Source organism: Pseudomonas sp. B424, from assembly GCF_055408345.1.
In genome coordinates this window covers 55279-111641 of sequence record NZ_JBUZTL010000002.1, presented here as the reverse complement: position 1 = coordinate 111641, position 56363 = coordinate 55279, and the positions used below count along the sequence as shown (strand labels likewise).

The 56363-nt window shown below is 55.8% G+C and carries 53 protein-coding genes and 1 tRNA gene (2 of these 54 only partly in view); 21 read left to right on the top strand and 33 right to left on the bottom strand.

Annotated features, from left to right (window positions below):
- The 3 genes from ACZRMS_RS02880 to ACZRMS_RS02870 all read left to right on the top strand — a co-directional run.
- Positions 1 to 320 carry the 3' portion of a hypothetical protein gene (locus ACZRMS_RS02880; protein WP_463994039.1) on the top strand. Its footprint begins 19 nt before the window's first position, so the window shows 320 of its 339 coding nt (coding positions 20-339); its start codon lies beyond the left edge, outside the window; its stop codon occupies positions 318 to 320.
- 67 nt (positions 321 to 387) lie between these two features.
- The gene (mobC, locus tag ACZRMS_RS02875; protein ID WP_448123869.1) at positions 388 to 750 is read left to right on the top strand and encodes a plasmid mobilization relaxosome protein MobC; all 363 of its coding nucleotides are present in this window, start codon (positions 388 to 390) and stop codon (positions 748 to 750) included.
- Between the two features lie 50 nt (positions 751 to 800).
- Positions 801 to 2303 (top strand): relaxase/mobilization nuclease domain-containing protein, encoded by a 1503-nt coding sequence (locus tag ACZRMS_RS02870; protein WP_448123868.1) that lies wholly within the window; start codon positions 801 to 803, stop codon positions 2301 to 2303.
- 26 nt (positions 2304 to 2329) lie between these two features.
- Here ACZRMS_RS02870 and ACZRMS_RS02865 read toward each other — a convergent pair whose 3' ends face one another.
- From ACZRMS_RS02865 to ACZRMS_RS02850, 4 genes are read right to left on the bottom strand one after another with little or no spacing between them, the layout of a single operon-like run.
- Positions 2330 to 2737 carry a hypothetical protein gene (locus ACZRMS_RS02865; protein ID WP_448123867.1) on the bottom strand — a complete coding sequence of 136 codons (408 nt, stop codon included), beginning with the start codon at positions 2735 to 2737 and terminating at the stop codon, positions 2330 to 2332.
- On the bottom strand, positions 2734 to 3228 hold the full coding sequence (locus ACZRMS_RS02860) for a hypothetical protein (protein ID WP_463994038.1): 495 nt from the start codon (positions 3226 to 3228) through the stop codon (positions 2734 to 2736). The genes ACZRMS_RS02865 and ACZRMS_RS02860 overlap by 4 nt, the downstream gene beginning before the upstream one ends.
- Positions 3229 to 3239: 11 nt before the next feature.
- Positions 3240 to 3623, bottom strand: coding sequence for a hypothetical protein (locus ACZRMS_RS02855; RefSeq protein WP_448123865.1), 384 nt, complete (start codon positions 3621 to 3623; stop codon positions 3240 to 3242).
- Positions 3623 to 4582, bottom strand: coding sequence for a replication initiation protein (locus tag ACZRMS_RS02850; RefSeq protein WP_448123864.1), 960 nt, complete (start codon positions 4580 to 4582; stop codon positions 3623 to 3625). The genes ACZRMS_RS02855 and ACZRMS_RS02850 overlap by 1 nt, the downstream gene beginning before the upstream one ends.
- 417 nt (positions 4583 to 4999) lie before the next feature.
- Here ACZRMS_RS02850 and ACZRMS_RS02845 point away from each other — a divergent pair, with 417 nt between their 5' ends.
- The 3 genes from ACZRMS_RS02845 (at position 5000) to ACZRMS_RS02835 (ending at position 6906) form a co-directional block, all read left to right on the top strand.
- The gene (locus ACZRMS_RS02845; protein WP_463994037.1) at positions 5000 to 5383 is read left to right on the top strand and encodes a hypothetical protein; all 384 of its coding nucleotides are present in this window, start codon (positions 5000 to 5002) and stop codon (positions 5381 to 5383) included.
- A 2-nt stretch (positions 5384 to 5385) separates the two neighbouring features.
- Positions 5386 to 5853: a hypothetical protein gene (locus ACZRMS_RS02840; protein ID WP_463994036.1), complete on the top strand. Its 468-nt coding sequence runs from the start codon at positions 5386 to 5388 to the stop codon at positions 5851 to 5853.
- 342 nt (positions 5854 to 6195) lie between these two features.
- Positions 6196 to 6906 carry a hypothetical protein gene (locus ACZRMS_RS02835; RefSeq protein ID WP_463994035.1) on the top strand — a complete coding sequence of 237 codons (711 nt, stop codon included), beginning with the start codon at positions 6196 to 6198 and terminating at the stop codon, positions 6904 to 6906.
- Between the two features lie 450 nt (positions 6907 to 7356).
- Here the strand turns inward: ACZRMS_RS02835 and ACZRMS_RS02830 are convergent, their stop codons facing one another.
- The 8 genes from ACZRMS_RS02830 to dapA all read right to left on the bottom strand — a co-directional run bounded on the left by ACZRMS_RS02830 (position 7357) and on the right by dapA (position 13168).
- Positions 7357 to 7956 carry a DUF4326 domain-containing protein gene (locus ACZRMS_RS02830; RefSeq protein ID WP_047583247.1) on the bottom strand — a complete coding sequence of 200 codons (600 nt, stop codon included), beginning with the start codon at positions 7954 to 7956 and terminating at the stop codon, positions 7357 to 7359.
- Positions 7953 to 8396 carry a DUF488 domain-containing protein gene (locus ACZRMS_RS02825; RefSeq protein WP_083283766.1) on the bottom strand — a complete coding sequence of 148 codons (444 nt, stop codon included), beginning with the start codon at positions 8394 to 8396 and terminating at the stop codon, positions 7953 to 7955. Before ACZRMS_RS02825 ends, ACZRMS_RS02830 begins: the two co-directional genes overlap by 4 nt.
- 1 nt (position 8397) lies before the next feature.
- Positions 8398 to 9078, bottom strand: coding sequence for a dual OB domain-containing protein (locus ACZRMS_RS02820; RefSeq protein ID WP_139138847.1), 681 nt, complete (start codon positions 9076 to 9078; stop codon positions 8398 to 8400).
- A 391-nt stretch (positions 9079 to 9469) separates the two neighbouring features.
- Positions 9470 to 9559, bottom strand: a tRNA-Ser gene (locus ACZRMS_RS02815).
- 92 nt (positions 9560 to 9651) lie between these two features.
- Positions 9652 to 10365, bottom strand: a complete 714-nt coding sequence (purC, locus tag ACZRMS_RS02810) for a phosphoribosylaminoimidazolesuccinocarboxamide synthase (RefSeq protein WP_048358682.1) — start codon at positions 10363 to 10365, stop codon at positions 9652 to 9654.
- A 28-nt stretch (positions 10366 to 10393) separates the two neighbouring features.
- Positions 10394 to 11152 (bottom strand): MBL fold metallo-hydrolase, encoded by a 759-nt coding sequence (locus tag ACZRMS_RS02805; RefSeq protein WP_463994034.1) that lies wholly within the window; start codon positions 11150 to 11152, stop codon positions 10394 to 10396.
- A gap of 4 nt (positions 11153 to 11156) precedes the next feature.
- Positions 11157 to 12272 (bottom strand): outer membrane protein assembly factor BamC, encoded by a 1116-nt coding sequence (bamC, locus tag ACZRMS_RS02800; protein ID WP_463994033.1) that lies wholly within the window; start codon positions 12270 to 12272, stop codon positions 11157 to 11159.
- 17 nt (positions 12273 to 12289) lie between these two features.
- A complete protein-coding gene (gene dapA / locus ACZRMS_RS02795) occupies positions 12290 to 13168 on the bottom strand; it encodes a 4-hydroxy-tetrahydrodipicolinate synthase (RefSeq protein ID WP_463994032.1) in 879 nt (292 codons plus the stop codon).
- A 328-nt stretch (positions 13169 to 13496) separates the two neighbouring features.
- Between dapA and ACZRMS_RS02790 the strand changes: the two genes are divergently transcribed.
- A complete protein-coding gene (locus ACZRMS_RS02790; protein WP_048358686.1) occupies positions 13497 to 14057 on the top strand; it encodes a glycine cleavage system transcriptional repressor in 561 nt (186 codons plus the stop codon).
- A 12-nt stretch (positions 14058 to 14069) separates the two neighbouring features.
- Positions 14070 to 14543 (top strand): peroxiredoxin, encoded by a 474-nt coding sequence (locus ACZRMS_RS02785; RefSeq protein WP_463994031.1) that lies wholly within the window; start codon positions 14070 to 14072, stop codon positions 14541 to 14543.
- Between the two features lie 108 nt (positions 14544 to 14651).
- Here ACZRMS_RS02785 and queF read toward each other — a convergent pair whose 3' ends face one another.
- Together queF and copI are read right to left on the bottom strand one after the other, a co-directional pair.
- The gene (queF, locus tag ACZRMS_RS02780) at positions 14652 to 15482 is read right to left on the bottom strand and encodes an NADPH-dependent 7-cyano-7-deazaguanine reductase QueF (RefSeq protein ID WP_463994030.1); all 831 of its coding nucleotides are present in this window, start codon (positions 15480 to 15482) and stop codon (positions 14652 to 14654) included.
- An 82-nt stretch (positions 15483 to 15564) separates the two neighbouring features.
- On the bottom strand, positions 15565 to 16101 hold the full coding sequence (gene copI / locus ACZRMS_RS02775; RefSeq protein ID WP_463994029.1) for a copper-resistant cuproprotein CopI: 537 nt from the start codon (positions 16099 to 16101) through the stop codon (positions 15565 to 15567).
- A 153-nt stretch (positions 16102 to 16254) separates the two neighbouring features.
- On the opposite strand from copI, the gene ACZRMS_RS02770 reads away from it, so the two are divergent.
- Positions 16255 to 16935: a heavy metal response regulator transcription factor gene (locus ACZRMS_RS02770; RefSeq protein ID WP_463994028.1), complete on the top strand. Its 681-nt coding sequence runs from the start codon at positions 16255 to 16257 to the stop codon at positions 16933 to 16935.
- A complete protein-coding gene (locus ACZRMS_RS02765; RefSeq protein ID WP_463994027.1) occupies positions 16935 to 18284 on the top strand; it encodes a heavy metal sensor histidine kinase in 1350 nt (449 codons plus the stop codon). Before ACZRMS_RS02770 ends, ACZRMS_RS02765 begins: the two co-directional genes overlap by 1 nt.
- Before the next feature lie 101 nt (positions 18285 to 18385).
- On the opposite strand, the gene ACZRMS_RS02760 is transcribed toward ACZRMS_RS02765, so the two are convergent.
- From ACZRMS_RS02760 to ACZRMS_RS02750, 3 genes are all read right to left on the bottom strand, one after another.
- Entirely contained in the window at positions 18386 to 19630 is a 1245-nt protein-coding gene (locus tag ACZRMS_RS02760; protein ID WP_463994026.1) for a lipoprotein-releasing ABC transporter permease subunit, read from the bottom strand.
- Positions 19631 to 19693: 63 nt separating this feature from the next.
- Positions 19694 to 20377, bottom strand: a complete 684-nt coding sequence (gene lolD / locus ACZRMS_RS02755; protein WP_463994025.1) for a lipoprotein-releasing ABC transporter ATP-binding protein LolD — start codon at positions 20375 to 20377, stop codon at positions 19694 to 19696.
- 7 nt (positions 20378 to 20384) lie between these two features.
- On the bottom strand, positions 20385 to 21635 hold the full coding sequence (locus ACZRMS_RS02750; protein WP_048358694.1) for a lipoprotein-releasing ABC transporter permease subunit: 1251 nt from the start codon (positions 21633 to 21635) through the stop codon (positions 20385 to 20387).
- 94 nt (positions 21636 to 21729) lie between these two features.
- On the opposite strand from ACZRMS_RS02750, the gene ACZRMS_RS02745 reads away from it, so the two are divergent.
- Together ACZRMS_RS02745 and ACZRMS_RS02740 are read left to right on the top strand one after the other, a co-directional pair.
- Positions 21730 to 22323, top strand: coding sequence for a PilZ domain-containing protein (locus tag ACZRMS_RS02745; RefSeq protein ID WP_463994024.1), 594 nt, complete (start codon positions 21730 to 21732; stop codon positions 22321 to 22323).
- Positions 22324 to 22325: 2 nt separating this feature from the next.
- Complete coding sequence (locus tag ACZRMS_RS02740; RefSeq protein ID WP_463994023.1) at positions 22326 to 23048, top strand: glycerophosphodiester phosphodiesterase; 723 nt, start codon at positions 22326 to 22328, stop codon at positions 23046 to 23048.
- A gap of 42 nt (positions 23049 to 23090) precedes the next feature.
- Here the strand turns inward: ACZRMS_RS02740 and sthA are convergent, their stop codons facing one another.
- Positions 23091 to 24485: a Si-specific NAD(P)(+) transhydrogenase gene (sthA, locus tag ACZRMS_RS02735; protein ID WP_463994022.1), complete on the bottom strand. Its 1395-nt coding sequence runs from the start codon at positions 24483 to 24485 to the stop codon at positions 23091 to 23093.
- Positions 24486 to 24751: 266 nt separating this feature from the next.
- Between sthA and ACZRMS_RS02730 the strand changes: the two genes are divergently transcribed.
- Both ACZRMS_RS02730 and tcuC read left to right on the top strand, forming a co-directional pair.
- A complete protein-coding gene (locus ACZRMS_RS02730) occupies positions 24752 to 25315 on the top strand; it encodes a chalcone isomerase family protein (RefSeq protein ID WP_463994021.1) in 564 nt (187 codons plus the stop codon).
- 155 nt (positions 25316 to 25470) lie between these two features.
- On the top strand, positions 25471 to 26769 hold the full coding sequence (tcuC, locus tag ACZRMS_RS02725) for a tricarballylate/proton symporter TcuC (RefSeq protein ID WP_463994020.1): 1299 nt from the start codon (positions 25471 to 25473) through the stop codon (positions 26767 to 26769).
- A gap of 166 nt (positions 26770 to 26935) precedes the next feature.
- Here tcuC and ACZRMS_RS02720 read toward each other — a convergent pair whose 3' ends face one another.
- Positions 26936 to 28399, bottom strand: a complete 1464-nt coding sequence (locus ACZRMS_RS02720; protein WP_463994019.1) for a glyceraldehyde-3-phosphate dehydrogenase — start codon at positions 28397 to 28399, stop codon at positions 26936 to 26938.
- Positions 28400 to 28685: 286 nt separating this feature from the next.
- On the opposite strand from ACZRMS_RS02720, the gene mfd reads away from it, so the two are divergent.
- Both mfd and ACZRMS_RS02710 read left to right on the top strand, forming a co-directional pair.
- Positions 28686 to 32132 (top strand): transcription-repair coupling factor, encoded by a 3447-nt coding sequence (gene mfd, locus ACZRMS_RS02715; RefSeq protein ID WP_463994018.1) that lies wholly within the window; start codon positions 28686 to 28688, stop codon positions 32130 to 32132.
- Between the two features lie 24 nt (positions 32133 to 32156).
- The gene (locus tag ACZRMS_RS02710; protein ID WP_463994017.1) at positions 32157 to 34859 is read left to right on the top strand and encodes an SNF2-related protein; all 2703 of its coding nucleotides are present in this window, start codon (positions 32157 to 32159) and stop codon (positions 34857 to 34859) included.
- A gap of 50 nt (positions 34860 to 34909) precedes the next feature.
- Here ACZRMS_RS02710 and ACZRMS_RS02705 read toward each other — a convergent pair whose 3' ends face one another.
- The 3 genes from ACZRMS_RS02705 to ACZRMS_RS02695 all read right to left on the bottom strand — a co-directional run bounded on the left by ACZRMS_RS02705 (position 34910) and on the right by ACZRMS_RS02695 (position 37550).
- Positions 34910 to 35647 (bottom strand): S-methyl-5'-thioinosine phosphorylase, encoded by a 738-nt coding sequence (locus ACZRMS_RS02705; protein ID WP_463994016.1) that lies wholly within the window; start codon positions 35645 to 35647, stop codon positions 34910 to 34912.
- 12 nt (positions 35648 to 35659) lie between these two features.
- Positions 35660 to 36658: a beta-N-acetylhexosaminidase gene (gene nagZ, locus ACZRMS_RS02700; protein WP_463994334.1), complete on the bottom strand. Its 999-nt coding sequence runs from the start codon at positions 36656 to 36658 to the stop codon at positions 35660 to 35662.
- Between the two features lie 181 nt (positions 36659 to 36839).
- Positions 36840 to 37550, bottom strand: coding sequence for a TetR/AcrR family transcriptional regulator (locus ACZRMS_RS02695; RefSeq protein WP_463994015.1), 711 nt, complete (start codon positions 37548 to 37550; stop codon positions 36840 to 36842).
- Positions 37551 to 37809: 259 nt separating this feature from the next.
- Here ACZRMS_RS02695 and lexA point away from each other — a divergent pair, with 259 nt between their 5' ends.
- Both lexA and sulA read left to right on the top strand, forming a co-directional pair.
- The gene (gene lexA, locus ACZRMS_RS02690; protein ID WP_048358706.1) at positions 37810 to 38418 is read left to right on the top strand and encodes a transcriptional repressor LexA; all 609 of its coding nucleotides are present in this window, start codon (positions 37810 to 37812) and stop codon (positions 38416 to 38418) included.
- Positions 38419 to 38428: 10 nt separating this feature from the next.
- Positions 38429 to 38902 (top strand): SOS-induced cell division inhibitor SulA, encoded by a 474-nt coding sequence (sulA, locus tag ACZRMS_RS02685; protein ID WP_463994014.1) that lies wholly within the window; start codon positions 38429 to 38431, stop codon positions 38900 to 38902.
- A gap of 69 nt (positions 38903 to 38971) precedes the next feature.
- Here the strand turns inward: sulA and ACZRMS_RS02680 are convergent, their stop codons facing one another.
- The 7 genes from ACZRMS_RS02680 to ACZRMS_RS02650 all read right to left on the bottom strand — a co-directional run bounded on the left by ACZRMS_RS02680 (position 38972) and on the right by ACZRMS_RS02650 (position 47449).
- Positions 38972 to 39205, bottom strand: a complete 234-nt coding sequence (locus ACZRMS_RS02680) for a hypothetical protein (RefSeq protein WP_003446620.1) — start codon at positions 39203 to 39205, stop codon at positions 38972 to 38974.
- Between the two features lie 208 nt (positions 39206 to 39413).
- Entirely contained in the window at positions 39414 to 39935 is a 522-nt protein-coding gene (locus ACZRMS_RS02675; protein ID WP_463994013.1) for a DUF6586 family protein, read from the bottom strand.
- Between the two features lie 274 nt (positions 39936 to 40209).
- Entirely contained in the window at positions 40210 to 42837 is a 2628-nt protein-coding gene (topA, locus tag ACZRMS_RS02670) for a type I DNA topoisomerase (protein WP_463994012.1), read from the bottom strand.
- A 114-nt stretch (positions 42838 to 42951) separates the two neighbouring features.
- A complete protein-coding gene (locus ACZRMS_RS02665; RefSeq protein WP_463994011.1) occupies positions 42952 to 43188 on the bottom strand; it encodes a DUF1653 domain-containing protein in 237 nt (78 codons plus the stop codon).
- Between the two features lie 86 nt (positions 43189 to 43274).
- Entirely contained in the window at positions 43275 to 44450 is a 1176-nt protein-coding gene (gene fadA / locus ACZRMS_RS02660) for an acetyl-CoA C-acyltransferase FadA (RefSeq protein WP_463994010.1), read from the bottom strand.
- A gap of 27 nt (positions 44451 to 44477) precedes the next feature.
- Positions 44478 to 46625, bottom strand: coding sequence for a fatty acid oxidation complex subunit alpha FadB (gene fadB, locus ACZRMS_RS02655; RefSeq protein WP_463994009.1), 2148 nt, complete (start codon positions 46623 to 46625; stop codon positions 44478 to 44480).
- A 386-nt stretch (positions 46626 to 47011) separates the two neighbouring features.
- Positions 47012 to 47449, bottom strand: coding sequence for a hypothetical protein (locus tag ACZRMS_RS02650; RefSeq protein ID WP_463994008.1), 438 nt, complete (start codon positions 47447 to 47449; stop codon positions 47012 to 47014).
- A gap of 103 nt (positions 47450 to 47552) precedes the next feature.
- Between ACZRMS_RS02650 and ACZRMS_RS02645 the strand changes: the two genes are divergently transcribed.
- On the top strand, positions 47553 to 47993 hold the full coding sequence (locus ACZRMS_RS02645; RefSeq protein ID WP_048358716.1) for a universal stress protein: 441 nt from the start codon (positions 47553 to 47555) through the stop codon (positions 47991 to 47993).
- A gap of 76 nt (positions 47994 to 48069) precedes the next feature.
- Here the strand turns inward: ACZRMS_RS02645 and ACZRMS_RS02640 are convergent, their stop codons facing one another.
- Positions 48070 to 49986 carry an ATP-binding cassette domain-containing protein gene (locus tag ACZRMS_RS02640; RefSeq protein ID WP_463994007.1) on the bottom strand — a complete coding sequence of 639 codons (1917 nt, stop codon included), beginning with the start codon at positions 49984 to 49986 and terminating at the stop codon, positions 48070 to 48072.
- Between the two features lie 215 nt (positions 49987 to 50201).
- On the opposite strand from ACZRMS_RS02640, the gene ACZRMS_RS02635 reads away from it, so the two are divergent.
- Positions 50202 to 52130, top strand: coding sequence for a transglycosylase SLT domain-containing protein (locus tag ACZRMS_RS02635; protein ID WP_463994006.1), 1929 nt, complete (start codon positions 50202 to 50204; stop codon positions 52128 to 52130).
- 162 nt (positions 52131 to 52292) lie between these two features.
- Here the strand turns inward: ACZRMS_RS02635 and ACZRMS_RS02630 are convergent, their stop codons facing one another.
- The 3 genes from ACZRMS_RS02630 to yegS all read right to left on the bottom strand — a co-directional run bounded on the left by ACZRMS_RS02630 (position 52293) and on the right by yegS (position 55094).
- Positions 52293 to 53099, bottom strand: coding sequence for an MOSC domain-containing protein (locus tag ACZRMS_RS02630; protein WP_463994005.1), 807 nt, complete (start codon positions 53097 to 53099; stop codon positions 52293 to 52295).
- Between the two features lie 71 nt (positions 53100 to 53170).
- Positions 53171 to 54106 carry a chemotaxis protein CheV gene (locus ACZRMS_RS02625; RefSeq protein ID WP_463994004.1) on the bottom strand — a complete coding sequence of 312 codons (936 nt, stop codon included), beginning with the start codon at positions 54104 to 54106 and terminating at the stop codon, positions 53171 to 53173.
- 94 nt (positions 54107 to 54200) lie between these two features.
- On the bottom strand, positions 54201 to 55094 hold the full coding sequence (gene yegS, locus ACZRMS_RS02620) for a lipid kinase YegS (RefSeq protein ID WP_463994003.1): 894 nt from the start codon (positions 55092 to 55094) through the stop codon (positions 54201 to 54203).
- A gap of 158 nt (positions 55095 to 55252) precedes the next feature.
- Here yegS and ACZRMS_RS02615 point away from each other — a divergent pair, with 158 nt between their 5' ends.
- Positions 55253 to 56363, top strand: the 5' portion of a protein-coding gene (locus tag ACZRMS_RS02615; RefSeq protein WP_463994002.1) for a mannose-1-phosphate guanylyltransferase/mannose-6-phosphate isomerase. 335 nt of this gene lie beyond the right edge of the window; only the first 1111 of its 1446 coding nucleotides appear in the window; the start codon lies at positions 55253 to 55255; the stop codon falls past the right edge of the window.

Genomic DNA, 56363 nt, shown 5'->3' with positions numbered 1-56363 from the left:
ATAACGTATTTGACTTTGATACACACAAAGCAAAGAAAGTGAACAACCACGCAAGCGAAGGAATAAATCAACTTCATCAGTTGATTAAAGGGCTAGACGAAAGTTGCGTATTCAATTTGAGAGAAGGTGTGATTGAAGAGATTTTGTTCGGCAATGACGATCATGAAAAAATCAAATTTATTACTCATCTTTTAGGCGAGATTTTCACGCATGGTCTTATAAAAGACGAGATTAAATTGCAGTGCATGGGTGCCTTCACCTATGGATTAAATTTAATTCTCCATGGCAATCTTGAAGATGATGAGGTTTCCGAAAGCTAATGATCCAACAAAGAACAACAGGCCCCGGCCTTTGTTCACCAAATTATAAACCCCGATCAGGAGAAACATGGCACAAGATAAAGTATCAATAAGAATTTCAAAAGAAGACATGCAGAAATTTAACGACCTCGCTTTTAGTCTTTCAATGACTAAAACAGCAATAATCAAAAAAATTGTGAATGATGGTTTTTCTCAAATCGCTGAAATCACTAATCCAACGTTGCTCACATCTTTCGATAAAATCGAAAAAATGCTTACCTCAATCGGTACCAACCTTAACCAGATGGCTAGGAAGGTGAACTCGGGCGGCTCGTTCACAGAGCAAGACATAAAAACCCTTGAACAAGTGATTGCTAAGTTTGACGCCCTCGAAACCGTTGTCATTGATAAAAATGTAAAAGCTGTGATTAAAAAACGTGGTGCAAAATGATCAGGAAGGTATGCAGTAAATTACCTGACGCTGGATCGATGGGCCGCACCATGAATTATGCTTTGAAAAAAGCCGCCTTGGTTGGCGGTAGTGAAGTGAAATTTGAAGGCACCAGCATCAAAGATTATGTGAAGCTTGGCGTAAAAAAATGCAATCAAGTGAATAATAAATACGAAGCTTCGACGGGCCGCGATCAAGAAGTTAAAGGCTTGCACGAAATGATTAGCTTTGATGCGTCCGATAAAATTTCACCTGAAAAAGCGGCTGAATTAGCCTTGGGTGTATGGCGTGAGGTTCTTGATATAGACAACCATAGACACCGCTGGGCCGTTCACACAGATACAAAGCAAATCCATGTTCACTTGATTTGGAATAAAAGAGATAACGCTGGCAAGGTATTTGATAAAAAAAACGACTATGAGCTATTTGAAAAAGCTTGCCATCAAACCGAGTTGAAGCACGGCCTTAAAGAAGTCAAAAAAAGAAAATACTTAAAACCAGATATGCCGACGAATCCGCAATCCTCTAACGAATGGCGTTACGAGAAAAAAGGCAAGAAGTCCGAAAAAACCTTGTTCAAAGAAGCCGTGACCTCAGCCACCGACAAAGCTATGACGGCTGGGGAATTTCTCGAATTCCTTGATGCTGATGGCTACACGCTGATCCTTAACGGCAACACGGGCTATTCGCTGGAAAAAGACGGGCAGATCTTCAAAGCATCTGATGTAGGAGCGTCTTACAAGCTCTTGAAGGCTCGTTTTGGCGACGATCCGGCATTCAGTGACACGCTTGCACGTCTGGGAGTGAAAACGGCCCCTATACGTGAAATGGGCAGCATTGGCGGCGATTTCCATGATGAGCAATCAAGCATCACAGAAAAAAGGATCAAGAAATCTAACCGCGTTCTGGATACCCGATTCGATACGCCTGATGGTCATGATTTCTTTTATAAAGACACAAATAAAAAGGCTTTTGAATATAGTGCATTACTTGGCAAAGCCACGTTCAACACTAACAGCCCAATGGCTATTAAAGCCGGATTTCAAAAGCTCACTGAGAATGGAAAGCCACAAGCTCTACACCTTAACGGAACCGATGATTTTAAGCGTGCTGCATGGCTTCAATTTCACATGATGAATCTTGATAAAAAAGGCTATTCACTTAAAGGTTATGAACCTACGGCACTAGATAAAGTTAATCTTGAAAAAATGAAGCTTGAAAACCAAGCGTTCAAGAAGCCAGCCGAGCAAAGTAACATTAAGTTTTTAGCAAATGAAAAACCTGCTGAAAAAACAAAAGATACAGAAAGCAAAAATATTGGCGGTGCAGTTTCAAATATTGCAAATGGAGCCGTAAAAGTTGCGGCTAATGTGCTTGAAGGTGCGGTTGAAAAAATGGCTGATATGACACAGAGTTTTTCAGCGGGGGTGATGGAAGAAAAGCTTTCGGAAATGCGTGTTGCTGCTGCTGAAATTAAAAACAATAAAAATCAAGCTGAAGATGTACATTATCAAAACGAGAGAAGAAGACGAAACCAGTTAAGACCTAATTAAAAAAAACGCCTTCTTGGCGTTTTCTTTTATCTTTGGCTCCATAAAAAATCAGCGTAATTTCCTCCGTTGAAAAGTAGTGCTTGCCCGCCCCCGTTAGGGAAGCCGTAGACAACGCTCGACATTGTATAGCTTCCAGCCTGTAACGATTGAATGTAATTACCAATGTTTTTGAGTTGTCCAACATTTGCAAATGATCCAATATCGTAAATATCCACGTTGCAAATATTGCCTGAATAACCGGCACCAACATTTAAATCAACGTTTATACTTTTGGCGTAGTCTTTGATATATCTTGATGAAGCTTGACACATGCTTTCATCTGATTGCGGTTTTACAAATATGATATTTGCATCAATTTTTGTCATGTAAGTGAATGACGCACCTGCTGACATTGACGAAAATAATGCGATTGTTAAAAGTGAAATTTTGATCATTTTGATACCTCATTATTGTTGTTTGTTTTGCTGAAATCAAAAACACATAAATCAAGTTTTTCGTCGTATGTGTGATAAACCCTAAATGATTGCTTTGCTTCACTCATAAACGCAGCGTTTTTGCATATTTCTGGCTTCCATGCGTCAAGATAACATTTACCAGATGATCCAGAAATAGAAATTCCGAAGTCTCGACCATATTGTATAGGGACGGTTAAAATCCTGCCGCTGCTCATCATTTCAATTTCATGATTTTCAACTAATGACTGAACTGCCATTCTTGTTTCATCACCCGCCCAACATATGCAAGTCTTGAATTCTTCATCTATTTTTTTAATAGCATCATGAGATTTAAAACCTAACAACATTAGCGATGCGTAAGATTTGTTTCTCGTTTCTCTACATTTGCTGTCGCTCCACCATGCAGGGTCATCAGCAAAAGCATTAGCTGAAAGTAAAAGCGTTAAAACAATTATCGTTTTCTTCATCATTCTCCTGATCGTTAAGCCGTAGGCTTTGGTTGATTTTTTATCTCGACGTTATCGACTTCGTTTGTCAAATATTCGGTCGCTTCTTTTAATGCCCTTGTGTAATCTAATTCGCTGAGCAATTCCCCGGTGAAAATGTTTCGTTCAAAACCACCGCCATTGATTTTATTTTCAATTAATTCGCTGCTTTCAATTGACGCTTGTGCGACGATCAAAAGTTGTCTCAATAGTCGTTCATCACTCGACTTAATTGCGTCACCTAACAGGGCTGAAACCGTGCTTCTAATGATGTCGCTGGGTATCTGTGCAATCAGTGCCTCTATTCGTAAAACAAGAGCCTGAGCACCTGCGGTAAGGTGCATGATCTTTTTATTTTTGCTGTCTTCTTTTGCTTCCATTATTTCACCTCATTGTTAATTTTATTTTGGCGTTCAATTTCTTCTTTGAATGCGTCATCTAGATCATCATTGAAAGCGTCTAAATTCAGTTTTTTAACAGCTTTCTTTTCGGCATTCGAGACCTTCATTTTTTCAGAAATTGCTTTTTTATTTGCGAAATCTTTATAGAGCGACTTATAGCTGTAATCGACTAAAAATCTCGTAGTTGCTCGATTAGCTTTTTCTTCTTTAAATTCTTCAATCAATCCCATTTCTTGAAGTGCTTCATTTGCCTTTCTTACTTTCATTACGAATGTTTTATCAGGCATTTTATCGCTAATGCGGAAACGTTCTTTTAACATCTCAATGCTGAAATAGTTTGTTTTGTTACGTCTGTTACATATGTACAACACATAAAGAATTCTTTGGTACTCGTTAGTTAATAAGCTCAACATCTTTGTGTCGATCTCGTACAACTCTTTAAGGCTTCCAAAAAAATCAATAAAGCGTTTTGACACTTCGATCTTTCCGCCTTTTTTAGTCAATTCTCCCGTAATGAAGTTTAGAAAAACAGTTTTTGTTCCATCTTCTGTTTCTTCTTCATATTCAATATTAATTTTGTTGAGCTTTCTAATTGACTGCTTGAAAATAGAAAAATACATTGTTCTATGTGATATTTTAACATCAAAGTCATTCATTATTTCATCAAGAGTGAACTCAAATTCATTACTTTTGCTGCTGTACACTTTTCGTAAAATAAATAGAAATACCTCAAAATCATTGAATATAGTCAATGATGTTGAAGCAATATGTATGTTTTTAGCATTGTGGTTTTTAGCTATTTCAAAGCCTTTCGGCTCTTTGTGAGAGTTTATTGTATTGAACAATGGAAGAGCGAGAAAAATGCGAGGAACTGAAACATAACCTTTCAGCTTGAACACTTCTTTTTCTTTGCCGTTTTCCTTTAAAATATATTTCATGGTTATTTTTCACCCTTGTTATACTTATAATTAACCACAAAAAAAACCAATTACAAGATTAAAACAGTAAAAAAATAACAAATGCTATTAACCGTATTATCATGCTTTGAGATTAGCCATATTTTAAAAGACAATCGGTACAAAAAATAAAGAGCGTTAACCGAAACGGGGGAAATAAATAAGGAGCGTTAACCGAGATTTTCAAGATTTCCTTATTCTTGCGGGCTTATTTGATTGTTTCGAGAAAAGAAAAGATATTTACTTCGTAAATCTATATATAAGATGTAGGCGAAAGTCAAAAGCCATTCTGGTGGATCTAAAAATCAAAAACCTTTCTGGTTAGAGCTTAGGCCCTTTATTTTGACTTTTTTAAGGATTGATTTTATTATCCATTTTTTGATCAATGGAAGGGTGAAAATGACATATAACGATTTAGGTAAATACAAAGAAGTCGTTTTCAGCGTCTTAGTTGATCAGTGGTGGAGAGATCCAAGAGATGGTAAGGCATTAGATTGCCTTCATTTCGACGAGTATTGCGATAAAGTATTGCAGCTTAAAACTAACGTAGATATGGGGCTGTTTGGTGTTGATGCAGGGTTAAGAGCATCGTTAAAAGCCTATACGCTTTACGTTGTTCTTTACACGCTTGGGCTTCGGGAATCCGAGGTCGAAAGCCAAGAAAACCTACAAATAATAAAAGAAGAAATATCAAAAACAGTTGAAAGCAACTGGCCTGAATATTACTTTAGAATGGAAAATACTTTTTCCATTTTTCTCCGTCAATTACATAAGGTTGTTTAACAATGTCGAAATTGCTTGATCTACTCGCACAACAAAACGCAATGACTGAGCAACAAAATGCCATTGCTGAACAAATCAAGATCCTTGAAGCTGATGAGAAAGAAGCTAAGGTGATGAAATTTGTTGAAGAGCTTGAAGCCCTACGAAAGAAACACGGCTATAACGTGGCCGATTTTGTCGGTGTGGTGCATTCCCTACACAACGTTAAAACTCCCGCTAAAAACACCCAAAGCGTGAGCGACAAGACACCCAAAGAGGCAAAGCCACAATTTAAAGTAGTGGTTGATGGTGTTGAAGTGGTGCTTAAAGAAAGCACACAAGGGAAGATGAAGCCTGATCTTGAAAAGGCTGTTAAAGCCGCTGGCTTCACAAAATACAAAGATTACCTTGCGGATCTGATCAAGAAAAACGAGGTTGCGGACTTCGACGCATTGATCAAAAAGCTAAACGGCGTCCCTGTCACTGCCTGATATTTTTCGCGAGAAATTGAAGCCCCTTGATTGGGGCTTTTTTGTGCCTGTTTGGGTTAGGCCCTTTCTTTTGACAATTTATTTTTCAATAAAATATCGTCAATTTTATTTTAGAAAATTTCGCGAATTATTGAGTATTACCTGTTTTACGATGGTCGTTTTATGGCTTGGGTAAGCAATAAATTACGTGTCAATAGCATATTGAAAATATATTTAAGGTCGGACATTATTTAAAAATAGGGTTAGACGATAATACTTATTGATCAAAATATATAGGCCCCCTTGTTTGACTTATTCTTTTTTTGTGTTTTCATTTAAGTAACAACTCAGAAAAGGAGATTTATGAAAAACATTAAAAGCAAATTCAAAATATCAGAACTCGCAAACGACGCTTTTTATTCGTGCGTTGATCTTGGTTCTGATAAGTATTTCAAAAACAAACCGTTAGACCCGACGAAGTTTTTACTTGTCACTAATAACGAATCGGCTTTCAAGGTGGGTCAATACAAGCTAAAAGACTATTTCAATTCTGATGAGTATGCGGATGCGACACAGAAGAGAATCCACTTAATTGATCTTGATGAATATGATCATGATTACGTTGCTATAAAACTTTGCTTGACTAAGAAATACAAAACGATTTCATCACATCCTTTGAATCATGAATTGATCAAATATGTTTCATCAGATGATGCTGAAATGGTCAAAGGTGTTGCAATGGACGCTTTTGTAAGAAAAGGTTTTGAGGATCATTATTTTAATGATGATTACTTTAAGTTCCAAGAAATCAAAATGGAATACAGGATCAGAATTTCCGTTGTGAAGAATAGAAAAGTCATTAAGAATATTAGAGTTAATATGGGTTATTTAACGATGATTCATACTAGTAAACCGTTTGACTATCAAGAAACAGAAAGCGAAGAAAAGCTAGCAACAAGAGCTTCTGTGTGTAATCCGATTTATAGATACAAAGGCAATGATTACATGGCGGTTTTTAATGAAAGCAATAAACGTTATAAAGATTATGTTGAAAAAATAACTAGAAAACTTTGATTACAAGGGGGAAAAATAATAAAAGGCTCATTCATGGGCTTTTTTGTTTTTAACAGGCGATTTTCCGATTATCGCGACCCTAGTTAAATCGGCTTTTTAAATTTCAAATGTCAATAATCCGTTATTAGGAAATAACACGGCAATAGATTATTGAAATCTCCTATTTTTACGGCATTTATTTTTTGTGTTAGGCCCCCTTTTTTGACTTTTCAAGCTTGTGATTTTAAAGCGAAGCGTCACCAGAATGCGGAGCCACTGCACCGCCCCGCGTAGCGGCCACACACCGCGTATTCCGGCGATTTCTCACACTGGTACAAGTCCCAGCGTTCAAAACCACCCTGATCGGGAATCGAGGGCTTTTAACGCACCATTGGCCGGGCGTTCACAACCGGGCCAATACCCACAGAGTGAGATAGCGTCTGGGCACTCGACAAGCGTAAACCTGTCGAGTCACTGCCCATCGTCTTGGGAGTTGAGATAGTTGGCGATTACATCACCATGACACGCCGCAGGCTTGCAGTGACAACCGAGCGTCTTACCCCTTAGTTTTTCGATATTTTCATCAAATTTTTCGGGCAGTTTCAAAAAACGCTTATCAAAATCATAAGCGAATTTGGCTATTACCTCATCGCGGGTGCCTTCCTTGCCCATCTGGTAGGGGTTTCCCCATAGGGTTCCTCTACCAATGTAAACATCGTAACTATCACCCATGTCTTTATTAGACACCTTGGTGATTTTCAAATTGATAATTCTTGTGGGTATTTCTTTTTCCCTCAATTCATTATCGAGTATAAAAAAACAATTTCGCTCTTCATCTTGAAAAAGAATGGCGTGCGTGACTTCTTTCAACGCTTCTTTATCCGAGTCAAAGTGCGTTGCGTGCAAACCCTTCGACTTTGAATATTTTTCGATAAATTCGTTTTCGTCACGCACAAAAATTAGCTCTACCTTTTCAAGAGAGCTGATAATTTTATCGACTTTTCTCTCAAATTTTGAATATGAAAGAAAGTCGATAGGATAAGCAATTAAAACTTTTGCATCGTTACTCATATTAAATCTTTTACAACCGCGTCAGATTGATCCCACGCTTGCTTGAGATAATTTGCAACCAGCCGTCTATGGCACTGATGCGGCTGATGCTCACTGCACAACAAGCAACCTTCATCAATAATTTCAGGCTTTACGTGTTTTTCAATATTTCGCTTCGCCATAAGGTTGAGGAATTTATCCTCGTACTGCTGCCAAGAAATCTCTTTCTTTTGGTATGGCGACAAAATTTCTTTTGTAGGAGCCAGCTCAGGAACATGGACGTAATCAACGTCACATAATTCTTTCAGGAAGTATTTCAAATCGTCTCTTTTTGCAAAACCTGAGAGCTGAGAAATGTTGTTCAACCGAACGTCAACAATTCGCTTTGTGCCTGATAGTTTTATCAAAGAGAAAAAGCGTTCTGCTTTTTTCTCAGTAAAACCGATTGTAAAAATTTTCATATTATCCCCTGAAAATCTCTGCCACAATTTTCGTGGTGTTTCCATTGGCGAATGGTTCGCCTAAGCTGATTGTCATTGCTTGGATGTTTTGCATTTCATAATTGCCAATACCACGGCCACGAAAATGATCTTGTGCCCAAAGATCAGTGGTTGTTAACGCATATTTAACGCCATTATAGTGAAAATTAAGGCGTATTTTGATTTTATCATCTCGCTCTTTTGCAACGGATACATTCAAATGTCCGCCATCCGGTTGAACCATTACAAGAGACGACGGTTGGTCTAGGGCTATACGATGCCCCGAAATTTTATCATTTTCACCGTATTCACTGCTGTCACCATTACTCCAAAGAGCGTTTGGAGCATCAATCCATTGGTGTATATTTCTTTGATCGAGTCTGCCCAACTTTATCCATCCGGTGCCGGATACTATTAAATTTTCATGCTGGAAGGTATCAGGTTCCCGGACAGTAAATTCAATTCGAATAATGTCCAATATTTGAGCAAATTGATTTTGGCCATAATTCATTTGAGCAAATGTAATTTGTCTGTGGCCTACGGTTGGGCTTACCGGCCTGATCCATTCGCCAGAGCGGTCACCACCGTATATTTTTCCCGCGATGCATCTCCCCCCATGCTTCCACGAGTTTGCAAGACAGACCATATCTAATGTGTGCGGCATTGGCGTACCCCTTCCGTGATGGCTATGTGCTTCACATACTCTCTTCGCCACCGCTGCAAATCAACCCTCCTTTGGTTGATCTTTTCCTACACCGACTGAGAGCCGCAGCACGTCAAACGGTCTGTACCGAAATATAGGGGCTTTGAATGCACATTCGCTCGCGTGCTATGCAAAGCGACGCGAACCCCGCCGTTTCGCACCATAGACGGTCACACAGGATGCTGACCAATGAGAAGTGACGGTAGGGCTTAGTCGCTCAATTAAAAAATACAGACGAAAAAAAACAGCGATTTGATCGCTGCAGCTTGGCAAAAAATTGCTACAAACTACTGCTACAAATCACTGCTTTTAGACCTTCGTAACTCATTGATTTACAAAGGTTTTTCTGTAATGGCGGAGAGATAGGGATTCGAACCCTAGGTACTGTCGCCAGTACAACGGATTTCGAATCCGTCCCATTCGGCCACTCTGGCATCTCTCCAACGGCGCGCATCATAACGCGGTTTCTGATTATGGCAAAGCCTTTTTTCAAAAAAACCGCGTGCTATCAGTTGCTTGCGCGCCTTTTACAGCTTAAAGCGGAACGCCGAGGCGGTTTGCAACTTCTTCGTAGGCTTCAATTACGTCGCCCAGACCCTGGCGGAAGCGGTCTTTGTCCATTTTCTTGCCGGTAGCCTTGTCCCACAGACGGCAGCCGTCCGGGCTGAATTCATCGCCCAGGACGATCGAGCCGTCGTGGAACACACCGAATTCAAGCTTGAAGTCCACCAGCAGCAAGCCAGCGTCGTCGAACAGTTTGTTCAACACTTCGTTGACCTTGAGCGACAGTTCTTTCATGCGAACCAACTGCTCGGCAGTGCCCCAACCGAATGCCACAACGTGGGATTCGTTGATGAACGGGTCGCCCTTGGCGTCGTCCTTGAGGAACAGCTCGAAGGTGTAAGGGTTGAGCTTCATGCCCTCTTCGACACCCAGACGCTTGACCAGGCTGCCAGCCGCGTAGTTACGCACGACGCACTCGACCGGGATCATGTCGAGTTTTTTGACCAGGCATTCGTTGTCGCCCAGCAGTTTGTCGAACTGGGTCGGCACGCCGGCTTCTTCGAGTTTCTGCATGATGAAGGCGTTGAACTTGTTGTTCACCATACCTTTGCGATCGAGCTGCTCAATACGCTTGCCGTCGAACGCCGAAGTGTCGTTGCGAAACAGCAGGATCAAGCGGTTTTCGTCGTCGGTCTTGTAAACCGATTTCGCTTTACCGCGATAGAGTTCTTCACGTTTTTCCATGATGGGCTCCGCATGCTAAGTAGGTGGGCTAGGCGATTGTGCGCCAGTCGAGCCCTGAATCTTGATCGGCCAGTTGCAGCCAGTCCGGGTCGCACCCAAGGGTGTCGACAAAACATTGCCGGGCCAGCTGCGGCAGGTTGTTCTTGCTGCTGAGGTGGGCCAGTACCAGGTGTTGCAGGTCTTGCCAGCCCAACTCGGCCACCAGGCTTGCGGCCTGATGGTTGTTCAGATGTCCTTCCTGGCCACCCACCCGCTGCTTGAGAAAAGCCGGGTAGTGACCACGGGCAAGCAGGTCACGGCAGTGGTTGGCCTCGATCATCAGCGCATCCAGGCCGCTATAGCTGTCCAGCACACCATCACAATACGAGCCCAGATCGGTGAGCAAGCCAAACCGCCGCTTGCCGTCACTGAACACGTACTGTGTGGGTTCCTGGGCATCATGGGCAACACGGGTCACGCTGATGCTCAACGCTCCGATCTGCAACGTCTCGCCACCTGCCACAAAGCCGGCAGGCTCCAGAGGTTTGCGCATCCCGCGCTGAGTGCCACGACTCATGTACACCGGCAAATTGTAGCGCCGAGACAGCAAACCCACGCCATGCACGTGGTCGGCATGTTCGTGGGTTACCAGAATCGCGCTCAACTGGTGCGCGCTAACGCCCAGCCTGGCCAGGCGGCGCTCGGTTTCTCGCAACGAGAAACCGCAATCGACCAGTACATAGGTGCTGTCGCTGGCTATCAGCGTGCCATTCCCTTGGCTACCACTGCCGAGAACGGCAAAACGCATAAAATCAGCCCAGGTTGTCTTGGATTACGCCCAACACTTTGCGTGCCACTTCTGGCGAGGCAACGGTGTTGATGTTTTCTTCGACAGTCACCTGAACGCTGTCACCGACCTTGCTCAGGCGAACCTGATAGCGCTGGGCACGGGCTTCAACTTCTTCCCTGGCCGGCTTGCTGCCAAAGAGACCGGAGAAGAAACCAGGTTTCTCGTCCTTTTTCTCGGCTTTTTCGGCGAGGTTGATGTAGTACAGGCCCAAGGTCCGGTTGATGTCTTCAACGCGCCATTCGCCCTGCTCAAGCGCACGGCCCACACCGGACCAGGCACGGTCGAGGTCTTCGGTCAGGGTCAGCACCGGGTTGCCGCTACCGTCTTCGCTCAGGCTGACGCGTGCCGGGGTGTCGAAATCACGTGCAGCAAGCAACGACACCGAACCGCCCTTCTCGGCGCTACGGTTCATGCTGACCAGCATTTCATCAACCAGTGCGGCATCCAGACCGGTATTGACCGAACGGGCGCCAAAATCGACGTTGGCGGTGCTGCCGGCAGGACGATTGGCGCTGACAACGTAGATTTCGCTGGTGTTGCGCTGCACACCCGGCTCGATCCGCACCCGCAGGCGGGTCTCGCTGTCGGCGGCCAGGCCGCTGCTGCCCACATGGCGGGCCATCGGAGCCGAAAGCTCGTCAGCACGCTGCCAGGTGGTCGTGAACTCGCCGGTTTGCGGGCGTTGTTCGTCGATACGGAAACCGTTGTCCTGGAAGAACTGCATCGCCACCGGCCAGACTTCAGACGGGGAACGTTGCGACATTACCCAACGGCTGTCGCCGTTTTTCTGCAGGCTGTAGTCGTTGGAGCTGGCGGCCACAGCCAATGGCTGTGGACGCGGCACTTCAAACTCGCCCTTGACGTTGTCATCGGGCACGTTGCTCGGGATCGGCAACAGCGGCACAAGGCGCTTGTCAGTCTGAACACCTTGCGGCAACTGCATTGGCGGCGTTTGACGCGCCTCCAGATAATCGCTGCCACGGTCGCGGAAGTAACCCTCTTGACCCCACAGCCAACCGCAGCCGCTGGTGCTCGAAATAATCACGGCTAGTGCGGAAAGTCCGGCCAATCGCTTCATGCGTAGTGCTTCCTCAATTAAACCAAGACACCGGACTGGCGCATTGCCTGACGCAGTGGTTCGTGGCAAGGCTCGCTGAGCCAGGTGAGTGGCAGACGGATACCGTCCGACATCAAGCCCATCTCATGCAGAGCCCATTTCACGGGGATAGGGTTGGATTCGATAAACAGGGTTTTATTGAGCGGCATCAGCTTTTCGTGAAGCGCACGGGCGGTTTCGGCATCGCCACGCATCGCGGCGGCGCACAGATCGCTCATGTCACGCGGAGCAACGTTGGCGGTCACCGAAATGTTGCCTTTGCCGCCGAGCAGGATCAGCTCAACTGCCGTCGCGTCGTCGCCGGAGTACACCAGGAAGTCGCTGCTGACACCGGCCAGGATGTCCTTGACGCGCTGCAGGTCGCCAGTGGCTTCCTTGATGCCGATGATGTTCGGCACGGTCGACAGGCGCACAACGGTCGCTGGCAGCATGTCGCAGGCAGTGCGGCCCGGTACGTTGTAAAGGATCTGCGGGATGTCTACCGCTTCTGCGATGGTACGAAAGTGCTGATACAAGCCTTCCTGGGTCGGCTTGTTGTAATACGGAGTCACCAGCAGGCATGCATCTGCGCCAGCGGCCTTCGCATTAGTGGTCAGCTCGATCGCTTCACGCGTCGAGTTGGCGCCTGTACCGGCAATCACCGGAATGCGCCCTGCAACCTGTTTGACAACGTGACGAATCACTTCGATGTGTTCGTTCACATCCAGAGTTGCCGATTCACCTGTAGTGCCAACGGCAACAATGGCGTTGGTGCCCTCTTGCAGGTGAAAGTCCACCAGTTTGCTCAGAGCGTCCCAATCAAGACGACCTTGTGCATCCATAGGTGTGACCAGTGCCACCATACTGCCCGCAATCATGCAACCGCTCCTGCCGGAAAAAGAGAGCCGTAATGGTACTGGCGCCATGACCCTTGCACAAGCAACAGCGCGCCCGATGAGCATTCCCCTTCGCGTCGGTTTTCGCTACCCTTCAGCCTTTGATTGGTACTGATGCGCGCGCAGGTCTGTTTCACGGGCCTTCACCAGGCGCTCAAAGCCCCGCCCAAACGCCGCCTAGCGCGGTTTGCAGAGCCTGCAAACCGTCTGCAATGCCGTGTTTTCGGGCTTCTGGCGTTTTGAGAGGCAACCGGTATTCGACTCGCAGCCCATCGACCGTACTGACCACTCATCGTTTTAGGAAGGCTGAATGTCCACCCCCACAGTTCGCGAACAATTCCTTGTCATCAGTGCCCTTGGCGCCAACCCAATGGAGCTGACCAACGTCCTGTGCCGCGCCAGCCATGATAATCGCTGCGCCGTCGTGACCTCGCGCCTCACTCGCCACGGCGAATGCAGCGCGCTGGTCCTGGAAATCACTGGCAGCTGGGACGCCCTGGCCCGCCTTGAAGCCGGCTTGCCCGCACTGGCCAAAAAGCACGCTTTCAGCGTCAATGTTGTGCGTAGTGCCCCGCTCGAAACCCGCCCGCAAGCGCTGCCGTATGTAGCGTATGTCAGCTCGGCCTACCGCTCGGACATCATCAACGAGTTGTGCCAGTTCTTCATGGACCACAACGTAGAACTCGAAAACCTGACGTGCGACACCTATCAGGCCCCGCAAACCGGCGGCACCATGCTCAACGCCACGTTCACCGTGACCTTGCCGGCCGGCATTCAAATCAGCTGGCTGCGCGATCAGTTCCTGGACTTCGCCGACGCGTTGAACCTCGATGCGCTGATCGAGCCGTGGCGCCCACAGAACCCGATGTAAGGAAGCACACTCATGGCCGTTGCAATTGACCAACCCGTAGACGACTTCCAGATCCCGGCAACCAGTGAAAAAACCGTCAGCCTGTCGCAACTCAAGGGCAAGCAGGTGGTGATTTACTTCTACCCCAAGGACAGCACGCCGGGCTGCACCACTGAGGGCCAGGGCTTTCGCGACCATTACGCCGAGTTTCAGGCGGCCAATACCGAAGTGTTTGGTGTGTCCCGCGACAGCCTCAAGTCCCATGAGAACTTCAAGGCCAAGCAAGGCTTCCCGTTTGAGTTGCTGAGCGACAAGGACGAAGCCCTGTGCCAGCTGTTTGACGTGATCAAGCTGAAAAAACTGTACGGCAAGGAGTACATGGGCGTTGATCGCAGCACGTTCCTGATCGACAAGGACGGCGTGCTGCGTCACGAGTGGCGCGGCGTAAAAGTGCCGGGCCATGTTGAGGCGGTACTCGAGCAAGCCAAGGTGCTGAATCAGCGCTGAAGTTCCAACTGCTGTGTAGCTGCTGCGAAGGCTGCGACAAGGTCCGAAGGGCCTTCAAAACAGGGTAGCCACGCTACCCATCGCAGCCTGCGGCAGCAGGATTTGCAGTTACTGACGCACCAGCCGCACATTCTGGAACTCAACCGTTTCGGTGCTGCGGTACGGGTTGATATCCAGCCCGCCACGTCGCACATAGCGCGCATAAACGGTCAGCTTTTCAGGTTTGAGCAAACGTTGCAGGTCGAGAAAGATCCGCTCCACACATTGCTCGTGGAAGTCCGAGTGCTGGCGAAAGCTCACCAGATACGCCAGCAAACTGGCGTGATCCAGCGCCGCGCCGCGGTACTCGACCACTACGGTGCCCCAGTCCGGCTGACTGGTGACCGGACAGTTGGATTTGAGCAGATGGCTATAGACGCTCTCTTCGATCAGCTGCGACTCGTCGCATTTGAGCAACTCGGGACGCGGCTGCTCGTAATCACTGACGCTGATGTCCAGATCATCAATGCACACGCCGGGCAAAACGCCCACACCGTCAGCCTGAACGTCATCCAGGCTGCGTACGCGAACACTGACAGGCTTGCCCGATGCTGCTGACAAATCTGCCTGCAAGGTGGCTTCAAGGCTTTGGGTATCGACGAACACGGTCTGGTTCAGCGAGTTCAGGTACAACTTGAACGACTTGGACTCCACGATGTTCGGCGAATCGGCGGCAAAGCAGAACTCGCCAATGGCCACCACCGGCTTGCCCGATGGCAGCAGCCAGGACAGCTCGAAGCAGTTCCAGAAATCCACCCCGACATAAGGCAGCGTTTCGGCGCTCAGCCCCAGTTCTGCCCATTTCGCCGCACGCGGGATCGGGAACAGCAAGGACGGAGTGTAGGTGCTGATGTATTCACTGGACTTGCCCAGCGGGGAATGTTCGGCGGCGGGATGCATGACAAAAAACCTGGCTAGAAAAACCCGGTAATTCTATCGGGTTTGTCTCGCAGTTTCAGCGCCCGCAGACGATCTGCCCTGTTTAAGGTGCAACTTTGACCTTGCCGACCATGCCCGCCTGGTAGTGACCGGGTACATTGCAGGCGAATTCCAGGTTGTCGGCCTTGCTGAAAGTCCAGGTCAGCTCAGAGGTTTTACCCGGCTCGACCAGCACGCTGTTGGGATCATCGTGCTTCATGCCAGGCATCGGCTGCGATCCGTGGCCCATGGCGGCGTGATCCATCCCCCCATGGCTCATGCCGGTGGGTGTGAGCATGCCGCTTTGTTGCATTTCGAGCATTTCCTTCTGGTGCGCCGCGTGCATCGCGGCATCGCCCAGATTGAATTCGTGCAACAGCTGGCCTTTATTGACCAGGACAAAGCGCACGGTCTCACCGGCTTTGACCTCCAGCGACCGGGGTGAGAACGCCATATCGGTCATGTCTATCTCCACTGTACGCGTGGCACTGGCGGCGGGCGCGGGCTGGCCAAAATCATAATGGCCGCCAGGCGATGCCATCACTGGCAAGCTCAGCACCAACAAACACGCGGCAAGAGACAATCGGTTACGTGCGGTCATACTTACTCCCAGAAACTAAAGGTCAGGCTTACCACCACTTTAAATCCCGGTACTGGCATTCAACTGACCGTTAGATTACAACTTTGTCAGTTTGACCCTACGCCACAAACTCCAAGGTATAAGGCTGACGTTCTTTTTTACGACGAGTCGACCATGAAACTGCTGATTGTCGAAGACCAGGTCAAAACCGGGCAGTACTTGCGCCAGGGCCTGAGTGAGGCCGGGTTCACCACCGAGCTGGCGGCTGACGGCATCACTGGCCAGCATCTGGCGCTGACCGGGGATTATTCGCTGCTGATTCTCGACGTGATGCTGCCCGGTCGCGACGGCTGGCAAATCCTGAAAGCGGTGCGCAGCGCAGGGCTGGACATCCCGGTGCTGTTTTTGACCGCCCGCGATGCTGTCGATGACCGCGTCTACGGCCTGGAATTGGGGGCCGACGATTATCTGGTCAAGCCGTTCGCATTTTCCGAACTGCTGGCCCGGGTTCGCAGCCTGCTGCGTCGTGGCAGCAACACCCCCCAGGAAACCAGCCTGCAACTGGCCGACTTGCGCCTGGACCTGATCCGCCGCCGCGCCGAGCGCAATGGCCAACGCATTGACCTCACCGCAAAGGAGTTCTCCCTGCTGGAGCTATTCCTGCGCCGCCAGGGCGAAGTCCTGCCCAAGTCCTTGATCGCGTCTCAGGTGTGGGACATGAACTTTGACAGCGACACCAACGTCATCGAAGTTGCGATTCGCCGCCTGCGCCTGAAAATCGACGACAACCACGAACACAAGCTGATTCACACCATGCGCGGCATGGGCTACGTACTCGAAGAGCGCAGCAGTTGATGCGCCGCCTGTCACTGAGCAGCCGCCTGGCACTGCTGTTTGCCGGCTGTACCGCGGTGGTATCGCTGTTTGCCGGCGTGCTGTTCGGGCGGGCCAGTGAAGTACATTTCGTCGAGCTCGACCAACAACTGATGGAAAGCCGCCTCGCCGTCCTGCGCAGCACACTGCAAGGCGCAGATACCCTGGAGGGTTTCACCGGGCGCCTGCCAGCACTCCTGCAGGATCTGGCCCACCAGCCGGACCTTGCGGTACGGGTTCGTGGCCCGGACGGGCATCTGTGGTTTGACAGCTCACCGCGCCTGCCACTGGAACTTGCGACCCAGCCGGGCCTGGGCAGCCTGCAAATCAACGGCACTGATTACCGGGTACTGGCGCCCCAGAACGACACCCCGAACGCACCGCATCTGACGTTGTTACTGGACATCACCCACCACCAGCACTTTCTGCAGCGCATGCAACGCCTGATCTGGATGACAGTGGGCCTCTCAGCGCTGGCCACGGCGATTCTCGGCGCCTGGGCGGCCCGTAGCGGCTTGCGCCCCTTGCGCCGCATGAGCGCGATTGCAGCCAGCGTTTCGGCCGACTCACTCAACGCCCGTCTGCCCCAGGAACAAATGCCGGCCGAACTGGCCGAGCTGGCCACGGCCTTCAACGCCATGCTTGGGCGTCTGGATGATTCATTTCAGCGATTGTCTGCATTCTCCGCCGATATCGCCCATGAGTTGCGCACTCCGCTGTCCAACCTGCTGACCCACACCCAGGTCACCCTGACGCGCCCGCGGGGCATTGAAGAGTATCGCGAGGCGCTGCACAGCAACCTTGAGGAACTGCAATGGATGGCGCAGCTGGTCAACGACATGCTGTACCTGGCCAAGGCTGACCACGGCCTGCTCACGCCACGCCGCGAAGCGCTGGACCTGGGCAAGGAAGTGGATGCTTTGCTGGAGTTTTACGCTCTACTGGCCGAAGACTCCCGGATCGAACTGACACGTGAAGGCCGTGCACACATGGCCGGTGACCGCAGCATGCTGCGGCGCGCCCTCTCCAACCTGCTGGATAACGCACTGCGTTACACCCCGGCTGGCGGAGCGATCAAGGTGCGGATGGGCGAATCGACAGCCTGCGTACGCATCAGCATTGAAAACACCGGCCCGGGGATTCCTGCCGAGTTGTTGCCGCGCCTGTTTGATCGCTTTTATCGGGCAGACCCGGCGCGGCGCGAAGGCAGCAGCGAGCATGCGGGATTGGGACTGGCCATCACCCAATCGATCATTCGCGCCCATGGCGGGCAGATTCGGTGTGAGTCACAGGAAGGGATAACGCGATTTGTAGTTGAGTTGCCGGCCTGACCTTCATGCGTGAGAGCAGGCTTGCTCGCGATAGAGGCGCTGCGGTCTGTCATGCTAACCGCAGTGATCCAATCGCGAGCAAGCCCGCTCCGCACCTCCGCTCAGGAATAACGCAACGCATGGGCCGGCTGGATTTGCGACGCCCGATACGCCGGATACAGCGTGGCCAGAAAGCTCAGTACAAAGCCGGCGCCACAGATCAACGCCACATCGCCGCCTTGCAGCTCTGACGGCAAATTACTGACGAAGTACACGTCGGAACTGAAGATGTGCTGCCCGGAAACCCGCTCCACCCAGCCCACCAGCTCACTCACGTTCAGCGCTGCAATCACACCCAGCACACCGCCGATCAAGGTGCCCACAATACCGATCACCGTACCCTGCACCATGAAAATGGCCATGATCTGACGCGGCGTGGCGCCAATGGTGCGCAAGATCGCGATATCGGCGCCCTTGTCGTTCACCACCATGATCAGGGTCGCGATGATATTGAACGCTGCCACGGCAACGATCATCAGCAGCAACAGGCCAATCATGGTTTTTTCCATTTTCATGGCACTGAACAGACTGCCCTGGGTGTGGGTCCAGTCATCTGCCTTGTAACCGGCGCCCAGGCCCGCAGCCACCTGCTGCGAAACCTGCGGCGCGGCGTAGAGGTCCTTGACCGCCAGACGCACGCTTTGCACCTGATTCGGTTCCCAGTGCGCAATGGCGGCGGCATCGGCCATATGGATCAGGCCCATGGTGCCATCGAGCTCGGCACCGACCTTGAAGATGCCGACCACGTTCAAGCGCTGCAAACGCGGGGTAATCCCGCCCGGCGCGGTACTGGCTTCAGGCACGATCAAGGTGATCTTGTCGCCCACGGTCAAGCGAAAGCGGCGGGCCGTGATATCGCCCAGCACCACCCCGAATTCGCCGGGTTTCAGGTCTTCGAGGCTGCCCTGCACGATGTGCCGGGTCACGATCGATACCTTCCCTTCCTGCGCCGGATCAATGCCGCTGATCTGGATCGGCTGCATCGAGCCTTTAAAGGACAGCATGCCGTCCATTTCGGTGAAGGGGACGGCTGCCGTGACTTCCGGGTTTTTCAGTGCGGCTTCGGCCACCGGGCGCCAGTCATCGATCGGCTTGGCCCCAACGATGGTCGCGTGGGGCACCATGCCGAGGATGCGGTTACTCATTTCACGCTGAAAACCGTTCATCACCGACAACACCACGATCATCGCCAGCACGCCAAGGGCGAGGCCGATCATCGAAGTCATGGAGATAAACGAAACAAAACGATTGCGGCGTTTGGCGCGGGTATAGCGCGTGCCGATAAATATCGATAACGGTCTGAACATTCGCGGGCACCGTATAAAAATTAAAGACCCGACGCCCGCTTGCAGGCGTCGGGTGCTGGCCGGTCAGATCGCAGTCAGGCAACCGTCTTGAAGGTGCAACACGCGATCCATCTGGCGGGCCAGGTTCATGTCATGGGTCACCACCAGAAACGCGGTGCGCATCGAGGTGCTCAGCTCCAGCATCAGGTCCTGAATGCCTTGGGCGGTGTGGGAATCGAGGTTGCCGGTGGGCTCATCGAGCATCACCAGCCCCGGGTTATTGACCAGCGCCCGGGCAATGGCTACACGCTGGCGCTCGCCGCCTGACAGTTCCGACGGCTTGTGCTCCAGGCGATGGCCCAGACCCACCCGGGTCAGCAGCGCAGTGGCACGCTCACGCGCCTCAGGGATCGACGTCTTGCCGATCAGCAGCGGCATGCAGACGTTTTCCAGCGCGGTAAATTCGGGCAGCAAATGGTGAAACTGGTAAACGAAACCCAGGGAGCGGTTACGCAACTGGCCACGGGCCTTTTCGCCCAGCGCCGACAGTTCTTCACCCGCCAGCCACACACTGCCGCTGGACGGCGTATCGAGACCACCGAGCAAGTTGAGCAAGGTACTTTTGCCCGAGCCCGAGGTGCCGACAATCGCTACCCGCTCACCGGGGTGCAACTCAAGCTGCAGGCCCGACAGTACAACCACCGACTCAGGGCCTTCCTCGTAGGACTTGCCCAGGTCGCGGCAACTCAACACTGCTTGTTCTTTCATGCCCAACTCACTCATAACGAAGCGCCTGCGCAGGCTGGGTGCGCGCAGCACGCCAGGCCGGGTACAAGGTCGCGAGGAAACTCAGAACCAATGCCGCGCCACACACCATCAACACGTCCTGCGCCTGCAATTGCGACGGCAGGTAGTCGATGAAGTACACATCGGCATTGAGAAACTTGTGACCGATCAGGCCTTCGAGCGCCGAGATCGCAGCGCTGACATTGAGCGCGGCAAACATGCCGACCAGTGCGCCGATCGCGGTCCCGACCACACCGATGACGGTGCCCTGGACCATAAAGATCGCCATGATCGTGCCGGGCGTCGCACCCAGTGTGCGCAGGATGGCGATATCGCCTTTCTTGTCATTGACCACCATCACCAGCGTGGAAATGATGTTGAACGCGGCAACGGCCACAATCAGCAGCAACAGCAGGCCGATCATGGCTTTTTCCATGCGTATGGCCTGGTACAGGTTGCCGTGGGTACGGGTCCAGTCACGGGCGTAATACTGGCTTTCACCCAGCTGCTGTGCGATTTCCCATGCGGTACGCGGGGCCTCGAACAGATCATCGAACTTCAGCCGCAGGCCCTGCACCTGATCGGGTTTCCAGCGCTGCAAGCGCGCCAGGTCCTGCAGGTTGGTAATGCCCAGATAACCGTCGATTTCACCGGCACCGACATGGAAAATGCCCTGCACGGTGAAGCGCTTCATGCGTGGAAACATGCCGGCCGGGGTCACCGTGACTTCCGGCGCGACGAACGTCAGCTTGTCGCCTACAACCACGCCAAGTTTCTTCGCGGCCTTGTCGCCAATGATGATGCCGAAGCTGCCGGGTGTCAGCGAATCCAGCTGCCCCTGCTGCATGAATTGATCGATGATCGAGACATTGCGCTCCTGCGCCGGGTCGATGGCATTGAGCAGCACCTTCTGCACATTACCGTCATTGGTCAGCAAACCCTGCATCTGGGTGAATGGCGCCACGGCCTCCACCTTCGGGTTTTGCTTGACCCTGGCGGCCAGGCTTTGCCAGTCGCTGATCGGTTGATCACCCACGATGGTCGCGTGGGGCACCATGCCCAGCACACGGGTGCGCATCTCATGATCGAAGCCGTTCATCACCGACAGCACCACAATCATCACGACCACGCCGAGGGCGAGTCCGATCATTGAAGTCAGAGAAATGAACGACACAAAATGATTGCGGCGCTTTGCACGGGTATAACGCGTGCCGATAAATAAAGAGAGAGGTCTGAACATGTCGGGGCTTGTTCGAGGGAAAAGAAGACGTCCTTGTGGCGGGGCCTGATAAGCAGCTTTACACTCAGACCACAGCCGCCATCACGGGTTCGCCATGTCGACATTAAATGACGCAGATCGCCGCGAATACTACCGTATCGAGGATACGATCGCACTGGAAATAACCCCGCTGTCGGCCCCCGAAGCCGCGAGCGGCGAAGTGTTGCAGGATGCGTCGCCATTGTTCAATTTGCTCAGCGAATTACACCTGAGCGAATTCGAGTCCCAGCACCTGCTGCGCCAGATCAGCGAGCGTGACCGCACGCTGTCCAGCTACCTGAAAACCCTCAACAAACGCGTCGACCTGCTCAGCCAGATCGTCGCTCAAACCGTGCTGGGAGAGATCGGCGAGCTGCAACCGGTGACGCTGTCCGAAGGCGGTATCGAGTTTCAGTACCCACAACCCTGCCCGGCGGGCAGCCATCTTTCAGTCAAGCTGGTACTGATGCCGCAAGCCCTGGGCTTGCTGTTGCGCGCCCGGGTCGTCAACTGCCAGGCGCAGGATGACCACTACACTATCGACACAGAATTCGAATCCATCACCGATGCGCAACGCCAGCTGTTGGCGCGCTACATTTTGCAAAAGCAGGCGCAGGCACGTCGACTGGCCCGCGAACAAGACGAATCCGCAGCTAAAGACAAGGAGTAACTGTGACCCTGATTTATGGCCATCGCGGCGCCAAAGGCGAAGCACCGGAAAACACCCTTGCCAGCTTTGAGCAATGCCTCAAGCATGGCGTTCGTCGCTGTGAACTGGACCTTCACCTGTCCAAAGATGGCGAACTTATGGTGATCCACGACCCGACCCTCAAGCGCACCACTGACCGGCGCGGCAAGGTTATCGAGCACACCGCCGCCGACCTGGTGACCTATGACGCACGCAAGGGCGGCCCGGGCTGGATGCAGCCGTGCCCGATCCCGCGCCTTGAAGAGCTGTTTGAAAAGTGCGATTTCGAACATTGGCAGCTGGAAGTCAAAAGCGCATCTCGCACCCGCGCTGCGACTACCGTACTGGCCATTCGTGAAATGGCTGTGCGCCACGGCATCATGGACAAGGTTACTGTCACCTCAAGCTCGCGCGAAGTGCTCAGGGCGGCACTGGAGCTGACCCCGGATTTGTCTCGCGGACTGGTAGCCGAGTACGCCTGGCTTGACCCGATAAAAGTGGCACAGAGTTATGGTTGCCAGATGCTGGCGCTGAACTGGACACTCTGCACGCCTGAGCGCCTTGAAAAGGCCCAGCGCCAGGGTTTGCATGTGTCGGTATGGACAGTCAACGAACCTGCGCTGATGCGCAGGCTCGCCGACTTCGGCGTAGATAGCCTGATTACAGACTTTCCCGGTTTGGCCACTGCCACCCTCGGGAATGGCTGAAATCGGTCTCCCCGGCCGGCTCAGGCCACCGGCCGGAGCCGCTCAAAAAAGCCGGTTTAGACCGTCGTAAGCAGCTACCCGATAAGCTTCAGCCATGGTCGGGTAGTTGAACGTGGTGTTGACGAAGTACTTCAGGGTATTGAGCTCACCCGGCTGGTTCATGATCGCCTGACCGATGTGCACGATCTCTGACGCCTGGTAACCGAAGCAGTGAACACCCAGCACTTGCAGGGTTTCACGGTGGAACAGGATCTTCAGCATGCCCTGGGGCTCGCCGGCAATCTGCGCCCGCGCCATGCTCTTGAAGAACGCCTTGCCCACTTCGTACGGCACTTTGGCCTGGGTCAACTCCTGCTCGTTCTTGCCGATCGAGCTGATCTCGGGAATGGTGTAAATACCGGTCGGCACGTCATTGACGAAGCGCCAGCTGCCGTTGTCGACGATGCTGCCCGCTGCCGAACGCCCCTGGTCGTGTGCGGCACTGGCCAGGCTTGGCCAGCCGATCACATCGCCCGCGGCAAAGATGTTGGGCACGGTGGTGCGATAGTTCTCATCAACCGTGATCTGGCCGCGACCATTGGCCTTGATGCCAATGTTTTCCAGGCCCAGCTGATCAGTGTTGCCTGTACGGCCGTTGCACCAGAGCAAGGCATCAGCCTTGATCTTTTTGCCGGACTTGAGGTGCAGGATCACGCCGTTTTCGACGCCTTCAACCCGCTCGTACTCTTCGTTGTGGCGCACGGTGATGTTGTTGTTGCTGAAGTGGTAGCTCAACGCTTGCGAGATCTCGGAATCGAGGAAGCTCAGCAGCTGCTCGCGGTTATCCACCAGCTCAATCAAAACACCCAGACCACTGAAGATCGACGCGTATTCACAGCCAATAACGCCCGCACCGTAAACAATCAGCTTACGCGGGGTGTGGCCCAGGCTCAGGATGGTATCGCTGTCGTAGATACGCGAGTGGTTGAAATCGATATCGGCCGGGCGATAAGGGCGCGAACCGGTGGCGATGATGATTTGCTTGGCCATCAGGGTTTCTACGACGCCGTTGGTGCACACCACTTCAATGGTTTGCTCATCGGTAAAACTGCCGGTGCCGAAGAACAGGTCGACGCGATTGCGCGCATAGAAACCGGTACGCGAAGCCACCTGCTTGGAGATGACTTTTTCGGCGCTTTTCAGTACGTCCGGGAACGAGAACCAGCGCGGCTCGCCAATGGCCCGAAACATCGGATTGGTGTTGAACTGCATGATCTGGCGAACCGAGTGACGCAAGGCTTTGGACGGGATAGTGCCCAAGTGCGTGCAGTTGCCGCCGACCTGACGCCGGCTATCGACCATCGCTACCTTGCGCCCTGCTTTTGCGGCGTTCATTGCCGCACCTTCTCCTGCCGGGCCGGAACCCAGTACCACTACGTCGTAGTTGTAGACAGCCATGCGTACTCCTCAGAACAGGCCGAAGCACCCATTGGGGCACTTGCGGCTAAATCATGTCGCGGCCAGCGCCATGAAGGATCAAAACGTGGGGCACAGTCTATAGAAGCCTGAACGCCGCGAACATTAACCCTTGGTCTGGTCGTTGGCTATTTTTGTATTCACTACATCAGTGATTGAGCTTCACTCTCTTGTGCCTTCGCCGATGCAGCCTTTCGCAGCCTTCGCCAGCGTCACCTGTGCCCAACCATCGATCAGAGCCCACTCTCATGCGCCAGATGTTGATCGTTGCCTTTTTGATATTCAGCGCCACCAGCCAGGCAACCGAGCCCGGGCCGATAAAAGAAGCCAACTTCCCCGAGCAATGGCGAAGCGGCTCGCAGCTCATGGAGCGCAAGGGCCAGATCGTGCTGACCTACCTGTGGGCCGACATTTATGCCGCCGCCCTGTTTACCCAGCCCGACGTCAGCCCGCAACAGGCCTTTAACCAACAACGCGACTTGCGACTTGAGCTGTTCTATTTGCGCGACCTGGATCACGGCGATATCACCAAAGCGTCTGACACCATCCTCAAGCGTCAACAACCCGCCTCCACCCTGGCCAGCCTCGATGCGCCGCTGAAAAACCTGCAATCGAGTTTTGGCGACATCAAGCGCGGGGACCGCTACGCCCTGGACTACAACCCCCGACGCGGCCTGAATATCGAGCGCAATGGCACGGTTATTTTCAATAGCCAGAACCATGAACTGGCCAGGGTCTACCTCGGGATCTGGCTGGCCCCCAAAGGCCTGCCCGAAAAACTGCGCCGGGATTTGCTCGCACAAAGGCCCTGACCCGCCCGTGTAGCGCCAACAAATGTTGCCTACAACTTTTGATACACATATGGTTACAAAACTGTTTTACGCAACGGCGTATGCCTTGGTCTTGCAGTGTGGACGAGTAAAAACACGGATTACGCATAAGAACGGATAAGAGCGGGTGATTTCTGATGGCCTCCAGTACGGGCAAGGGCAAGGCGATTTTTCGCGTTGTCAGCGGTAACTTCCTAGAGATGTTCGACTTTATGGTCTTTGGCTTTTACGCCACGGCCATCGCCAAAACCTTCTTCCCAAGCGATAGCGCTTTCGCATCATTGATGCTCGCCCTGGCCACCTTCGGTGCCGGTTTCCTGATGCGCCCGCTGGGTGCGATCTTCCTCGGTGCCTACATCGACCGTCATGGTCGCCGCAAAGGCCTGATCATTACCCTCGCACTGATGGCAATGGGCACCGTGCTGATTGCCTGCGTTCCGGGCTACGCCACCCTGGGCGTTGCTGCACCGTTACTGGTGTTGCTGGGCCGCTTGCTGCAAGGCTTTTCGGCAGGTGTGGAACTGGGTGGTGTGTCGGTCTACCTGGCTGAAATCGCCACGCCGGGACGCAAGGGCTTCTTCGTTAGCTGGCAGTCCGCAAGCCAGCAGGCTGCCGTGGTCTTTGCAGGCTTGCTCGGGGTTGGCCTCAACCACTGGCTGAGCCCTGAAGAAATGGGCGAATGGGGATGGCGCATCCCGTTCCTGCTGGGCTGCATGATTGTCCCGGTGATCTTCGTCATTCGTAAATCAATGGAAGAAACTCCAGAGTTCGAGGCTCGCAAACATCACCCTACCCTGCGGGAAATCGTGCGTTCTATCGGTCAGAACTTTGGCTTGGTACTGGGAGGCATGGCCTTGGTCGTCATGACCACCGTGTCGTTCTACCTGATCACCGCCTACACCCCGACCTTCGGCAAGGCCGAACTGAACCTGACTGATCTTGAAGCCTTGCTGGTGACGGTATGCATTGGTCTGTCGAACTTCTTCTGGCTGCCCGTGATGGGTTCGCTGTCCGACAAAATCGGGCGCAAGCCACTGCTGCTGGGCTCCACCATTCTGGCGATCCTGACGGCTTATCCTGCGCTGTCCTGGCTGGTGGCCAACCCGAGTTTCAGCCATTTACTGGTCGTCGAGCTGTGGTTGTCGTTCCTGTACGGTTCGTACAACGGCGCGATGGTGGTTGCCCTGACCGAAATCATGCCGATTGAAGTGCGCACCACTGGCTTCTCTTTGGCCTACAGCCTGGCGACCGCGACCTTCGGCGGCTTTACCCCGGCGGCGTGCACGTACCTGATCCATGTACTGAACAACAAGGCGGCACCCGGCCTGTGGCTGACCGGCGCGGCAATACTGGGGTTGATTGCAACCGTGGTGCTGTTCCGTGGTAATCAGCACCAGTTACGTACGGCGCAATCGGCGGTGCCAAGTAACGGCTAAAAGGCTTCACGCAACCTGTGGGAGCGGGCTTGCTCGCGATGCAGGCGATGCGGCTTCACTGAAACGCTGCGGTGATCCAATCGCGAGCAAGCCCGCTCCCACACGTTTTTCTGCACAAAAAAAAACGCCCCGAACCAGTCGGGGCGTTTTCAGTTGCGGCGCTTGCTTAGCGTGGGAACGCTGGCGGGTTAACCCCGGCCATGTCTTCCATCACGCGTACTACCTGGCAGCTGTAACCGAATTCGTTGTCGTACCAAACGTACAGAACAACGCGGTTGTCATTGCAGATAGTGGCTTCAGCATCCACTACACCGGCGTGACGCGAACCCACGAAGTCAGTGGAAACCACTTCCAGCGAGCTCACGAAGTCGATTTGCTTGTGCAGATCGGAGTGCAGCGCCATGTGACGCAGGTACTCGTTCATTTCTTCACGAGTAGCCGACTTCTCAAGGTTCAGGTTGAGAATGGCCATAGACACGTTAGGCGTCGGAACGCGGATCGCGTTACCGGTCAGCTTGCCGGCCAGCTCAGGCAAAGCCTTGGCAGCAGCGGTAGCAGCACCGGTCTCGGTGATAACCATGTTCAGCGCGGCGCTACGGCCACGGCGATCGCCCTTGTGGAAGTTGTCGATCAGGTTCTGGTCGTTGGTGTACGAGTGAACCGTTTCAACGTGACCGTTGACGATGCCGAACTTGTCGTTGACAGCCTTGAGCACCGGCACGATGGCGTTGGTGGTGCAGGATGCCGCCGAAACGATCTTGTCGTCTGCGGTGATTTCGCCGTGGTTGATGCCGTGAACGATGTTCTTCAGCTTGCCTTTGCCAGGCGCGGTCAACACAACGCGGTCGATACCAGGGCACTGCAAGTGCTGGCCCAGGCCTTCTGCGTCACGCCATACGCCGGTGTTGTCCACCAGCAGCGCGTTCTGAATGCCGTACTGGGTGTAATCCACCTCGGTAGGGTTCTTCGCGTAGATCACCTGGATCAGGTTGCCGTTGGCGGTGATGGTGTTGTTGGCTTCATCGACAACGATGGTGCCATCAAACGGGCCATGAACCGAGTCACGACGCAGCAGGCTTGCACGCTTGACCAGATCGTTGTCGGCGCCTTTGCGCACGACAATGGCACGCAGACGCAGACCGTCGCCACCACCGGTTTTTTCGATCAGGATGCGCGCCAGCAGACGGCCGATACGACCGAAGCCGTACAGCACAACATCAGTGCCTTTACGTGGGGAAGCGTTTTGCTGACCCACAACATCGGCCAGCTCTTCGCGTACGAACTGCTCAGCCGTGCGGCCATTGCCTTCGGCCTTGAACTTCACGGCCAGCTTGCCCAGGTCTACCGAAGCAGCGCCGAGCTTGAGCTCGCTCATTGCCTTGAGCAGCGGGAAAGTTTCGTGCACGGACAATTCGATGTCATCGGACTGACGATGGCGAGCAAAGCGGTGCGCTTTGAGAATCGCAATGACTGAACGGTTGATCAGGCTGCGGCCATAGATCGAGCTCACCACGTTGTTATTGCGGTAAAGCTGACCGATAAGCGGGATCATCGCTTCTGCGAGTGCTTCACGGTCGATCCACTCACCAAGACACTGGTCGGGCTTCTGAGTCACGGGAACCTTCCACATGTAGGGGCTGAAAAAAGGGGCTACATTATGCCGCCGTGCCCATGCAGGGGCAATGCACGCCTGTCACACACCGTAACTGAAACGATTAAGCACCAGTAAATATAGGCGAATATTTTTTTAACATCCGCTATTTCAGGGGCCTGCAACCCTTGAGCAGCCCCTCTGGCGCCCCCATGCTGGATTTCATACGCTGAATTCAACACGGCTTAAAGACTGCAACTGACAGCCAGCCCCTTGGCCCGTTACAATTGCCGACTTTGTCGCAACGCTTGGAGCTCAACCTTCCGTGCCCGTCCTGCGTCTACCGAAACTCCCTGCCACGGCAGGTAAACAGCACTGGGGCAACCTGCCCGGTGCCGCCCTGAGCCTCGCGATTGCCGAGGCCGCCAGCGCCGCCAAGCGCTTCACCCTGCTCCTGACCGCCGACAGCCAGAGCGCTGAACGCCTTGAGCAAGAACTGAGGTTCTTTGCGCCCCAGTTGCCGGTGCTGCACTTCCCGGACTGGGAAACCCTGCCCTACGACCTGTTCTCGCCGCACCAGGACATCATTTCCCAGCGTATCGCCAGCCTGTACCGGCTGCCGGAGTTGAGTCATGGCGTTTTGGTAGTGCCCATTACCACCGCCCTACATCGTCTGGCGCCCACCAAGTTTCTGCTCGGCAGCAGCCTGGTGCTGGATATCGGCCAGAAGCTGGATGTGGAGCAGATGCGCACCCGGCTTGAGGCCAGTGGTTATCGCTGCGTCGATACGGTTTATGAGCATGGCGAATTCGCCGTACGTGGCGCGCTGATCGATCTGTTCCCGATGGGCAGCAAACTGCCGTACCGGATCGACCTGTTCGACGACGAAATCGAGACCCTGCGCACCTTCGACCCGGAAAACCAGCGCTCGATCGACAAGGTCGAATCGGTACGCCTGCTGCCGGCTCGCGAGTTTCCGCTGCAAAAAGACGCCGTGACCCGCTTCAAGGCCCGTTTCCGTGAGCGCTTTGATGTCGACTTCCGCCGCTGCCCGATCTTTCAGGACTTGACCAGCGGGATCACACCCGCAGGCATCGAGTACTACCTGCCGCTGTTTTTCGACGAAACCTCGACCCTGTTCGACTACCTGCCGGGGGACACACAAGTGTTCTCGCTGCCAGGCATCGAGCAGGCGGCCGAGAATTTCTGGTCTGACGTGCGCAACCGCTACGAAGAGCGCCGCATCGACCCGTCGCGCCCGTTGCTGCCGCCTGCCGAGCTGTTCCTGCCGGTGGATGACTGCTTCGCCCGCCTGAAAAACTGGCCACGGGTAGTGGTCAGCCAGGACGACGTCGACACCGGCAGCAGCCGCGAACGCTTCCCGGCCCAGCCACTGCCGAACCTGGCGATTGAGGCCAAGGCCAATCAGCCGCTGGCTGCCCTGTCCGGCTTTCTTGAGCAGTTTGATGGTCGCGTGCTGTTTACCGCCGAATCGGCCGGTCGCCGCGAAGTGCTGCTCGAACTGCTCGAACGCCTCAAGCTGCGTCCCAAAACGGTCGACAGCTGGCCCGATTTCGTCGCCAGCAAGCATCGCCTGGCAATCACCATTGCCCCCCTGGATGAAGGCCTGCTGCTGGACGATCCGGCGCTGGCACTGATCGCCGAAAGCCCGTTATTCGGCCAGCGCGTGATGCAGCGTCGGCGCCGCGAAAAACGCACCGATGCCAACAACGATGCGGTCATCAAGAACCTCACCGAACTGCGCGAAGGCGCGCCCGTGGTCCACATTGACCACGGTGTGGGCCGCTATCAAGGGCTGGCGACGCTGGAAGTCGACAACCAGGTAGCCGAGTTCCTGACCCTGGAGTACGCCGAGGGCGCCAAGCTCTACGTGCCCGTGGCCAACCTGCACCTGATCGCCCGCTACACCGGCAGCGACGACGAACTGGCGCCGCTGCATCGCCTGGGCTCGGAAACCTGGCAAAAAGCCAAGCGCAAAGCTGCCGAACAAGTGCGTGACGTGGCGGCAGAACTGCTCGACATTTATGCCCGTCGCGCCGCCCGCGAAGGCTATGCCTTCGCCGACCCGAAGGCGGATTACGCCACCTTCAGTGCCGGTTTCCCGTTTGAAGAAACCCCGGACCAGCAAACCACCATCGAAGCCGTGCGCGCCGACATGTTGTCGCCCAAGCCGATGGACCGACTGGTGTGCGGCGACGTGGGCTTCGGCAAAACCGAAGTGGCCATGCGTGCTGCATTCATTGCCGTGCATGGCGGTCGCCAGGTGGCCATTCTGGTACCCACCACCCTGCTCGCCCAGCAGCACTACAACAGCTTCCGCGACCGCTTTGCCGACTGGCCGGTAACCGTTGAGGTGATGAGCCGCTTCAAGTCTGCCAAAGAGATCAATGCCGCCGTGGCCGACCTGGCCGAAGGCAAGATCGACATCGTGATCGGTACCCACAAGCTGCTGCAAGACGACGTCAAGATCAAGAATCTGGGCCTGGTGATCATCGACGAAGAACACCGCTTCGGGGTTCGCCAGAAAGAACAGCTCAAGGCGCTGCGCAGCGAGGTCGACATTCTGACCCTTACCGCAACGCCGATCCCGCGCACACTGAACATGGCCGTGTCGGGCATGCGCGACCTGTCGATCATCGCCACGCCGCCGGCGCGCCGGTTGTCGGTGCGCACCTTTGTCATGGAACAGAACAAAAGCACGGTCAAAGAGGCCCTGCTACGTGAATTGCTGCGCGGCGGGCAGGTTTACTACCTGCACAACGACGTCAAGACCATCGAGAAATGCGCTGCCGAACTGGCCGAACTGGTACCGGAAGCACGGATCGGCATCGGCCACGGCCAGATGCGCGAACGCGAACTCGAACAGGTGATGAGCGACTTCTATCACAAGCGCTTCAACGTGCTGATCGCCTCGACCATCATCGAGACCGGCATTGACGTGCCGAGCGCCAACACCATCATCATCGAGCGCGCCGACAAGTTTGGTCTGGCCCAGCTGCACCAGTTGCGCGGCCGCGTCGGGCGCAGTCACCACCAGGCCTACGCCTACCTGCTGACGCCCCCGCGCCAGCAAATCACCGGGGACGCGCAAAAACGCCTGGAAGCCATCGCCAACACCCAGGACCTGGGCGCCGGTTTTGTACTGGCCACCAACGACCTGGAAATCCGTGGCGCGGGCGAGTTGCTGGGTGATGGCCAAAGCGGCCAGATCCAGGCAGTCGGTTTTACCCTGTACATGGAGATGCTCGAACGCGCGGTCAAGTCGATCCGCAAGGGCGAGCAGCCCAACCTCGACCAGCCGCTGGGCGGCGGGCCGGAAATCAACCTGCGCGTGCCGGCACTGATTCCCGAGGCCTACCTGCCCGATGTGCACACCCGGCTGATCCTCTACAAACGCATTGCCTCGGCCGCCGATGAAGAAGGCCTCAAGGATCTGCAGGTCGAGATGATCGACCGCTTTGGCCTGCTCCCTGAGCCAACCAAGAATCTGGTGCGCATTACCCTGCTCAAATTGCAGGCCGAGCAACTGGGGATCAAAAAGGTCGATGCCGGCCCACAAGGCGGGCGGATCGAGTTCGCGGCCGATACCCCGGTTGATCCGATGGTGCTGATCAAGTTGATTCAGGGCCAGCCCAACCGCTACAAATTCGAAGGGGCGACCCTGTTCAAGTTCATGGTGCCCATGGAGCGCCCGGAAGAACGCTTCAATACCATTGAGGCGCTGTTTGAGCGTCTGACGCCGAAGTCTTGAGGATGACCATGAAATGAAATCCCCATGCCTGTGAGCCTGACCCCACAACTGACCAAGCCCCTTGCGCCAACGTGGGTCAGTCGATTTAAAGAGCAAAGCCTTGAGCGTGGCCGCCGCTACGCCAAGGAAAACCGCGTCAGACTCGTCCAGATCGGCGATAGCATGATCACCGCCAGCTGCCAGGGCTCAGGCGAGAACACTTACCGCCAGACCATTCACCTGCGCGAGTCCGCCAAAGGCACCCTGCTTCTGGTGGACGCGACCTGTACCTGCCCGGTGCGCACCAACTGCAAACACACTGCTGCCGTCTTGCTGAAGATTGAAGAAACCTTGAACTACCCTGCCGCTGCCCAGGACGCCGAGCTTCTGGAAAAACTCCAGGCCGTGCTCGACTCACGCCGCCCCGCCAACCTGCCCGAGCAGCTGGTCGAAGATATACCACCGGTGCCGCGCCTGTGGCTGGCCAGTGCCGAGTTCAGCGCCTTCGAACCGCGCAACGGCAAGATGCAACGCTATATCCAGCACCGCGCCGCCTTGTCGTTCAACTACCTGGGCCAGTACGTCAGCGGGCAAAAGAACGCCGATATCCTGCTGCGTCAGGAGCACCAGACACTGCGGATCAAACGCCAGCCGGAGGTTGAAAACCTCTACCGCGAACAACTGCGCAGCCTGGGGTTCAAGATAGCCACCCGCCAGAGCAAGGCCCTGCCCGAAAGTGCCGGCGAGCTGTTTGAACTGGTCAATGACAGTGCCTGGCTCAACTTCACGCTAAATCAGATGTCAGGCCTGCGTGAAAAGGGCTGGGAGCTGCAGATCGATGAAGGTTTCGGCTTTGACCTGACCCCGGTTGAAGACTGGTACGCCACTGTCGATGAAGCCCCGGAACGCGACTGGTTCGACCTTGAGCTGGGAATTATCGTCAACGGCCAGCACCTGAGCCTGTTGCCCATACTGCTGAACCTGATGCGTTCCCACAGCGACATGCTCAACCCGGAAAAACTCGCCCGCCGCCGCGATGACGAACTGATCCTGGTGAACATCCCGGCCACGGCCAACAGCGGCCAGGGCCCACTACAAGTGGCCCTGCCTTACGGCCGACTGAAACCGGTGCTCGCCACCCTGGACGAGTTTTACCTGGGTGAGCCCGACGCCACCACACTGCGGATCAAAAGCGCCGACGCACCACGCCTTAACGCACTGGATGCCCTGCCCTTGCGCTGGGAAGGTGGCGAGCACATCCGCGGCTTCGCCCAGCGGCTGCGTGACATCAAGGACTTCAGCATCCAGCCCCCCGAAGGGCTCAACGCCAACCTGCGGCCCTACCAGCTCGAAGGGCTGAGCTGGATGCAGTCCCTGCGCCAGCTTGAAGTCGGCGGGATTCTTGCCGACGACATGGGCCTGGGTAAAACCCTGCAAACCCTGGCGCATATCCTGTGCGAAAAAAATGCCGGGCGCCTCGATCGACCGGCCATGGTGGTCATGCCCACCAGCCTGATCCCCAACTGGCTCGACGAGGCGGCCCACTTTACCCCGCAACTCAAAGTGCTGGCCCTGTATGGCGCCACCCGCAAAAAGCACTTTGAACATATCAACGACTATGACGTGATCCTGACCACCTACGCCCTGCTGCCCAAGGACATCGATCACCTGGCCAAAATCCCCCTGCACATGCTGGTGCTGGACGAAGCGCAGTACATCAAGAACCCCAACAGCAAGGCCACCCAGGCGGCCTGCGAGCTGGTTGCTCGCCAACGCCTGTGCCTGAGCGGCACCCCGCTGGAAAATCACCTGGGCGAGCTGTGGTCATTGTTCCACTTCCTGCTTCCGGGCTGGCTGGGCGACGTCAAAGCCTTCAACCGCGACTACCGGGTGCCCATCGAACGCCAGGGCAGCGACGAACGCCTGCAGCACCTCAACGCACGGATCAAACCGTTTTTACTGCGCCGTACCAAAGAGCAAGTCGCTACCGAATTGCCGCCCAAGACCGAGATCATCCATTGGGTCGACCTCAACGAGGCGCAGCGCGACGTGTACGAAACCATGCGTCTGGCGATGGACAGGAAAGTACGCGACGAAATCACCCGCAAAGGTGTCGGGCGCAGCCAGATCATCATCCTCGAAGCCCTGCTCAAGCTGCGTCAGGTGTGTTGCGACCTGCGACTGGTCAGCGACACCCCGCCCAAAAAAGGCAGCACCTCGGGCAAGCTCGACAGCTTGATGCTGATGCTCGATGAGCTTTTTGCCGAAGGTCGGCGCATTTTGCTGTTTTCGCAGTTCACCTCGATGCTCGGGCTGATCGAAATCGAACTGAAAAAACGCAAGGTGCGCTATGCCATCCTGACCGGGCAAACCCGCGACCGCCGCACGCCGGTCAAGGATTTCCAGAGCGGGACGCTGCAAATCTTCCTGATCAGCCTCAAGGCGGGCGGCGTTGGTTTGAACCTGACCGAAGCCGACACCGTGATTCACTACGATCCATGGTGGAACCCGGCAGCCGAAAACCAGGCCACCGACCGCGCCTACCGCATTGGCCAGGAAAAACCGGTGTTTGTGTACAAGATGATTGCCCGCGGCACCGTGGAAGAGAAAATCCAGCACTTGCAGCAGGAAAAATCGGATTTAGCGGCGGGGATTCTGGATGGCCGAATAGCCGGAGACTGGAAACTGCAGGACGACGACATCGACGCCCTGTTTGCGCCGCTGCCGCCCAAGACCGAAAAGCGCTGAAGGTTACACAACACTCGTGTGGGAGCTGGCTCCCACAGACTCTCTGAAAATCAGCCCGCCAGCACCCGGGCCAAAGTCGCCTTTACCTTGCCCATGCCGTCATGCAGCGCCTGCTCGATTTCAGCCATGGTAATGATGGCACTCGACTTGCCCGCAGCCGGGTTGACCACCAGCGCCAGGCACGCGTAATCCAGCTCCAGCTCACGGGCCAGCGCCGCCTCCGGCATACCGGTCATGCCCACGATGTCGCACCCGTCGCGCTCAAGGCGGGCGATTTCAGCCACCGTCTCAAGACGCGGGCCTTGAGTTGCCGCATACACGCCGTGGCTGCTGTAGGAGCAACCCTCTGCCGCCAGTGCGCCGATCAACTGCTCACGCAACGACTCGGTGTAGGGATAGCTGAAGTCAATGTGGGTCACATGCTCCAGATCACCGGCGAAAAAGGTGTGTTCACGACCACTGGTGTAGTCGATCAGTTGATGCGGCACACAGAAATGCCCCGTGCCCATTGCCATATGAATCCCGCCAACAGCATTGACCGCCAGGATCGCCTCGGCCCCGGCCTGCTTCAATGCCCACAGGTTGGCGCGGTAGTTGACCTGATGCGGCGGCACACGGTGCGGGTGGCCATGACGCGCCAGAAACAACACTTCGCGCCCGCCAAACTCACCGATCTGGATATCTGCCGAAGTCGGGCCGTAAGGCGTATCCAGGGCCAGCGAACGGCTGATGGTCAACCCTTCAAGCTGAGTCAGGCCCGTACCACCAATAATTGCGTAAACCGTCATTGAGTCCTGCCCTTAATCAATTAGTTGAGCGTCTTTGAGTGCACCCATCGCCACCAGCCAACGGGGGCTCTGGCGATAGTCGGTGCTGGCCCAGGCCTGACCGCGCATGCGGGCGATCCGTGGCGAAGGCGTAACCTTCAAGCGCTGCGCAGCACTGAGTGCCAGCTCTGCCGCCGCACGGTCGTTGCACACCAGCCCCATGTCGCAACCGGCCGACAGGGCCGCTTCAATGCGACTGGCGGCATCACCCACCACATGCGCACCGGCCATGGACAGGTCATCACTGAAGATCACACCGTCAAATTGCAGTTCGCCGCGCAAGATGTCCTGCAACCAGCGACGGGAAAAACCCGCAGGCTGAATGTCAACTTGCGGGTAAATCACGTGAGCCGGCATCACGGCAGCCAACTGTTTGCTCAGACGGGCAAATGGCACCAGGTCATGGGCTCGGATCTGTTCAAGGCTGCGCTCATCAGTCGGAATGGCAACGTGAGAATCAGCTTCTGCCCACCCGTGTCCCGGGAAATGCTTGCCGGTAGCAGCCATGCCTGCATCGTTCATCCCGCGAATAAAGGCACCGGCCAGTGTGGCTGCACGCTCGGGGTCACCTTCGAACGAGCGGCTGCCCACCACGGCACTGCGCTGGTAATCCAGATCCAGTACCGGGGCAAAGCTCAAGTCCAGCCCCACCGCCAAAACTTCGGTGGCCATGATCCAGCCACACTGCTCGGCCAGGTACTCGGCATTCGGGTTATCGGCAATGGCGCGCATGGCGGGCAGGCGCACAAAACCCTGGCGCAGGCGCTGCACCCGGCCGCCTTCCTGATCGACCGCCAGCAGCAAGTCCGGGCGCAGTGCACGAATCGACGCACTCAACTCACGCACCTGGCGCGGGTGCTCGATATTGCGCGCAAAGATGATCAACCCGCCCACTTCAGGCTGGCGCAGCAATTGCCGATCTTCAGCCGTCAGCCAGGTACCGGCGACGTCCACCATCAAGGAGCCTTGCAAGGCAGAACTCATGGGAAATCCTTTAGAAAGAGAGCGCTCATTACCCGATCCGGATACGCGGGCACAGGCCTGCGCGCCGCACTCCAGAGAGGCAGCGACAAATCGACAGACGGGAACAAGTCAGGGCTGGGCATGGCAGCTAGCTTAGCGGAACTGAGCTGCCACGCCCACCCGCAGCAGGTCAAACCTTGGCAGCAGCAGCCGGTACGGTTTTGGTGCGTGGGCGAAGCTGGGCGCTGGCCATTGCCGGATCACTGACACCGCTTTCAGCGCGCATGCCGGCTGCAAGGAACGGCACCATCAGGCGCATTACCTGCTCGATGGAGGTATTGACGCCAAAATCGGTCTCGGCGATGGCGCGTAATGCCTTGATCCCCGACATGCTGAAGGCCGCCGCGCCAAGCATGAAATGCACACGCCAGAACAGCTCGATGGGCGGGATCTGCGGGGCAGCTTCGTTGACCAGCAACATATAGCGGCGGAACACCTTGCCGTACATGTCTTCGAGGTAACGGCGCAAGTGCCCCTGGCTCTGGCTGAAAGCCAGGCCCAGCAAGCGCATGAAAATCGACAGGTCATTCCCGCTGCGCGGCTGAATCACCAGCGCCTGCTCGACCAGCATTTCCAGCAACTCTTCCAGGCTCGGACGGTTCTCCGGCCTGGCCTGGCGGCGCTCCAGCTCACGATCGAGGTTGGCGCAAAAAGGCCCCAGGAAACGAGAAAAAACCGCCTGGATCAGCGCTTTCTTTGAACCGAAATGGTAATTGACCGCCGCCAGGTTAACCCCGGCTTTACTGGTAATCAGCCGTAATGAGGTTTCGGCAAACCCTTTTTCCGCGAACAGCTGCTCAGCAGCATCAAGGATACGTTCAACGGTTTCCGACTGGGCCATGACTACTCCGCCTGACAAGCATTTAAACACCTGTTTGAAACATACGTTTCAGATTGTAAAAAGTCAAGATGACGTATTCGTTTTACGACCGGTTGGTTTCGCATTTAACCACAGCCTCGGCCGGCAACACCCACCTGATAAAGTACGGGCCTCGCAGCTTATTGACGACCGTCCAGCGGACTGCCGGAAATGGGTGATTGCCAATAAGCCTTCACTGTATATAATCCCAGTCACTGTATAAAAAGACAGAGCGATCAACATGCTAAAACTGACGCCACGCCAAGCAGAGATCCTGGCTTTCATCAAGCGATGCCTGGAAGACAACGGATACCCGCCCACCCGTGCAGAGATCGCACAGGAGCTGGGCTTCAAGTCCCCCAACGCCGCCGAAGAACACCTCAAGGCCCTTGCCCGCAAGGGTGCCATCGAGATGACCCCAGGGGCGTCGCGCGGCATTCGCATCCCCGGCTTCGAGGCCAAATCCGACGAGTCCACGCTGCCCATCATCGGCCGCGTCGCTGCAGGCGCCCCGATCCTGGCGCAGGAGCATGTCGAAGAATCGTGCAACATCAACCCGACCTTCTTCCATCCGCGGGCCGATTACCTGCTGCGGGTACAGGGCATGAGCATGAAGGACGTCGGCATCTTCGATGGCGACCTGCTTGCTGTTCATACCTGTCGCGAAGCCCGTAACGGCCAGATCGTGGTGGCCCGCATCGACGATGAAGTGACGGTAAAACGCTTCAAGCGTGAAGGCAACAAGGTCTGGCTAATCGCCGAGAACCCTGACTTCGCACCGATTGAAGTCAACCTCAAGGATCAGGAACTGGTCATTGAAGGCTTGAGCGTCGGCGTTATTCGCCGCTAAAGGAGGCTTCATGCAGTTCCCACACACACCGCTGCCAGCACAACTCACCCTGTTCGAAGCGTTCATGGCGCAACCCATGACCCCGGCGATCAAAGACGTGCTCGAATCACCCTGGAGCGCCGACCCTGAAGTCTTCAGTGAACTGTCGCTACGCGGTGCTGCCGGAAACTGCCTGAACCTGCTTGCCCCGGTGCTGCGCGAACTGAGCGAGCAACGAAACGCCCGCTGGCTGACACTGATCGCACCGCCTGCGAGCTTGACCCAAAGCTGGTTACGCGACGCCGGGCTGAACCGCGAGCGTATTCTGCTGCTGCAGCCCAACGGCAATAAAAGCGCCTTGCAACTCACCTGCGAAGCGTTGCGCCTGGGGCGCAGCCACACCGTAGTGAGCTGGATCAACCCGCTGAACAGCGCTGCGCGCCAACAGTTGATCAGCGCAGCACGTACCGGGCACGGTCAAAGCTTGAATATTCGTTTGGGCTAAACAACCGATGCCGCCACAGGGCTAGTGCAGAACGCAATAGCCTGACTGTGGCTCGCGCATCAGGGCCGCTTAATGAAGAATGCGCGGTCCATCGTCTTTTTCGAGCTCGCCTTCGGCCAGTCGACCCGCCATCTGTACACCAACGCTGAGCATGGCTTTTGCCACCTCTACGTGCTGCCCCTGAAGAAACGCCTTGGCATCTTCAGAAAAGTTCAGCGTTACCAAAGACCCTTCGTCCTCAGCACGGCGCAACTCGATGCGGCCGTCTGGCAACTCGACAATTTCTAGAAAGGACGTTGGCATATAAATTTGTTCTCCACGAAAGCGCGGGAGTATATCAGCCATCCCGTGGAATATTCCCGGGATCTGTAGCGCTTTCCATTACAGACTGATGAATGACTGTACCGTTTCGGTTTCGACCCCGAGGGTCTGTTGACGCTGCATTGCGCCCCTGCGGGTCGCGTTTCGAATTTAGCCAGCGACGCGGCTCGCAATGAAACGTCAACAGACCCTAGCACTCATTGAGTCCGTCACGGAAACGAATGGCCAGGCCTTTGAGGTTCTGACGCCACTCTTCCATTGTTTCGCGGCTCAACTCCAGGGGCGCCTCGTCTTCGAGGTTGACCGCAATGATCAATGGCTGGAACACATCCGCCTTGACCTTCTTTGGCGCCTGAAGCGGCTGATACAGCGCGGCATGGGTTGCTACCAGCTGCGCCAGCCAGGTTTGCGGGGCCTGCGCCAGCTCAACCAGCTCTGCCAGTTCAGGGATTGCCTTCTCCTCCAGCACTTGCCGGGTAAGCAGCAACTCGACCCGAGGCGCATTGGCCTGAGGCAGGCGATAAAAGCCGGCTATCTCATGACACAACCCAAGCAACGCACCGTAGAGATGAAACACCGCCGATTCACGCTCAGCCTGAACCAGCGCCTGAGCATTCATGGCCCGACCTTCGCCCGCCTTGTTCATGGCCTCAAGGGCCAGACCCGCGAAATAGATTTTCTGATTGGTACGGGTATAGAGTTCGTGAGCCATACGGGCGCTCCACAGCAAATGAGTGATGGCAGTTTGTGCAGTCTCAGGGATCAGACCGTGCTCCTGCAATCCCTTTGTAGCCGCTGAGGAGAGCAACGAAGCTGCGTCCGAGGATGCAATCCTCGCGAAACCGGAAATCACAGCGCACCTGAAAGACCCCGCTTAATGGTTTGGCGACTGCTGCGCTCCTCAGCGGCTAAAAACAACCACGAAAACAAAAAACCGCGCAAGGCATGCAGCCCTTGCGCGGTTTTTGTTAAGCGGTCAGCTCAAATCAAGCGTCTTTTTCTTTACGCTTGTCTTCAACCTTCCAGCTCTTGCCGTCGTAGAACGCACGCCAGCCCGTTGGCTTGCCCTCGACTTCAGTCTGCACGTACTGCTCTTTGGTTTTGCGACTGTAGCGAATCACTGCCGGACGGCCATCCGGGTCTTTCTTCGGCGCATCACACAGAAAGTGGTACTTGGGATCTATCTCGTCCTTGTGCGGCACAATCTCGATCACCAACGGCGCGCGGGTTTCACGGTTTTTCGGGAACTGGCTGGCCGCCAGGAACAACCCCGAAGCACCGTCACGCAGGATATACGTGTCGTTTACCTTCTCGCACTTGAGCTCCGGCATTTTCACCGGGTCCATTTTCGGCGGCGCCGCTTCACCGCTTTTCAGCAGCTTGCGGGTATTTTTGCACTCAGCATTGGTACAACCGAAGAACTTGCCGAAACGGCCGGTTTTAAGCTGCATCTCGCTGCCGCATTTGTCGCACTCAAGGCTCGGGCCTTCATAGCCCTTGATGCGGTAGTTGCCTTCTTCAATCTCGTAGCCAACGCAGTCCGGGTTGTTACCGCAGATGTGCAGCTTGTGCTTCTCATCCAGCAGGTAAGCATCCATCGCAGTGCTGCAAATCGGGCAGCGGTGCTTGCCCAGCAACACCAGGGATTCGGATTCGCCTTCGTCGTCCGCAGCGATTTCGTCGCCCGGCACCAAATTGACCGTGGCCTTGCAACGCTCTTTCGGCGGCAGGCTGTAACCAGAGCAGCCCAGGAACACGCCGGTCGAAGCCGTACGAATCTGCATCGGACGACCGCATTCCTTACACGGAATATCGGTCATCACAGGCTGGTTGGCACGCATCCCGCCATCCGGCGCAGCCGCTACTTCAAGCTTCTTCTTGAAGTCGCCGTAGAACTCGTCCAGCACGTTCTTCCAGTCGCGCTCACCGTGAGCCACGTCATCGAGATTCTCTTCCATACCGGCCGTAAAGCCGTAGTCCATCAGGTCAGAGAAGCTCTCGGACAAGCGCTCGGTAACGATGTCGCCCATTTTTTCGGAGTAGAAGCGGCGGTTATGCAACGCCACATAACCACGATCCTGAATGGTCCCGATAATCGCAGCGTAGGTCGATGGACGACCGATACCGCGTTTTTCCATCTCTTTTACCAGGCTCGCTTCGGAGTATCGCGCAGGCGGCTTGGTGAAGTGCTGGCTCGGATCGAGCTCGATCAACTTCAGTACGTCGCCCTGGACCATGTCCGGCAGCACATCGTCGTCGCCCGGCTTGGCAATTTGCGGCATTACGCGGGTGTAACCGTCGAACTTCAGGATGCGGCCCTTGGCGCGCAGCTCGAAGTCACCAGCGGCAACACTGACCGTGGTCGACAGGTATTTGGCCGGCAGCATCTGGCACGCCACGAATTGACGCCAGATCAGCTCGTAAAGGCGCTCAGCGTCGCGCTCCATGCCCGTAAGCTTGCTCGGGTGCATGTTTACGTCAGAAGGACGAATCGCTTCGTGAGCCTCCTGAGCGCCTTCCTTGCTGCTGTACACGTTAGGTGCCGGCGGCAGGTAAGACGCGCCGAACTCGCCTTCAATGTAGGTACGCGCCATCTCGACCGCATCGGCCGAAAGGTTGGTGGAGTCGGTACGCATGTACGTGATGTAGCCCGCTTCATACAAACGCTGAGCCATCATCATGGTTTTCTTCACCCCGTAGCCCAGGCGATTGCTCGCGGCCTGTTGCAGGGTAGAAGTAATAAACGGTGCCGACGGCTTGCTGCTGGTCGGTTTGTCTTCACGCTTGACGATGCTGTAACTAGAAGCCTTGAGCTTCTCAAGCGCAGCCATGGCCTGGGTTTCGTTCAGCGGCTTGAAGGCCTCGCCTTTTTCACGGGCAACGTCGAAACGCACCTTGGCCCCTTTGGCAGTGCCAAGGTCCGCGTGAATTTCCCAGTATTCTTCAGGGTTGAACGCACGAATTTCACGCTCACGCTCAACCACCAGCTTCACCGCTACCGACTGCACACGGCCAGCCGACAGACCACGGGCAACCTTGGCCCACAGCAGCGGTGAAACCATGTAACCCACTACGCGATCGAGAAAGCGGCGGGCCTGCTGGGCGTTAACTCGGTTGATATCCAGTTCGCCCGGCTTGGAGAAGGCTTCCTGGATCGCCTTTTTGGTGATTTCGTTGAACACCACGCGCTTGTAGCGGCTGTCATCGCCACCGATGGCTTCGCGCAGGTGCCAGGCAATGGCTTCCCCCTCGCGATCCAAGTCGGTTGCGAGATAGATGGTGTCAGCATCCTTGGCGAGCCGGCGCAGCTCTTCGATGACCTTTTCCTTGCCGGGCAGGATCTCGTACTTGGCTTTCCAGCCATGTTCGGGGTCCACACCCATGCGCGAGATCAGCTGCTTCTGAGCCTTCTCTTTTGGCGACAGGGCCGGCGCTTCGCCCGCCGCAGCCTTGCCACGCTTGGCAGCCGGTTCTTTGCTGGCGCTAGCCGAACCGCTGGTGGGCAGGTCTCGGATATGGCCGATACTCGACTTCACCACGTACTCGTTACCCAAGTACTTGTTGATGGTCTTGGCCTTAGCCGGGGATTCCACAATGACCAGCGATTTGCCCATGGATCAGAAAATTCCTGAATTCTAGAAGTGAAAGGCGGTTCGCGCCTGACGCGGCACCGCTATATATAGTGGCTACAAGGTGAGGTCAAGCACAGGGTTCTGCGCGACCTTGCCTTATGGCCGGGAAAAAAGGCTGGGTTCGGCCTGGATCAGGGCAAAGCGCGGGACCTGTTCGCCCTCGACGATGACTGACTCCAGGAACATGCTCAGCGGGCGCACCCAAAAGCCGTAATCGCCATACAGGGCTTGATAAAACACTACGTCTTCTTCGGTTTCAGAGTGGCGAGCCACACTGAATACCCGATATTGCGGACCTTTGTAGTGTTGATAGAGCCCAGGTTGTAGCGGCATGTTGCGGCCCCTCTGCAAATAAAAAAATAAACCCGCTTAAAAACAAAAACCGGGGCACAAGGCCCCGGCTTCCATCAACGCAACGCTTAGACGCGTTCGAAGACGGTGGCAATGCCCTGGCCAAGACCAATGCACATGGTGGACAACCCGAAAGTGCCGCCATTTTGCTTCATTACATTGAGCAAAGTGCCGGAAATACGCGCACCCGAACAACCAAATGGGTGACCCAGTGCGATGGCACCGCCGTGCAGGTTAACCTTCTCATTCATCTTGTCGAGCACTTTCAGATCTTTCAGCACTGGCAGGGCCTGTGCAGCGAAAGCTTCGTTGAGCTCGATGAAGTCGATATCGGCCATATTCAAGCCTGCACGCTTCAACGCTTTTTGCGTAGCCGGTACTGGACCATAGCCCATGATCGCAGGGTCCACACCGGCAACTGCCATAGAGCGGATCACTGCCAGAGGCTGAATACCCAGCTCCTGGGCACGCTGGGCCGACATCACGATCATGCACGAAGCACCATCGGTGATTTGCGACGAAGTGCCCGCGGTCACGGTACCGCCTTTAGGGTTGAACGCAGGTTTCAACGCCGCCAGGCTTTCCAGGGTGGTATCTGGACGAATAGTTTCATCGTAGTCGAAAACTTTCAGGAAGCCGTTTTCGTCGTAACCCTGCATCGGGATGATTTCGTCCTTGAACTTGCCTTCTACCGTCGCCTTGTGGGCGAGCTGGTGAGAACGCACTGCAAAGGCATCCTGCTGCTCACGGGTGATGCCGTGCATCTTGCCCAGCATTTCAGCGGTCAGGCCCATCATGCCCGAGGCTTTTGCCGCGTACAGCGACATGTGCGGGTTAGGGTCAACGCCGTGCATCATGCTCACGTGGCCCATATGCTCGACGCCGCCTACCACGAATACGTCACCGTTGCCGGTCATGATCGCTTGTGCAGCGGTGTGCAGGGCGCTCATGGACGAACCGCACAGGCGGCTCACGGTCTGTGCAGCAGACGTGTGCGGGATCTGGGTCATCAGCGACGCCATGCGCGCGATGTTCCAGCCCTGCTCCAGGGTCTGGTTTACACAGCCCCAGATCACATCTTCCACTTCGCTCGGGTCAACCTTGACGTTGCGTTCCAGCACTTTGCTGATCAGATACGCAGACATGTCTTCAGCACGGGTGTTGCGGTGCATGCCACCCTTGGAGCGGCCCATCGGGGTGCGACCGAAGTCTACAATCACCACGTCTCTAGGATTCAAGCTCATAATTTCACTCTCACTCTAATGGGGCGCTTAACCGAAGAAGCTCTGGCCGTTTTTGGCCATTTCACGCAGCTTCGCAGTCGGGTGGTACAGCGCGCCCAGTTCAGCGTACTGATCAGCCAGGGCCACGAACTCTGCAACACCGATCGAGTCGATGTAGCGCAGAGCGCCGCCACGGAACAGCGGGAAGCCAATACCGTAGACCAGACCCATATCGGCCTCGGCTGCGGTTTCAACGATGCCGTCTTCCAGGCAACGCACGGTTTCCAGACACAGCGGGATCATCATCCAGTTGATGATGTCTTCGTCGGTCACGTCGCGCTGCTCGTAAACGATCGGTTTGAGGACTTCAAGCACGCTCGAATCAACGACTTTCTTCTGCTTGCCGCGCTTGTCCGCCTCGTAGGCGTAGAAGCCCTTGCCGTTCTTCTGGCCCAGGCGCTTGGCCTCGTACAGGGCGTCGATCGCCGAACGACGATCGTCTTTCATACGATCAGGGAAGCCTTCAGCCATCACGTCACGACCATGGTGGCCGGTGTCGATGCCGACCACGTCCATCAGGTATGCCGGGCCCATCGGCCAGCCGAATTTTTCCATCACTTTGTCGATGCGTACGAAGTCGACACCGGCGCTGACCAGTCTGGCGAAACCGCCGAAGTACGGGAACAGCACGCGGTTGACCAGGAAGCCCGGGCAGTCGTTGACCACGATCGGGTTTTTGCCCATTTTCTTGGCGTAGGCAACGGTGGTTGCAACGGCCAGGTCGCTGGACTTCTCGCCGCGAATCACTTCAACCAGCGGCATCATGTGCACCGGGTTGAAGAAGTGCATGCCGACAAAGTTTTCCGGACGCTTGAGGGCCTTGGCCAACAGGCTGATGGAAATGGTCGAAGTGTTGGAGGCCAGAATGGCGTCTTCGCGAACGTGATTTTCCACTTCCGCCAGTACGGCCTGCTTGACCTTCGGGTTCTCGACCACAGCTTCGACCACCAGGTCGACGTTGCCGAAATCGCCGTACGACAAGGTAGGACGAATGCCGTTAAGCACTTCGGCCATTTTTGCCGGGGTCATGCGACCTTTATCAACGCGACCGACCAGCAGCTTGGCGGCTTCTGCCAGACCCTGCTCGATGCCGTGTTCGTTGATGTCTTTCATCAGGATCGGCGTACCTTTGGAGGCCGACTGATAGGCGATACCGCCACCCATGATGCCTGCGCCGAGCACGGCAGCCTGCTTCACGTCTTTGGCGATCTTGTCGTAGATCTTGGCTTTTTTCTTCAGTTCCTGATCGTTCAGGAACAAGCCGATCAGGCATTGCGAAGCTGAGGTCTTGGCCAGTTTGGCGAAACCTGCGGCTTCCACTTCCAGCGCCTTGTCACGACCGAAGTTCGCGGCTTTCTGGATGGTCTTGATCGCTTCAACCGGGGCCGGGTAGTTCGGGCCCGCCTGGCCGGCAACGAAACCTTTGGCGGTTTCGAAAGCCATCATCTGCTCAATGGCGTTGAGCTTGAGCTTTTCGAGCTTGGGCTGGCGCTTGGCCTTGTAGTCCAGCTCGCCGCTGATGGCGCGCTTGATCATGTCCAGCGCAGCAGCGCCCAGCTTGTCGGCCGTAACCACAGCATCGACGGCGCTGACTTTCAGAGCGTCTTCAGCGCGGTTTTCTTTGCCGGAGGCAATCCACTCGACAGCGTTATCAACGCCGATCAGGCGCGGCAAGCGCACGGTGCCGCCAAAGCCCGGGTAGATGCCCAGCTTGACTTCCGGCAGACCGATTTTGGCGCTGTCGGCCATGACGCGGAAGTCAGCTGCCAGGCACATTTCCAGGCCGCCACCCAACGCGATGCCATTGATGGCCGCGACGGTTGGTACGTTGAGGTCTTCGAAATCGCTGAAGATCTTGTTGGCTTCGAGGTTGCCCGCGATCAGCTCGGCGTCCGGCAACTTGAAGTTTTCGACGAATTCGGTGATGTCGGCGCCGACGATAAAGACGTCTTTACCACTGGAAACGATGACACCCTTGACCGAAGCGTCTGCCTTGATCGCATCCACTGCCTGACGCAATTCGTTCAGGGTTAGACGGTTGAACTTGTTGACGGACTCACCCTTGAGGTCGAACTTCAGTTCGACGATGCCACTTTCAAGAGCCGTAACCGTGATGGCTTTACCTTCGTAAATCATCAACTGATCTCCAGGATATGGAAGCTGAACAGTACACGTCGGACGCTAGCGTCTGGCTGGCAATGACGATTCCGTCAATGCTAACGCCAATCCACCAGGCACACCCGCCAACGCGATAATCGGGGTTATGGGAGCGTTGCCTACGCGGCAAACACTCAATTCATACGCCCGTTTGATTTGGGTGTCACACCTTCAGGGAAAAGCGATCGCTTGTCAATTGTCCAAAACAATGATGACAAAACGACCCGTCAGTCAGTTCAAACACTCACTTCACTTGTGGCAGCGAGCCTGCTCGCGACGGCATCACCCCGGTGCCGCTCATGGACCGCAGCGTCCGCATCGCGAGCAGGCTCGCCCCCGCAGGTTTTGTAGTGATCTCAAGGCTATTACGCCAGTGCCTTCAGCACTTCATCGATGGCTTTCAAGTTATCGACATCACCCTTCTCGCCCCACACCAGCACGATCATCTGCTTGTCGGCCTCTACCTTGTATACATTGGCGGGCAGCTTTTTGAACTGCGTCAGCAGGCGTTCATCCACACACTCTTCCTGCCAGCGGTTAAGCCATTTTCCCGGTGCCGATTGCCAATAGCCCCAAACATCAGGCTTAGTACTGCGGCGCGGGCGATGGTACTGCGCGCAGGAAGCAGGCGGCTGCGGCTCAAGCCAGTGCGGCCACTCCTGGGGAGCCAGCTGCATGGACAACCCCATGCGCCGCGCCTCCATACGCAGATTCATACGCCCACTCTGCCCCCGAGAAGGCCGCAACCACGCCAAGGGGCTCAGAACCAGTGCCAGGATTGACACCACTATCCATACCGTCATATCTGTACTCTCATAACTTGATAAACGAGTGACCCGGACTTGAACCAAGGCTCTGGAAAAGGGCCATACTCATAACTAATCGCCATCTACAGGAGCACCCCACATGCCCTACGAACATATTTTGGTCGCTGTCGACCTGACCGACGATTGTGACCCCGTGATCAACCGTGCCAGCGAAAGCGCCAAGGCCAACGGTGCCAAACTGTCACTGATCCATATCGTCGAACCGATGGCGATGGCGTTTGGCGGCGACGTCCCGATGGACCTCTCGCAATTGCAGCAGCAACAGTTCGATCAGGCCAAGGAACGCCTTGAGCGGCTGATCGCCAAATACCCGCAACTGCACAAGGATTACTGCCACCTTAACTACGGCCAGCCACGCCAGGAAATCCATGCCCTGGCCAAAGCGCAAAAATGCGACCTGATCGTGGTCGGCAGCCACGGCCGTCACGGCCTTGCACTGCTGCTGGGCTCCACCGCCAACGACGTGCTGCATGGCGCTCCATGCGACGTTCTGGCTGTCAGCCTGAAAAAATCTGACTAAGTTTATCTGCATGTAACAACAAAAAAGCCCGGCACCTTGTTAAAGGGCCGGGCTTTTCAGTTCAGCACGGTGTCAATCAGGCATCCAGCTCAGCCCAACGCTCAACCAGCTGCTCAAGCTCGGCTTGCAATGTTTCTAGCCTGGCAATGACTTCAGCCGTTTTGGCAGCGGGTAACTGATAGAAACCTGCATCAGCCATCTCTGCTTCAACCGCAGCAATTGCCTGCTCTTTCGCGTCGATATCTGCCGGCAACGATTCCAGCTCACGCTGCAATTTGTAGCTCAGCTTCTTTTTCGCGGCAGGAGCAGCCTGTGCAGCGACTGGAGCCGGTGCCGCCTCGACCACGGCAGAGTTCAAGTCGGCTTTGCCGGACTTGCTCTCGGTCACGCCCAGAAGGCGCGCAGAGCCGCCCTGACGCAGCCAGTCCTGATAACCGCCCACGTACTCGCGAACCTTGCCTTCGCCCTGGAAAACCAGAGTGCTGGTCACCACGTTGTCGAGGAATGCCCGGTCGTGGCTGACCATCAGCACGGTGCCCTTGAAGGTCAGCAAGACCTCTTCGAGCAGCTCCAGGGTTTCAACGTCCAGATCGTTGGTTGGCTCATCGAGCACCAGCAGGTTGGCTGGCTTGCTGAACAGCTTGGCCAGCAACAGACGTGCACGCTCACCACCCGACAGCGCCTTGACCGGCGTGCGGGCACGCTGAGGGCTGAACAGGAAGTCGCCCAGGTAGCTGAGCACATGGCGGCTCTGACCGTCGATATCGATAAAGTCGCGGCCTTCAGCCACGTTATCGATCACGGTTTTTTCCAGATCCAGCTGGTGACGCAACTGATCGAAGTAAGCTACGTCAATGCGCGTGCCCTCTTCAATCGTACCCTCGGTAGGGACCAGACCGCCCAGCATCAGTTTGAGCAGTGTGGTTTTACCGGTACCGTTAGCGCCCAGAAGACCGATACGGTCGCCGCGCTGCAGCACCATCGAGAAGTCCTTGATCAGGAACGGACCACCCGGGTGAGCAAAACTGACGTTTTCCAGCACCATCACTTGCTTGCCGGACTTGTCTGCCGTGTCCAGCTGGATGTTGGCCTTGCCGGTACGCTCGCGACGTTCGCTGCGCTCTACACGCAGTTCTTTCAGGGCGCGTACGCGGCCTTCGTTACGGGTACGGCGGGCCTTGATGCCCTGACGGATCCACACTTCTTCCTGGGCCAGACGCTTGTCGAACAGCGCGTTGGCGGTTTCTTCCGCGGCCAGGGTGGCTTCCTTGTGGACCAGGAAGCTGGCGTAGTCGCCGTTCCAGTCGATCAGGCCGCCACGGTCCAGTTCCAGAATCCGGGTGGCCAGATTTTGCAGGAATGAACGGTCGTGCGTGATGAACAGAACCGCGCCCTGGAAGTCCTTCAAGGCTTCTTCCAGCCACGCGATCGCGCCGATGTCCAGGTGGTTGGTCGGTTCGTCGAGCAGCAGCAGATCCGGTTCGGAAACCAGTGCTTGCGCCAACAGAACGCGACGACGCCAGCCGCCGGACAATTCGGCGAGAGTTTTATCCGCCGGCAATTGCAGACGGCTCAATGTGCTGTCTACCAATTGCTGCAAGCGCCAGCCATCACGGGCTTCGAGGTCTTGCTGGACGTGCATCAGCTTGTCCAGGTCGGCATCGGTCACGATGTTCTGGCTCAGGTGATGGTACTGGGCCAGCAACTCGCCAACACCGTCCAGGCCTTCAGCCACAACGTCGAACACGGTCCGTTCGTCGGCCACAGGCAACTCTTGCGGCAATTCGCCAATCTTGAGGCCGGGCGCGCGCCAAACAGAGCCGTCATCGGGTTTTTGATCACCTTTAACCAGCTTCATCATGCTGGATTTTCCGGTACCGTTGCGGCCGATGATGCACACCCGCTCTCCACGGGCGATCTGCCAGGACACCTTGTCCAACAACGGCATAGAGCCGAAAGCAAGGGACACATCGCTGAATTTGAGCAGGGTCATGAGCTTCTCCAAAAACTGGGCGCGCATTCTACCCGATTTGAGCCCTCAGGCGGCCGGGTATTTCTTGTACGGCGCCCACATCACTTCATTTAGTGCCAAGTTGCGCCGCTTGACCGGCAAGGCTTTCACGCACTACTGGCAAAAGGCTAAGCTACAGAATAATCAGCGCAGGCCTGCCCTGCGCCCGTCGCGTTTTTCATCTGTACGGAAGCCTCATGCGCAGTCGTCTCTTCAACTTTTTATCCTGCCTGCTTCTCACCAGTTGTGCCGTGCAAGCCGCCCATGGTGCAGACCTGACCCAACAACGCCAGCTCTACGACCAGGCCAAGCGCGCCCTGGCCAAAGGCGACTCCGGCCCTTATTTCCAGAACGCTGCAGCGCTGCGCTCCTATCCGTTAACGCCGTACCTGGCCTACGACGAGCTGACCGCACGACTGAAGTCCGCCAGCAACACCGAAATCGAGCAGTTCCTGGCCGAACACGGCGACCTGCCGCAAGCCAACTGGATGAAACTGCGCTGGTTACGCTGGCTGGCAGACCGTGGTGACTGGGCAACCTTCGCCAAGTACTACGACCCCAAGCTGAATTTCACCGAGCTTGACTGCCTCAATGGTCAATATGAGCTGCAACACAACCGCAAGGCCGAAGGCTATGCCAGCGCCCAAAAACTGTGGCTGATCGGCAAGGCTCAGCCAGCCGCCTGCGACGCACTGTTCAGCCAGTGGGCCGCCGAAGGCCAGCTGACCGAGCAAAAGCGCTGGCAGCGGGTCAAGCTCGCGGCCGAGGCACGCAACTACGCCCTGGCCACGTCACTGGCCAGCGGGCTGAACACTCTGGGCCCGCAAGCCCGACTGATGATCGACGTAGCACAAAAGCCCGACATGCTGAGCCAGCCTTCGCGCTTTGCCCCGGCCAGCGAAGCCATGTCTGATGCCGTGGGCCTGGGCCTGCGCCGCCTGGCACGCCAGGACCCGGAAAAAGCCGCGTCCCTGCTCGATACCTACGCCACCAACATGCATTTCTCGCGCGACGAAAAAGTCGCCATCGCCCGGGAAATCGGCTTGACGTTCGCCCGCCGCTACGACAGCCGCGGCCTGGACATCATGACCAAGTACGACCCCGAGCTGCGGGACAATACCGTCACCGAATGGCGTCTGCGCCTGCTGCTGCGCCTGGGCCGCTGGGAAGACGCTTATCAGCTGACCCGAAAACTCCCACAAGACCTGGCCACTACCAGCCGCTGGCGCTACTGGCAGGCCCGCAGCCTTGAGCTGGCCGAGCCGAAGAACCCGCAAGCACTGGTGCTGTTCAAAAAAGTCGCCAACGAGCGTGATTTTTATGGATTCCTGGCAGCTGACCGCGCTCAATCGCCCTACCAGCTCAACAACAAGCCGCTGATGCTCAGCCCGCAACTGATCAAAAAAGTGCGCAACACCCCGGGTGTACAGCGCGCACTGGAGTTCCATGATCGCGGGCAAATCGTTGACGGCCGCCGTGAGTGGTACTACGTCAGCCGCCTGTTCAACCGCGATGAAATGGTCGCCCAGGCCAAACTGGCCTACGACTTGAAGTGGTATTTCCCGGCTATTCGTACCATCAGTCAGGCGCAGTACTGGGATGACCTGGACATTCGCTTCCCGATGGCCCACCGCGACACGCTGGTGCGTGAAGCCAAGGTTCGCGGCCTGCACTCCAGTTGGGTTTTCGCCATTACCCGTCAGGAAAGCGCCTTCATGGATGACGCCCGCTCCGGCGTGGGCGCCAGCGGCTTGATGCAACTGATGCCAGCTACCGCCAAAGAGACCGCGCGAAAATTCAATATTCCGCTGGCCTCCCCCCAGCAAGTGCTAAACCCGGACAAGAATATCCAGCTGGGCGCTGCCTACCTGAGCCAGGTACATGGCCAGTTCAACGGCAACCGGGTACTGGCTTCAGCGGCTTACAACGCAGGGCCAGGCCGCGTGCGCCAGTGGCTCAAAGGCGCCAGCCATCTGGGCTTCGACGTCTGGATCGAAAGCATCCCGTTTGACGAAACCCGCCAGTACGTACAGAACGTGCTGTCTTATTCAGTGATCTACGGGCAAAAGCTCAATATCCCACAACCCGTGGTGGACTGGCATGAGCGGTATTTTGATGACCAGTAACTGATGCCCACCCGCACACCGGAAGGTGTGCGGGGAATCAAATCCTGTGAACAAAAAACCCTGTGGGAGCCGGGCTTGCCCGCGATGGCCTCAATGCAGACTGCATGAGAGACCGCGTCGCTTGAATCGCGAGCAAGCCCGCTCCCACAGGGTTTGGTAGCGTTATTCCAGAACCGTTACCGCCATCCCGACTTCCAGAACACCATTGCCGTCATTCACCAGGTTCTGACCGAACATGGTGCCTTCTTCCTGTTTGCGATAGGTCATCAGGGTCGCCAGCGGCTCGCGGGCTTCATCACGCACGCCGGTCTGCGGATCGACAGTGGTCAGGATGCAACGCGAGCAAGACTTGACCACGCGAAACTCGACGTCGCCGATGCGGATACGCTTCCAGCCGTCTTCTGCGAATGCTTCGCTACCCTCAATCACCAGGTTGGGCCGAAAGCGCAACATGTCCAGAGGTCGCCCGACCTTGTGTGAAATATCATCCAGAGACGCCTGACCAATCAGCAAGAGCGGATAGCCATCGGCAAAAGCCACTTTGTCATCATCACGGCCATAACCCGACTCAGTGGTACGTGCGCGCTCAAGGGGAACATGCACCAGCCGTACCGGCTTTTCGACAAAGCGGCTTAGCCAGTCGGCGGCGGCATCACCGGCGTCGGGCACCCGCAGGGTGTCGCGCCAGATGGTCACGCCGCGCAGATCGGTATCAACGTCCGGCACGGCCACGTCCAGCGTCTCAAAACCCTGGGCATTCAGGGTCAAGCCGCCGGCAGCGTTCCACAGAGCCGACAGCTGGCTCATTTTTGGATCGGCACGCTGGGTCAGGAAGCGCCCGCTCGCCTCGTCCACCAGCATCCAGCGTCGATCACCGACCAGGCCCAACTTGTCCAGTCGGGCCTGGGGCAGGCTCTCGCCCTTGCCGGATTTCAATGGAAAACGATAAAGCGCGCTCAGACGCAGCATGACTCAGGCTCCCTGCTGGGTAAAAAAAGCCACAGTATACGAGCCAATCACGGATGCAAAGATGCGCGACTTCACGCAGACACTTGGTCCAGCATCAGACGCTGGCGAACAACATCCACCAGTTTGTCCGGCTGAAACTTGGACAGGAAATTGTCGCAACCGACCTTTTTCACCATCGACTCATTGAAGCTGCCGGACAGCGAAGTGTGTAACACCACATACAGACCGCGCAGACGCGGGTCGTTGCGAATCTCGGTGGTCAGGCGGTAACCGTCCATTTCCGGCATTTCAGCGTCGGTGAAAATCATCAGCAACTTGTCGGTCATGACCTGACCAGTGTCGGCCCAACCCTTGAGCATGTTCAGTGCCTTGAGGCCATCGCTGGCGATGTGCATTTTGACCCCCAGTTGCGAAAGCGTTTCGCGCAGCTGCGCCAAGGCTACGCTGGAGTCGTCCACCAGCAGCACCTCACGCCCCCGGACCTGCTCAAAGATCGGGTCGGCCAGTTTCTCGCGCGAGACTTTGGCGTTGTAGGGCACGATCTCGGCCAGGACCTTTTCCACGTCGATGATTTCGACCAGTTGTTCATCAACCTTGCTGATGGCGGTCAGGTAATGCTGGCGCCCTGCACTTCCCGGCGGCGGCAGAATGGCTTCCCAGTTCATATTGACGATGCGGTCCACACCGCCCACCAAAAACGCCTGCACCGAGCGGTTGTACTCGGTAACGATAATTGTACTGTCGGGCCCCGGCACCAGGGCCCGCATGCCTATCGCCCGGGACAGGTCGATCACCGGCAAGGTTTTACCGCGCAGGTTCACCACGCCACACACATGGGGATGGCGGTGCGGCATGAGGGTCAATTTCGGTAGCTGCAGGACTTCCTGGACCTTGAACACGTTGATCGCGAACAACTGCCGACCGGCCAGGCGAAACATTAGAAGTTCCAGCCGGTTTTCACCGACCAACTGGGTTCGCTGGTCTACCGTGTCGAGAATGCCGGCCATGAATAACTCCTGAGCGTGGGGGGCTTGATGCCTGAAGCTATCGGCCGGCTTTCCGGGAGCTTGATATCGCAAAGCCATCAACCACCCCCTGCGTCTACCGCCCCAGCAAGGGTGAGCCCTCTGGCAAGTGAACCTTCAGGGCGCCCTTGCGTACCGTAAAGCGCATGTCGTCGCCTTCCAGAGGCTCGCCATCCAGGTTCATGGAAAGCCCCTCGGCTGCCTTGATTTCAACCCAGGGCAAGCGCGCCCGGACAAACAGGTTATCCAGGCCCCAACCGTCTGTCATAAGGCTTTTCAGGGTGCCAATGACTTCCTGGGGGGCAGGCAAAATGCTGATATCCAGCAAACCGTCATCCGCCAGCGCCTCGGGGCACAGCTCATGCCCGCCGCCCGCCTGGCGACCATTGCCAATCCCCAGCGCCAGCAACTGGCCTTTCCAGTGAAAGTCCGGCCCCTGCAACTCGGCGTAGGCCGCGTGCAGCTCACTGAACCGTGACAACCCGGTAAACAGGTAGGCGGCACCGCCCAGCACCTTTTTCAGGTCTTCGGACGTATTGGCCGTGACCTGGCTGCCGAAGCCCCCTGTGGCCATGTTCAAGAACAACTGTCCTGCGACCTCCCCCAGATCAATCGCCCGGGCAGGCACATCCAGCAGGGCCAGGGCTTCACGGGGCTCGAGCGCAACTCCGGCAGCCCGGGCAAAGTCATTGGCGGTGCCCAGCGGCAACAGCACCAGGCTGGCCTCGGTATCGGCCAGCGCCATGGCCTCACAAACATCACGCAACGTGCCATCGCCACCGCCCGCAATCAGGCGGGTGTGGCCCGCATCCAGCGCCTCGCGCACCAGACGCTGGGCATCCCCGGCCTCCCATGTAAGGCGCACCGTCAGCTCCCACCCGTCGGCACGCCGCTGCTCAACGGCCGCCCGCACCTCTTCGTTGAGCGCTTGCTTGCCATGCAAAATCAAAAACGCCTTTCCTGCACTCATGTTGCATCCCTCGACATAAACGGTCTGATGGCTTGGACAACAGCCAGACAAAAAAGGCCCATGCACCTGCGATTTAACGTTCACGACTCGATCAAAGCCGCAGAACCCGTCAGACTTCAGCACCTGACAGCTGTCCATTGATTCTAGAGACGTTCTGAATGAGCACACTCGTTCCCTGCATCATCGCCGGTGGCGCTGGCACCCGGCTATGGCCAGTGTCGCGTGAGGCCCTGCCCAAGCCCTTTATGTGCCTGCCCGATGGCGAAAGCCTGCTGCAAAAGACCTTTCGCCGCGCCATCGGCCTGGAGGACGTCGGCCAGCTGCTGACCGTGACCAATCGTGATGTGTTCTTCCGCACGCTGGACGAATACCGCCCCATGAATAGCTGCGCGGTCGAGCTGGACTTCATTCTTGAACCCTTCGGGCGCAACACCGCACCGGCCATCGCCGCTGCCGCCCTGCACGTGGCACGACGTTATGGCGAAGATGCGCAACTGCTGGTACTGCCCGCCGACCACCTGATCACCGACATTGCAGCCTTTGCCAGCGCCGTGGGCAGCGCCCGGGAACTGGCTGACCAGGGCTGGCTGGTGACCTTCGGCCTTCTGCCAACCCGGGCTGAAACCGGTTTTGGCTATATCGAAAAAGGCCAGGCGTTGGGCAGTAGCGGGTTTACCGTCGCGCAGTTCGTGGAAAAACCCGATACCCAAACGGCCCGGCACTACCTGGACGGTGGCCGGCACCTGTGGAACAGCGGCATGTTCTGCATGCGCGCCGACAGCGTGCTGGCCGAGTTCAAAAAACATGCACCCCAGGTGCTGGACGCCGTGACTCACTGCCTTGAACACAGCCAGACGTTTGAGGGCAAGCAGCAGCGTCATCTCGAGCTGGACAGCGAGTGCTTTGCCCGGGTGGCCGACATTTCCATCGATTACGCACTGATGGAGCACTCGCAGAAGGTCGCCGTGGTGCCCTGCCAGCTGGGCTGGAGCGATATTGGCTCATGGGAGGCGGTACGCCAGTTGAGCCCGGCAGACGCCAATGGCAACCAGTGCAACGGCGAAAATGTGCTGCACGATGTGCATAACTGCTACATCGACTCGCCCAAACGTCTGGTGGGCGGGGTGGGCCTCAATGACCTGATCATTATCGACACGGCGGACGCACTGCTCGTGGCCGACGCCAGGCGCAGCCAGGACGTCGGGCATATCGCCCGGGCGCTCAAACTCCAGGGCCACGACGCTTATCGCCTGCACCGTACCGTGACTC

Excerpts from the sequence above, each read along its gene's own strand:
- mobC (WP_448123869.1), top strand. The coding sequence starts at position 388 with ATGGCACAAGATAAAGTATCAATAAGAATTTCAAAAGAAGACATGCAG.
- ACZRMS_RS02870 (WP_448123868.1), top strand. The coding sequence starts at position 801 with ATGAATTATGCTTTGAAAAAAGCCGCCTTGGTTGGCGGTAGTGAAGTG.
- ACZRMS_RS02865 (WP_448123867.1), bottom strand. The coding sequence starts at position 2,737 with ATGATCAAAATTTCACTTTTAACAATCGCATTATTTTCGTCAATGTCA.
- ACZRMS_RS02860 (WP_463994038.1), bottom strand. The coding sequence starts at position 3,228 with ATGATGAAGAAAACGATAATTGTTTTAACGCTTTTACTTTCAGCTAAT.
- ACZRMS_RS02855 (WP_448123865.1), bottom strand. The coding sequence starts at position 3,623 with ATGGAAGCAAAAGAAGACAGCAAAAATAAAAAGATCATGCACCTTACC.
- ACZRMS_RS02850 (WP_448123864.1), bottom strand. The coding sequence starts at position 4,582 with ATGAAATATATTTTAAAGGAAAACGGCAAAGAAAAAGAAGTGTTCAAG.
- ACZRMS_RS02845 (WP_463994037.1), top strand. The coding sequence starts at position 5,000 with ATGACATATAACGATTTAGGTAAATACAAAGAAGTCGTTTTCAGCGTC.
- ACZRMS_RS02840 (WP_463994036.1), top strand. The coding sequence starts at position 5,386 with ATGTCGAAATTGCTTGATCTACTCGCACAACAAAACGCAATGACTGAG.
- ACZRMS_RS02835 (WP_463994035.1), top strand. The coding sequence starts at position 6,196 with ATGAAAAACATTAAAAGCAAATTCAAAATATCAGAACTCGCAAACGAC.
- ACZRMS_RS02830 (WP_047583247.1), bottom strand. The coding sequence starts at position 7,956 with ATGAGTAACGATGCAAAAGTTTTAATTGCTTATCCTATCGACTTTCTT.
- ACZRMS_RS02825 (WP_083283766.1), bottom strand. The coding sequence starts at position 8,396 with ATGAAAATTTTTACAATCGGTTTTACTGAGAAAAAAGCAGAACGCTTT.
- ACZRMS_RS02820 (WP_139138847.1), bottom strand. The coding sequence starts at position 9,078 with ATGCCGCACACATTAGATATGGTCTGTCTTGCAAACTCGTGGAAGCAT.
- purC (WP_048358682.1), bottom strand. The coding sequence starts at position 10,365 with ATGGAAAAACGTGAAGAACTCTATCGCGGTAAAGCGAAATCGGTTTAC.
- ACZRMS_RS02805 (WP_463994034.1), bottom strand. The coding sequence starts at position 11,152 with ATGCGTTTTGCCGTTCTCGGCAGTGGTAGCCAAGGGAATGGCACGCTG.
- bamC (WP_463994033.1), bottom strand. The coding sequence starts at position 12,272 with ATGAAGCGATTGGCCGGACTTTCCGCACTAGCCGTGATTATTTCGAGC.
- dapA (WP_463994032.1), bottom strand. The coding sequence starts at position 13,168 with ATGATTGCGGGCAGTATGGTGGCACTGGTCACACCTATGGATGCACAA.
- ACZRMS_RS02790 (WP_048358686.1), top strand. The coding sequence starts at position 13,497 with ATGTCCACCCCCACAGTTCGCGAACAATTCCTTGTCATCAGTGCCCTT.
- ACZRMS_RS02785 (WP_463994031.1), top strand. The coding sequence starts at position 14,070 with ATGGCCGTTGCAATTGACCAACCCGTAGACGACTTCCAGATCCCGGCA.
- queF (WP_463994030.1), bottom strand. The coding sequence starts at position 15,482 with ATGCATCCCGCCGCCGAACATTCCCCGCTGGGCAAGTCCAGTGAATAC.
- copI (WP_463994029.1), bottom strand. The coding sequence starts at position 16,101 with ATGACCGCACGTAACCGATTGTCTCTTGCCGCGTGTTTGTTGGTGCTG.
- ACZRMS_RS02770 (WP_463994028.1), top strand. The coding sequence starts at position 16,255 with ATGAAACTGCTGATTGTCGAAGACCAGGTCAAAACCGGGCAGTACTTG.
- ACZRMS_RS02765 (WP_463994027.1), top strand. The coding sequence starts at position 16,935 with ATGCGCCGCCTGTCACTGAGCAGCCGCCTGGCACTGCTGTTTGCCGGC.
- ACZRMS_RS02760 (WP_463994026.1), bottom strand. The coding sequence starts at position 19,630 with ATGTTCAGACCGTTATCGATATTTATCGGCACGCGCTATACCCGCGCC.
- lolD (WP_463994025.1), bottom strand. The coding sequence starts at position 20,377 with ATGAAAGAACAAGCAGTGTTGAGTTGCCGCGACCTGGGCAAGTCCTAC.
- ACZRMS_RS02750 (WP_048358694.1), bottom strand. The coding sequence starts at position 21,635 with ATGTTCAGACCTCTCTCTTTATTTATCGGCACGCGTTATACCCGTGCA.
- ACZRMS_RS02745 (WP_463994024.1), top strand. The coding sequence starts at position 21,730 with ATGTCGACATTAAATGACGCAGATCGCCGCGAATACTACCGTATCGAG.
- sthA (WP_463994022.1), bottom strand. The coding sequence starts at position 24,485 with ATGGCTGTCTACAACTACGACGTAGTGGTACTGGGTTCCGGCCCGGCA.
- ACZRMS_RS02730 (WP_463994021.1), top strand. The coding sequence starts at position 24,752 with ATGCGCCAGATGTTGATCGTTGCCTTTTTGATATTCAGCGCCACCAGC.
- tcuC (WP_463994020.1), top strand. The coding sequence starts at position 25,471 with ATGGCCTCCAGTACGGGCAAGGGCAAGGCGATTTTTCGCGTTGTCAGC.
- ACZRMS_RS02720 (WP_463994019.1), bottom strand. The coding sequence starts at position 28,399 with ATGTGGAAGGTTCCCGTGACTCAGAAGCCCGACCAGTGTCTTGGTGAG.
- ACZRMS_RS02710 (WP_463994017.1), top strand. The coding sequence starts at position 32,157 with ATGCCTGTGAGCCTGACCCCACAACTGACCAAGCCCCTTGCGCCAACG.
- ACZRMS_RS02705 (WP_463994016.1), bottom strand. The coding sequence starts at position 35,647 with ATGACGGTTTACGCAATTATTGGTGGTACGGGCCTGACTCAGCTTGAA.
- ACZRMS_RS02695 (WP_463994015.1), bottom strand. The coding sequence starts at position 37,550 with ATGGCCCAGTCGGAAACCGTTGAACGTATCCTTGATGCTGCTGAGCAG.
- lexA (WP_048358706.1), top strand. The coding sequence starts at position 37,810 with ATGCTAAAACTGACGCCACGCCAAGCAGAGATCCTGGCTTTCATCAAG.
- sulA (WP_463994014.1), top strand. The coding sequence starts at position 38,429 with ATGCAGTTCCCACACACACCGCTGCCAGCACAACTCACCCTGTTCGAA.
- ACZRMS_RS02680 (WP_003446620.1), bottom strand. The coding sequence starts at position 39,205 with ATGCCAACGTCCTTTCTAGAAATTGTCGAGTTGCCAGACGGCCGCATC.
- ACZRMS_RS02675 (WP_463994013.1), bottom strand. The coding sequence starts at position 39,935 with ATGGCTCACGAACTCTATACCCGTACCAATCAGAAAATCTATTTCGCG.
- topA (WP_463994012.1), bottom strand. The coding sequence starts at position 42,837 with ATGGGCAAATCGCTGGTCATTGTGGAATCCCCGGCTAAGGCCAAGACC.
- ACZRMS_RS02665 (WP_463994011.1), bottom strand. The coding sequence starts at position 43,188 with ATGCCGCTACAACCTGGGCTCTATCAACACTACAAAGGTCCGCAATAT.
- fadA (WP_463994010.1), bottom strand. The coding sequence starts at position 44,450 with ATGAGCTTGAATCCTAGAGACGTGGTGATTGTAGACTTCGGTCGCACC.
- fadB (WP_463994009.1), bottom strand. The coding sequence starts at position 46,625 with ATGATTTACGAAGGTAAAGCCATCACGGTTACGGCTCTTGAAAGTGGC.
- ACZRMS_RS02650 (WP_463994008.1), bottom strand. The coding sequence starts at position 47,449 with ATGACGGTATGGATAGTGGTGTCAATCCTGGCACTGGTTCTGAGCCCC.
- ACZRMS_RS02645 (WP_048358716.1), top strand. The coding sequence starts at position 47,553 with ATGCCCTACGAACATATTTTGGTCGCTGTCGACCTGACCGACGATTGT.
- ACZRMS_RS02640 (WP_463994007.1), bottom strand. The coding sequence starts at position 49,986 with ATGACCCTGCTCAAATTCAGCGATGTGTCCCTTGCTTTCGGCTCTATG.
- ACZRMS_RS02635 (WP_463994006.1), top strand. The coding sequence starts at position 50,202 with ATGCGCAGTCGTCTCTTCAACTTTTTATCCTGCCTGCTTCTCACCAGT.
- ACZRMS_RS02630 (WP_463994005.1), bottom strand. The coding sequence starts at position 53,099 with ATGCTGCGTCTGAGCGCGCTTTATCGTTTTCCATTGAAATCCGGCAAG.
- ACZRMS_RS02625 (WP_463994004.1), bottom strand. The coding sequence starts at position 54,106 with ATGGCCGGCATTCTCGACACGGTAGACCAGCGAACCCAGTTGGTCGGT.
- yegS (WP_463994003.1), bottom strand. The coding sequence starts at position 55,094 with ATGAGTGCAGGAAAGGCGTTTTTGATTTTGCATGGCAAGCAAGCGCTC.